Annotated in this window: 52 protein-coding genes and 1 other annotated feature (2 of these 53 running past the window's edge); of the genes, 17 read left to right on the forward strand and 35 right to left on the reverse strand. The window is 44.4% G+C overall.

Annotation, left to right across the window (positions count from 1 at the left end):
- The 3 genes from QR721_RS11945 to gltC form a co-directional block, all read right to left on the reverse strand.
- Positions 1-313 carry the 5' portion of a flavodoxin gene (locus QR721_RS11945; RefSeq protein WP_348027259.1) on the reverse strand. 128 nt of this gene lie to the left of the window's left edge, so the window shows 313 of its 441 coding nt (coding positions 1-313); its start codon is at positions 311-313; the stop codon falls past the left edge of the window.
- A complete protein-coding gene (locus QR721_RS11950; RefSeq protein ID WP_348027261.1) occupies positions 303-2,537 on the reverse strand; it encodes a ribonucleoside-diphosphate reductase subunit alpha in 2,235 nt (744 codons plus the stop codon). The genes QR721_RS11945 and QR721_RS11950 overlap by 11 nt, the downstream gene beginning before the upstream one ends.
- A gap of 374 nt (positions 2,538-2,911) precedes the next feature.
- Positions 2,912-3,817: a glutamate biosynthesis transcriptional regulator GltC gene (gene gltC, locus QR721_RS11955; RefSeq protein WP_348027263.1), complete on the reverse strand. Its 906-nt coding sequence runs from the start codon at positions 3,815-3,817 to the stop codon at positions 2,912-2,914.
- 173 nt (positions 3,818-3,990) lie between these two features.
- On the opposite strand from gltC, the gene gdhA reads away from it, so the two are divergent.
- The 4 genes from gdhA (at position 3,991) to QR721_RS11975 (ending at position 7,740) form a co-directional block, all read left to right on the forward strand.
- Complete coding sequence (gene gdhA / locus QR721_RS11960; RefSeq protein WP_348027265.1) at positions 3,991-5,367, forward strand: NADP-specific glutamate dehydrogenase; 1,377 nt, start codon at positions 3,991-3,993, stop codon at positions 5,365-5,367.
- A gap of 162 nt (positions 5,368-5,529) precedes the next feature.
- Positions 5,530-6,336 (forward strand): formate dehydrogenase accessory sulfurtransferase FdhD, encoded by an 807-nt coding sequence (gene fdhD / locus QR721_RS11965; protein ID WP_348027267.1) that lies wholly within the window; start codon positions 5,530-5,532, stop codon positions 6,334-6,336.
- A gap of 96 nt (positions 6,337-6,432) precedes the next feature.
- Positions 6,433-6,942, forward strand: coding sequence for a PCYCGC motif-containing (lipo)protein (locus QR721_RS11970; protein WP_348027269.1), 510 nt, complete (start codon positions 6,433-6,435; stop codon positions 6,940-6,942).
- A 141-nt stretch (positions 6,943-7,083) separates the two neighbouring features.
- Entirely contained in the window at positions 7,084-7,740 is a 657-nt protein-coding gene (locus QR721_RS11975; RefSeq protein WP_348027271.1) for a DUF4396 domain-containing protein, read from the forward strand.
- A 195-nt stretch (positions 7,741-7,935) separates the two neighbouring features.
- Here the strand turns inward: QR721_RS11975 and QR721_RS11980 are convergent, their stop codons facing one another.
- From QR721_RS11980 to QR721_RS12025, 10 genes are all read right to left on the reverse strand, one after another.
- Positions 7,936-8,586, reverse strand: a complete 651-nt coding sequence (locus QR721_RS11980; RefSeq protein ID WP_348027273.1) for a hypothetical protein — start codon at positions 8,584-8,586, stop codon at positions 7,936-7,938.
- A 14-nt stretch (positions 8,587-8,600) separates the two neighbouring features.
- The gene (locus tag QR721_RS11985) at positions 8,601-9,797 is read right to left on the reverse strand and encodes a ParM/StbA family protein (protein ID WP_348027275.1); all 1,197 of its coding nucleotides are present in this window, start codon (positions 9,795-9,797) and stop codon (positions 8,601-8,603) included.
- A gap of 304 nt (positions 9,798-10,101) precedes the next feature.
- Positions 10,102-12,147, reverse strand: coding sequence for a catalase (locus tag QR721_RS11990; RefSeq protein WP_348027276.1), 2,046 nt, complete (start codon positions 12,145-12,147; stop codon positions 10,102-10,104).
- Positions 12,148-12,304: 157 nt separating this feature from the next.
- Positions 12,305-14,341 carry a catalase gene (locus tag QR721_RS11995; RefSeq protein ID WP_348027278.1) on the reverse strand — a complete coding sequence of 679 codons (2,037 nt, stop codon included), beginning with the start codon at positions 14,339-14,341 and terminating at the stop codon, positions 12,305-12,307.
- A gap of 110 nt (positions 14,342-14,451) precedes the next feature.
- Positions 14,452-14,634: a hypothetical protein gene (locus QR721_RS12000; protein ID WP_348027280.1), complete on the reverse strand. Its 183-nt coding sequence runs from the start codon at positions 14,632-14,634 to the stop codon at positions 14,452-14,454.
- 181 nt (positions 14,635-14,815) lie between these two features.
- Positions 14,816-15,880 (reverse strand): dual-specificity RNA methyltransferase RlmN, encoded by a 1,065-nt coding sequence (gene rlmN, locus QR721_RS12005; RefSeq protein WP_348027282.1) that lies wholly within the window; start codon positions 15,878-15,880, stop codon positions 14,816-14,818.
- Positions 15,881-16,189: 309 nt separating this feature from the next.
- Positions 16,190-17,872: a methyl-accepting chemotaxis protein gene (locus QR721_RS12010; protein WP_348029842.1), complete on the reverse strand. Its 1,683-nt coding sequence runs from the start codon at positions 17,870-17,872 to the stop codon at positions 16,190-16,192.
- Between the two features lie 318 nt (positions 17,873-18,190).
- Positions 18,191-19,876, reverse strand: a complete 1,686-nt coding sequence (locus tag QR721_RS12015) for a methyl-accepting chemotaxis protein (protein ID WP_348027284.1) — start codon at positions 19,874-19,876, stop codon at positions 18,191-18,193.
- A gap of 141 nt (positions 19,877-20,017) precedes the next feature.
- The gene (locus QR721_RS12020; RefSeq protein WP_348027286.1) at positions 20,018-20,701 is read right to left on the reverse strand and encodes a phosphoribosylaminoimidazolesuccinocarboxamide synthase; all 684 of its coding nucleotides are present in this window, start codon (positions 20,699-20,701) and stop codon (positions 20,018-20,020) included.
- Between the two features lie 200 nt (positions 20,702-20,901).
- The gene (locus QR721_RS12025) at positions 20,902-21,144 is read right to left on the reverse strand and encodes a hypothetical protein (protein WP_348027288.1); all 243 of its coding nucleotides are present in this window, start codon (positions 21,142-21,144) and stop codon (positions 20,902-20,904) included.
- A 200-nt stretch (positions 21,145-21,344) separates the two neighbouring features.
- Between QR721_RS12025 and QR721_RS12030 the strand changes: the two genes are divergently transcribed.
- Both QR721_RS12030 and QR721_RS12035 read left to right on the forward strand, forming a co-directional pair.
- Positions 21,345-22,361 (forward strand): LLM class flavin-dependent oxidoreductase, encoded by a 1,017-nt coding sequence (locus tag QR721_RS12030; RefSeq protein WP_348027290.1) that lies wholly within the window; start codon positions 21,345-21,347, stop codon positions 22,359-22,361.
- Between the two features lie 131 nt (positions 22,362-22,492).
- On the forward strand, positions 22,493-23,251 hold the full coding sequence (locus QR721_RS12035) for an exodeoxyribonuclease III (protein ID WP_348027292.1): 759 nt from the start codon (positions 22,493-22,495) through the stop codon (positions 23,249-23,251).
- A gap of 44 nt (positions 23,252-23,295) precedes the next feature.
- Here QR721_RS12035 and QR721_RS12040 read toward each other — a convergent pair whose 3' ends face one another.
- The 8 genes from QR721_RS12040 to bioA form a co-directional block, all read right to left on the reverse strand.
- Complete coding sequence (locus QR721_RS12040; RefSeq protein ID WP_348027294.1) at positions 23,296-23,613, reverse strand: DMT family transporter; 318 nt, start codon at positions 23,611-23,613, stop codon at positions 23,296-23,298.
- A 1-nt stretch (position 23,614) separates the two neighbouring features.
- Positions 23,615-23,962, reverse strand: coding sequence for a DMT family transporter (locus QR721_RS12045; RefSeq protein ID WP_348027296.1), 348 nt, complete (start codon positions 23,960-23,962; stop codon positions 23,615-23,617).
- A 71-nt stretch (positions 23,963-24,033) separates the two neighbouring features.
- Positions 24,034-24,624, reverse strand: coding sequence for a TetR/AcrR family transcriptional regulator (locus QR721_RS12050; protein ID WP_348027298.1), 591 nt, complete (start codon positions 24,622-24,624; stop codon positions 24,034-24,036).
- 18 nt (positions 24,625-24,642) lie between these two features.
- Complete coding sequence (gene bioC, locus QR721_RS12055) at positions 24,643-25,506, reverse strand: malonyl-ACP O-methyltransferase BioC (RefSeq protein WP_348027300.1); 864 nt, start codon at positions 25,504-25,506, stop codon at positions 24,643-24,645.
- Positions 25,506-26,216, reverse strand: a complete 711-nt coding sequence (locus tag QR721_RS12060; protein ID WP_348027302.1) for an alpha/beta fold hydrolase — start codon at positions 26,214-26,216, stop codon at positions 25,506-25,508. The genes bioC and QR721_RS12060 overlap by 1 nt, the downstream gene beginning before the upstream one ends.
- A gap of 14 nt (positions 26,217-26,230) precedes the next feature.
- Positions 26,231-27,412, reverse strand: a complete 1,182-nt coding sequence (bioF, locus tag QR721_RS12065) for an 8-amino-7-oxononanoate synthase (protein ID WP_348027304.1) — start codon at positions 27,410-27,412, stop codon at positions 26,231-26,233.
- Positions 27,409-28,113 (reverse strand): dethiobiotin synthase, encoded by a 705-nt coding sequence (gene bioD, locus QR721_RS12070; RefSeq protein ID WP_348027306.1) that lies wholly within the window; start codon positions 28,111-28,113, stop codon positions 27,409-27,411. Before bioD ends, bioF begins: the two co-directional genes overlap by 4 nt.
- Positions 28,113-29,486 (reverse strand): adenosylmethionine--8-amino-7-oxononanoate transaminase, encoded by a 1,374-nt coding sequence (bioA, locus tag QR721_RS12075; protein WP_348027308.1) that lies wholly within the window; start codon positions 29,484-29,486, stop codon positions 28,113-28,115. Before bioA ends, bioD begins: the two co-directional genes overlap by 1 nt.
- A 234-nt stretch (positions 29,487-29,720) precedes the next feature.
- Between bioA and QR721_RS12080 the strand changes: the two genes are divergently transcribed.
- Complete coding sequence (locus tag QR721_RS12080) at positions 29,721-30,278, forward strand: sigma-70 family RNA polymerase sigma factor (protein WP_348027310.1); 558 nt, start codon at positions 29,721-29,723, stop codon at positions 30,276-30,278.
- Between the two features lie 62 nt (positions 30,279-30,340).
- Here QR721_RS12080 and QR721_RS12085 read toward each other — a convergent pair whose 3' ends face one another.
- The 7 genes from QR721_RS12085 to QR721_RS12115 all read right to left on the reverse strand — a co-directional run bounded on the left by QR721_RS12085 (position 30,341) and on the right by QR721_RS12115 (position 36,984).
- Positions 30,341-30,487: a hypothetical protein gene (locus QR721_RS12085; protein ID WP_348027312.1), complete on the reverse strand. Its 147-nt coding sequence runs from the start codon at positions 30,485-30,487 to the stop codon at positions 30,341-30,343.
- Between the two features lie 82 nt (positions 30,488-30,569).
- Positions 30,570-31,400: an energy-coupling factor transporter transmembrane component T family protein gene (locus QR721_RS12090; protein ID WP_348027314.1), complete on the reverse strand. Its 831-nt coding sequence runs from the start codon at positions 31,398-31,400 to the stop codon at positions 30,570-30,572.
- Positions 31,391-33,103 (reverse strand): ABC transporter ATP-binding protein, encoded by a 1,713-nt coding sequence (locus tag QR721_RS12095; protein WP_348027316.1) that lies wholly within the window; start codon positions 33,101-33,103, stop codon positions 31,391-31,393. The genes QR721_RS12090 and QR721_RS12095 overlap by 10 nt, the downstream gene beginning before the upstream one ends.
- 90 nt (positions 33,104-33,193) lie before the next feature.
- Positions 33,194-33,763: an ECF-type riboflavin transporter substrate-binding protein gene (locus tag QR721_RS12100; protein ID WP_348027318.1), complete on the reverse strand. Its 570-nt coding sequence runs from the start codon at positions 33,761-33,763 to the stop codon at positions 33,194-33,196.
- 27 nt (positions 33,764-33,790) lie between these two features.
- A complete protein-coding gene (locus QR721_RS12105) occupies positions 33,791-34,651 on the reverse strand; it encodes an SAM hydrolase/SAM-dependent halogenase family protein (protein WP_348027320.1) in 861 nt (286 codons plus the stop codon).
- Between the two features lie 168 nt (positions 34,652-34,819).
- Positions 34,820-35,094, reverse strand: a binding site (T-box leader).
- A gap of 106 nt (positions 35,095-35,200) precedes the next feature.
- Positions 35,201-36,448 (reverse strand): MFS transporter, encoded by a 1,248-nt coding sequence (locus QR721_RS12110; RefSeq protein ID WP_348027321.1) that lies wholly within the window; start codon positions 36,446-36,448, stop codon positions 35,201-35,203.
- Positions 36,449-36,528: 80 nt separating this feature from the next.
- Complete coding sequence (locus tag QR721_RS12115; protein WP_348027322.1) at positions 36,529-36,984, reverse strand: CBS domain-containing protein; 456 nt, start codon at positions 36,982-36,984, stop codon at positions 36,529-36,531.
- A 107-nt stretch (positions 36,985-37,091) separates the two neighbouring features.
- Between QR721_RS12115 and QR721_RS12120 the strand changes: the two genes are divergently transcribed.
- The 4 genes from QR721_RS12120 to mgtE all read left to right on the forward strand — a co-directional run bounded on the left by QR721_RS12120 (position 37,092) and on the right by mgtE (position 40,851).
- Positions 37,092-37,529: a MarR family winged helix-turn-helix transcriptional regulator gene (locus QR721_RS12120; RefSeq protein WP_348027325.1), complete on the forward strand. Its 438-nt coding sequence runs from the start codon at positions 37,092-37,094 to the stop codon at positions 37,527-37,529.
- Positions 37,530-37,676: 147 nt separating this feature from the next.
- Entirely contained in the window at positions 37,677-38,738 is a 1,062-nt protein-coding gene (locus tag QR721_RS12125) for an NAD(P)/FAD-dependent oxidoreductase (protein WP_348027327.1), read from the forward strand.
- Positions 38,739-38,804: 66 nt separating this feature from the next.
- Positions 38,805-39,347 (forward strand): GNAT family N-acetyltransferase, encoded by a 543-nt coding sequence (locus QR721_RS12130; protein WP_348027329.1) that lies wholly within the window; start codon positions 38,805-38,807, stop codon positions 39,345-39,347.
- Positions 39,348-39,492: 145 nt separating this feature from the next.
- On the forward strand, positions 39,493-40,851 hold the full coding sequence (gene mgtE / locus QR721_RS12135; protein ID WP_348027331.1) for a magnesium transporter: 1,359 nt from the start codon (positions 39,493-39,495) through the stop codon (positions 40,849-40,851).
- Between the two features lie 65 nt (positions 40,852-40,916).
- Here mgtE and pabB read toward each other — a convergent pair whose 3' ends face one another.
- The gene (pabB, locus tag QR721_RS12140) at positions 40,917-42,998 is read right to left on the reverse strand and encodes an aminodeoxychorismate synthase component I (protein ID WP_348027333.1); all 2,082 of its coding nucleotides are present in this window, start codon (positions 42,996-42,998) and stop codon (positions 40,917-40,919) included.
- A gap of 96 nt (positions 42,999-43,094) precedes the next feature.
- Complete coding sequence (locus QR721_RS12145; RefSeq protein ID WP_348027335.1) at positions 43,095-44,291, reverse strand: CapA family protein; 1,197 nt, start codon at positions 44,289-44,291, stop codon at positions 43,095-43,097.
- 173 nt (positions 44,292-44,464) lie between these two features.
- On the opposite strand from QR721_RS12145, the gene QR721_RS12150 reads away from it, so the two are divergent.
- The 6 genes from QR721_RS12150 to QR721_RS12175 all read left to right on the forward strand — a co-directional run bounded on the left by QR721_RS12150 (position 44,465) and on the right by QR721_RS12175 (position 50,518).
- A complete protein-coding gene (locus QR721_RS12150; RefSeq protein WP_348027337.1) occupies positions 44,465-45,574 on the forward strand; it encodes an ABC transporter ATP-binding protein in 1,110 nt (369 codons plus the stop codon).
- Complete coding sequence (locus QR721_RS12155) at positions 45,564-46,376, forward strand: ABC transporter permease (RefSeq protein WP_431189503.1); 813 nt, start codon at positions 45,564-45,566, stop codon at positions 46,374-46,376. The genes QR721_RS12150 and QR721_RS12155 overlap by 11 nt, the downstream gene beginning before the upstream one ends.
- 1 nt (position 46,377) lies before the next feature.
- Complete coding sequence (locus tag QR721_RS12160) at positions 46,378-47,175, forward strand: ABC transporter permease (RefSeq protein ID WP_348027341.1); 798 nt, start codon at positions 46,378-46,380, stop codon at positions 47,173-47,175.
- The gene (locus tag QR721_RS12165) at positions 47,176-48,249 is read left to right on the forward strand and encodes an ABC transporter substrate-binding protein (protein WP_348027343.1); all 1,074 of its coding nucleotides are present in this window, start codon (positions 47,176-47,178) and stop codon (positions 48,247-48,249) included.
- A 265-nt stretch (positions 48,250-48,514) separates the two neighbouring features.
- On the forward strand, positions 48,515-48,964 hold the full coding sequence (locus QR721_RS12170) for a MarR family winged helix-turn-helix transcriptional regulator (RefSeq protein WP_348027345.1): 450 nt from the start codon (positions 48,515-48,517) through the stop codon (positions 48,962-48,964).
- A 48-nt stretch (positions 48,965-49,012) separates the two neighbouring features.
- Positions 49,013-50,518, forward strand: a complete 1,506-nt coding sequence (locus QR721_RS12175; protein WP_348027347.1) for a DHA2 family efflux MFS transporter permease subunit — start codon at positions 49,013-49,015, stop codon at positions 50,516-50,518.
- Positions 50,519-50,607: 89 nt separating this feature from the next.
- Here the strand turns inward: QR721_RS12175 and QR721_RS12180 are convergent, their stop codons facing one another.
- From QR721_RS12180 to QR721_RS12200, 5 genes are all read right to left on the reverse strand, one after another.
- The gene (locus QR721_RS12180; protein WP_348027349.1) at positions 50,608-51,009 is read right to left on the reverse strand and encodes a hypothetical protein; all 402 of its coding nucleotides are present in this window, start codon (positions 51,007-51,009) and stop codon (positions 50,608-50,610) included.
- Positions 51,010-51,091: 82 nt separating this feature from the next.
- A complete protein-coding gene (locus tag QR721_RS12185) occupies positions 51,092-52,000 on the reverse strand; it encodes a glycerophosphodiester phosphodiesterase (RefSeq protein ID WP_348027351.1) in 909 nt (302 codons plus the stop codon).
- 159 nt (positions 52,001-52,159) lie between these two features.
- Positions 52,160-53,590 (reverse strand): alanine/glycine:cation symporter family protein, encoded by a 1,431-nt coding sequence (locus QR721_RS12190; protein WP_348027353.1) that lies wholly within the window; start codon positions 53,588-53,590, stop codon positions 52,160-52,162.
- Positions 53,591-53,833: 243 nt separating this feature from the next.
- Positions 53,834-56,674: an S-layer homology domain-containing protein gene (locus QR721_RS12195; protein WP_348027354.1), complete on the reverse strand. Its 2,841-nt coding sequence runs from the start codon at positions 56,672-56,674 to the stop codon at positions 53,834-53,836.
- 262 nt (positions 56,675-56,936) lie between these two features.
- Positions 56,937-57,671 carry the 3' portion of an S-layer homology domain-containing protein gene (locus tag QR721_RS12200; protein WP_348027356.1) on the reverse strand. 288 nt of this gene lie beyond the right edge of the window, so the window shows 735 of its 1,023 coding nt (coding positions 289-1,023); its start codon lies beyond the right edge, outside the window; the stop codon is at positions 56,937-56,939.

The following is a 57,671-nucleotide window of genomic DNA, read 5'->3' on the forward strand; positions in this document are numbered from 1 at the left end:
TTTCCGCTGCTCCACAAAAGATCCGGTCACCGCCAAATTGTGTGTCCCCTGTTCCAAATACAGCGACATTGTCCGGTTTGCAGCCAACTTCCAGAACAAAGTCCTTTACTTCATCCGGTGTACTGCCTTCTTCCCAGGTGAACGTTCCAATAAAAATATATTGATATGCTTCAGGATCGATTGGCGGGTCGATGCCAATCCGATGAATGTCAATATGAAGGCCGCGGGATTCGGCAGTTTCCTGCAGAATCTCCGCGACTTCTTCTGTGTTGCCGCTATAGGAAAGATAAGCAATGAGTGCTTTAGCTTTCACACCATTCGCACTCCTCGATGTCACTCGAAGTGGAACGAACGTAGTATGTCGTCTTCAAACCTTCCTCCCATGCCTGCTGGTGCAATCCAAGGAGTACAGATGCCCGAATTGTATTCGGTACATAGAAGTTGAATGACAAGCTTTGGTCAACGTGACGCTGGCGTGCAGCATTCTGCTTCACGCTCCAGCGCTGATCGACAATATATGCGCTCTTGCGATAAATATCATACGTGTTGTGGTCAAGATCCGGTGCTGTTGTCGGAATCTTGAAGTCCTTCTTCTCTTCATTATAGAACACTTGGAAAATCGGATCGATACTTGCAGTTGATCCGGCAATCATAGAAGTTGAAGAGTTAGGAGCGACAGCCATTAAATAGCCATTGCGCATTCCGTTCTGCTGGACTTCAGCTTTCAAGCTTGTCCAATCTCCATTTGTGTAGCCTTTCTGATCGAAGTATTCGCCAGTAGACCACTTGCTTCCTTCATATGCCTTGTAAGTGCCTTTCTCTTTCGCAAGCTCCATGCTGTTCTTAATTGTAAGGTATGCGATTTTTTCATAAAGCTCATCAGCAAACTCGACAGCCTTGTCTGTTTCCCAATGGATGCCTTCAAGCGCAAGCAGATGATGCCAGCCGAATGTACCAAGACCGATTGCACGGTATTTCTGGTTTGTCAGCTTTGTTTGCGGAATCGGCAATGTATTGATTTCAATAACATTGTCGAGCATGCGTACCTGAATTTTCAATAGGCGTTCAAGCACTTTATCCGGCACAGCACGGCCAAGGTTGACAGAGCTCAAGTTGCAGACAACATAATCGCCCGCTTTATATTTCTTCACGATTGTACCGTCATCTTCAACATATTCCTCAAGGAATTCAGTCGGTGACATGTTTTGCGTAATTTCCGTGCAAAGGTTCGAGCAATAGATCATGCCAGCATGTGAATTCGCATTTTGGCGGTTCACTTCATCACGGTAGAACATGAATGGTGTACCAGATTCAAGCTGTGACTTCATAATGCGTTTCATGATATCGATCGCTGGTACAGTATGGCGGCTCAAGTTCTCATTGGCAACACAAGCGAGATAGTTCTCGCGCCATGAACCGGCACCTTTCTTCTCATCATGGAAGTCCTCCAGTGAGAAGCCCATTTCCATGCGTACTTCATGCGGATCGAACAAATGCCACTCGCCACGTGCTTCGACTTGCTCCATGAAATAATCCGGAATACATACACCAGTGAAGATGTCATGCGCACGCATCCGGTCATCACCGTTGTTCAATTTCAAATCAAGGAACGGCTCGATGTCCATATGCCATACATCAAGGTAAATCGCAATCGCACCTTTTCTCGTACCGAGCTGGTCTACGCTTACCGCTGTGTTGTTCAGCTGCTTGATCCAAGGAACAACGCCTGAAGACATGCCTTTGTAACCTTTGATCATGCTGCCGCGGGCACGTACTTTACCCATATAGACGCCAATTCCGCCGCCATTTTTGGAAAGTTTAGCAATATCCGTGTTGCTGTCATAGATTGACTGGAGTGAGTCATCAACCGTGTCAATGAAGCAGCTGGACAGCTGTCCATGTGATTTACCTGCGTTTGTCATTGTCGGTGTCGCAACAGTCATATATAGATTGGACAATGCCCAGTATGCTTCCTCGACAAGCTCAAGACGCTTGGACTTGTCTTCATCCTGCATTAGATACATCGCAATAATCATCCAGCGTTCCTGCGGCAACTCATACGTATTCTTATTATGATCCGTCGCAAGATAGCGTGTCGCCAAAGTGTAGATGCCAAGGTAGTTGAACAAAAGGTCTCGTTCAGGCGCAATCTTTGTGCCAAGCTGGTCGATTTCTTCACGTGTGTACTTGTCCAGGATGTTGGAAGAATAGACACCTTCTTCTGACAGCTTTTCCAGAAGACCGTGGAAGCTACCATATTTCTGAACTTCGGAGTAGCCGCGATTTTTTGCTGCTTTGATGTAAAGTTCCTGCAAATAAAGACGGCTAGCGAGGAACGTCCATGCTGTATTCGCTTCATCAATATTCTCAAGTGCCAGACGAGTGAAAATTTCCAGTGCTTTCTCTTTGGAGACACCTGGCTGCAAGGCACGCAGCCCTTTCTCTTTGTATTCAGCAGCATCAATTCCGAGTTCTTTCGCATGTTGGTCAACCAACTGCAACAACTCAACCTGACCTGACAAGACATTTGTCGCCATGAACAAAATCCTCCTTCAATTCCTTGAAAAAATCTTGATATTCAAAAACGCATAATGCGCTTTATTCATTAAAATAGCCGTCCCGCAAATTCATTCCAGAACGACAGTTTTCTTCTAGGTTCTACAGCAGGAAGGCAAGAGGCCATTTATAATCTGTGCTAACCCCTTCCCTATGTATGCTGCCACAAAACACAATATATAGTTTCTATTGTATCCGTCCGACACAATATGTTGTATCAACCTTAACATAAATCGACGAAACCGACAACTGTTCTTTCGGCTTCTTATTTTTATCCGGTCACTTGTTTTTTAATCAGCTTACCCATTCTAACACATCTCGACAGCTTTTTTCCCTTTAAAGAACTTTTAAAAAATTATTTTTGAAAAGCGGTCAGACGAGCGAAGAAATCTTCAATAAAATCTGCAAATATTTTTTCAGTCGGGAGTAGATCACGCTCTTTTGGAATAACCATCCCGACGGATCTCCGTACTTGCGGTTCACTGATTGGAACTTTCACCGTAGAACGTGGCAGGTTGTCAATTAATGTAATTTCTGGGACTAAAGAGACACCCAAACCTGCTGAAACGAGACCTTTGATTGCATCGATATCTTCCCCTTCAAAGGAAATAATCGGATCAAAGCCGTTTTGCCGACAAGCATCCATGAGCAAATCACGCAAAACGAAACCCTTGGCAAAAACGACGAACGGCTCTTCCCGCAGTTCAGTGAGCGCGAGCGATTTTGCTTTGGCAAGGCGATGATTGGCAGGAAGCAACGCAACAACCTGCTCTGTGAACAGGATTTTCCCTTTTAATTTCGTATCATCCATCGGTACCGGCCCAAGGAGAGCCATATTGATATCACCACGAATTACCGCATCCATTAGTTGGCGATAAGAACCTTGGTGCAAATGGAACTTTGCATGCGGATACTCATTACGAAAAGCAGAAATGGCGGTCGGCAGCATATATGTCGCGAGGCTACTTGGAAACCCGACATTTACTGTCCCTCTCTCAGGATCTGTGTACTCTTCAATGATTTGCCGAGCATCCCCGATAACACGCATCGCCTGTTGCATACGTTCCAAGAAAATCCGTCCGATCGGTGTAAGTCTCACATTCCGTCCTTCTCGAATGAACAATTGAACACCAAGCTCTTCTTCCAGATTTGCCAGCGCCCGGCTCACTGCGGATTGTGCAACATGCAATTCATTGGCTGCTTCGGTCACATGTTCACGCTTAGCCACTTCAATGAAATACTTAATTTGTCTCAGTTCCATACCGCTCACCTCTTAAATACTTTGTATCAATATTATCATCTCATTTCGGCATCAATTCAATCTAATATTTATATTGCTAAGATGAATGGAATTTTGCGATAATTGCGTCAGGTTAAAAACGACAAAGAAACCGTTCGTATATATCGGTTTCCAATCAATCGGGAGGAATTCAAATGACTTCAACAAAAACTGCAAACAATAGTCAAGCTGTACGTGCATATATGGACGAAGTTTACAACAAGGTGTTGGAACGCAATCCAGGTGAAACAGAGTTCCATCAAGCTGTTAAAGGAACATTCGAATCACTTGTACCCGTTTTCGAACAGCACCCTGTTTATATGGAAAAAGGCATCTTGGAACAGATCGTAGAACCTGAACGCATTATCTCATTCCGTGTTCCTTGGGTTGATGACAATGGTAAGGTTCATGTTAACCGCGGCTTCCGTGTTCAGTTCAACAGCGCAATCGGACCATATAAAGGCGGCCTGCGCTTCCATCCATCCGTAAATGCCGGCATCATCAAATTCCTCGGTTTTGAGCAGATTTTCAAAAACTCTCTTACAGGATTGCCAATCGGCGGCGGTAAAGGTGGTTCCGATTTCGATCCAAAGGGTAAATCAGATGATGAAATTCGTCGTTTCTGCCAAAGCTTCATGACAGAGCTTTCCAACCATATCGGTCCGGACAAAGACGTTCCAGCTGGTGATATCGGTGTTGGGGCTCGCGAAATTGGCTACCTATTCGGTCACTACAAGCGTCTTCAGGGCGGCTACCCAGCTGGCGTCCTTACTGGTAAAGGTATCGGCTACGGTGGAAGCCTTGCACGTAAAGAAGCAACAGGCTATGGTACTGTTTACTTCATGAAAGAAATGCTGAAAGGCGCTGAATTGGACTTCGCAGGTAAAACTGTCGTTGTTTCCGGTTCTGGTAACGTAGCAATCTACGCAATCGAAAAAGCTCAAGAATTCGGTGCAAAAGTCGTTGCCTGCAGTGACTCTTCAGGCTTCATCTATGACAAAGAAGGCATCAAGCTTGATACAGTCAAGCAACTGAAAGAAGTAGAATATGCACGTATCAGTGAATATGTGAAACACCATCCGAATGCTGAATATGTTGAAGACTGCAGCAAAATCTGGTCTCTTCCATGTGACATCGCCCTTCCATGTGCGACACAGAACGAGATCGACGAAGCTTCTGCTCGTGAACTTGTTAAAAACGGCGTCAAAGCTGTTGCAGAAGGTGCGAACATGCCTTCAACAGAAGAAGCAATTCATGTATTCCAGGAAAATGGCGTACTATTTGGCCCAGCCAAAGCAGCAAACGCAGGTGGCGTAGCAGTATCTGCTCTTGAAATGTCCCAGAATAGCATGCGTCTTTCCTGGTCATTTGAAGAAGTCGATGCAAAGCTTCATGAAATCATGGAATCCATCTATGCAAATGCTGTTGCCGCTTCTGAAAAATACGGCAAGTCAGGTAACCTTGTCGCTGGCGCTGATATTGCAGGCTTCTTGAAAGTAGCCGATGCAATGGTAGCCCACGGAAATATCTAAGTATCATATTAAACCAGTCTGTCATCAAAACAGACTGGTTTTTTTGTGTAGTTTGATTAATTGAATTCATTTTGTACAGAACAGATAATAGAGATGAACGTATACCGTTTTGCCCAAAGAGGGTAAATAATAAGAGAAAGCAATAAATTGGCAGGTGATCAAATGGAAGACTCAACACAGAACGGTTGGCCGACAATCCACTTTGAAGACGGAAAATTCACAGCCCGTGAAGAAGAAATTGCAACTGAGTTCCCTCTTACCGTCATGATCAATGGCGAGGAATTCGCAACAATTGTCTGCTCACCGACTGACTTGCGCGGAATGGTAATCGGTTTTCTCGCCGCAGAAGGTGCAATTCGAAACTTTTCTGAAATAAAGCTGATGAGCATTGATGAGGATAAAGGCTTTGCCCATGTCGAACTGTATAAGCCTCTCGCAAAAGTCGCAGAGATGCATTCCAAACGATTCATCGGCTCCTGCTGCGGCAAAAGCCGTCAGTTTTATTTTAAGACAGACGTCCAAACGGCGAGAACGATCATGACTCGGACTCAAATTAAACCTGATGCTTGCATTCGGCTGATGAAAGAAATGCAACAAGCATCAGATGACTTTCAGCGTACAGGCGGCATCCACAATGCGGCCCTTGCCACGGTGGACAAATTGCTCACAGTGAAGACAGATATTGGTCGCCATAACACACTAGATAAAATTTACGGACAAATTCTAGAAGAACGAATTTCCGTCAAAGACAAGGTCGTCATTTTCAGCGGTCGCATTTCATCCGAAGTATTGCTGAAAGTGTCCAAAATGGGAATTGGACTTATTATTTCAAAATCGGCTCCTACAGACCTCGCTCTAGAGCTCGCAAATGATCTTGGCATTACCACTATTGGGTTTACCCGGGGCAATAAAATGAACATTTATACACATCCCGAACGAGTCATTGGGGCTGCTCCCCCTCCTGAATGAGCAACCTATTTCGTCTGTCACGAATTTGTAGCTTTTCTCCATGTCCTGGCATGCTATTATAGAGAGAAATAGAGGAATGCCAAAGGAGCGATACGCTTGAAGAAAACCATTCTATCCATCGGCTTTTGCACCATGATCCTCCTCAGCGCTTGCGCAAATGAGAGTTCTGCTCCTGGAGGGCCTTCTGAACCTCAGCAAAAAGACAACGAGCCAAAAATCACTCAGCATGGCGGAGACATTAGGGAAGAAACATCTAATATTAAAACACTGCCGACATTCCTGAATAGTAAGCCTGAGAACATGCAAAATATTTATGCTGCAGCAGGACAACATAAAGAATTACTTGAACAGATGCCATGTTATTGCGGGTGCGGTGAATCTGCCGGGCATAAAGACAACTATGATTGCTTCGTTCATGAAAATGAAAATAACGGCAAAGTCGTCTGGGATGATCACGGAACGAAATGCCAAGTCTGCCTCGAGATTGCAGCAGAAGCCATTACAGAAAGCCAAAACGGCAAATCCGATGCGGAAATTCGCAAGGCCATTGACGAAAAATATAAAGAAGGCTATGCAGAGCCGACTCCAACACCAGCTGTCTCTTAAGAGAATGCTGGTGTTTTTATTAATTTGGAAGCCTACTTCCTGCGTAAAAAAAGAAATCCCCATAATCCGTAACCAAAGCTCCTTAAAACATCGTTTCAAATCTTAAACGATAGGGGACAACCATTATGGAGGTGACTTTACATGCTCGAAGCAATTTCCTGGTTAGCCCTATGCCTCGGTCTTATTTGCAGTCTGATTATCATCATTGATCTCTTCCGTCATCCTCAACATATGACAATCATGAATCTTGTCTGGCCTCTGAACGGCTGGTTTCTCGGACCATTTGCCTTATTGGCCTATTTCAAGTGGGGACGTATTATGACAAAAGACCTTAACCTTCAAGACAATAGAAGCAATGCTGCAAAAGTTTTCGTATCCACATCCCATTGTGCGTCTGGCTGTTCATTCGGCGATGCGCTTGGTGTGCCGATTATCGTGCTCACTAGTATGACAATAGCTGGATCGGTTCTTTTTGCACATTATATCGTGGAATTTATCCTCGCTTATATTTTCGGAATACTGTTCCAGTTTGCATCCATTTATCCGATGAACAAAGAGCAAGGCAAAACAAAAGCATTCATTGCATCCATTAAAGCAGATACGGTCTCACTAATAGCCTTTGAAATCGGAATGTTTGGCTGGATGGCAATTGTTCAATTTTTCCTTTTCAACAATCCTCCAGAGCCAACAAGTCCTATTTATTGGTTTATGATGCAAATCGCCATGATTCTCGGCTTCCTGACGAGCTATCCTGCGAACTGGTGGTTGATCAAAAATGGTACCAAACATGCTATGTAACGATTAAATAATCTGATTAACAAAAACAAAGCATATTATATAGAAGAGATTATTCACAGAGAACACAATTTTATCAACAATTTTTTCTATCTTATCAACAATAGTTGATAACTTAATCACAAAGAACAAGTACTTTATCAACAAAATATCCACATATAAAAAAACCAGTCTGGCGTTTTATCCAGACTGGTTTTTTTATTTATTCATATCAGCAAAGAAGTCCCCAAGCGGATCTTCCTCATCCTGATCTGCAACTGCAGACGGTGTTTCATGAATATCTGAGAAAAGACTATCCATATCCAGATCATCAAGCGATGCTTCAATCTCCGCTTGGCGACTTGGTGCCGGTTCATCTTTGACCTTAGGCGGTACAGGTTCCTCCTTCATAGACGGAGCGAATGCCTCGGTTGCAAGAGACTGAGGAGTTGGCTCCTCTTGCTGCATCCATGGCGGAGGACTATATACAGGTGTTTCCTGCAAATAAAGTGCCTCATCAATAGATCTTGACCCACTGTTCATGGAAGCAAGAAGCGTTGTCGCACGGACAGGATCACTCAGTAGCTGGTACAGAATCGTACCGAGCAAAGCTTCCGAGTGCTCGTGCTTGAGCCAGCTTTTCTGTTCCTTTGTGAGGGCTTTTGGCAACGGAATGGTGACCGTCTCGCGTTGTGCCGCAAATGTTTCATTGACGCCTTTCAGGACAAACCCGGCAATCTTGCTTGAAAAATTGCGTCGTTCCGTATCTTTCAGCGCCTGCAGCTGTTTTAGCAAATAATCCGGCGTATCTGATGGAACACGGAATGTAATGGACTGACCCCTTTCAATTGCCTTAGACCGTTCACGCATGCTGGCTCACCTTCTTACTTTTCTTTAGTTGCTGCAACAGGCGCAGCTGCTTCTTTCTTCGCTTGCTGCGGCTGTTCCGTTTTGTCCTGTCTCTTGACGAAGTCTGTGATCAGCTTGTAATACGCATTAGCCATCATCCAGATGCTTTCGTTCTCATCTTCAAAGAATTCAATGTTGAAGCCATCAAGCTTGTTATTTAGAGCTTTGATGTAATCTTTCAATACGGCTGAACCGCCACCGACGAAATAGCAGATTTCAGACTGGGAGTTTTTCGCCCAAGTATTTTTAAGGAAGCGATATTCCTTTTTCGCCAACTCAAGAAGAATGTGGTCTGTAATATCATGTACATTCGTACGTGAACCTTTTACCATGATGTGATGGCGATTGTTCTTGCGTGTGATGATATCCACAACATCTCGGCGGCTATCAAGTTCAACACCATGTTTTGTGCGAATCGCTTCACGAATATCTTCCAAAGCTTCAGCTACGCCAAGATTGAACCCTTGTGCTTTGTCATCATCAACATTGCGGTTGCGGATAACAGCGATATCTGTGGACAAACCGCCAATATCCTGAATAAGGATCTGCTTGTCCATCAATTCTTTGTTAATAACTTTCAAGTCGTTATCCATAATCAGGTTCACATATGCTGCAAAGCCTTCTGGATAAACTTTAACTTCATCGAATTTAATATTAACTTTCTTACCCTGGTGCTTAGGTGTTACAAGGAATTCGACCTGGTGCACTGAACCAAGAAGCTGAGCACGGTAGCCAACATCTTTACCTTCTTTAACTTCACGTATCGGCAAACCTGTACCAAGTGTGTAGTTCGCTTCATAAAGACCGTTGCGGTCAGAGAATTCTCCGCTTTCGACTGCATCAAGCGCAAGTGCTGCAAAGAGCATGACAAGTGTCTGGTCTTCTTCAGATTTGCTGCTTCCTGGATCAAGTTCAGCAGAGTTGCTCGCTTTCGTTGCAAGATTCCCCACACGATAGATTGCACTATTCTCTTCCAATGCAGGTGAGTGTACTTTTATGTGCAAGTTGTTAATCGCTTCTTTTTCATCCAACTCTTCGATGCCGATTACAGGACGATCTGTCATGTCACGTGCAATCACATTCGGTATGTACATTTCATTTTCCATTTTTCCAAAGTTTGCTTTCAAAGCATCGTTTCCAACATCAATAGCTGCGATTCTAGATTTACTCAATCTATCCAGCTCCTCTCGGATATTACTTACAGTTAATAGAATAAAGGAAGTTGGGATTTATTTCAATGAAGATGATATTGCATACAACTATGTATACATGAAAACAAAAAGAAAACGTTGATATAACAGCTTTAACACGTTTTTGTTTGCAAGAAAACACTTTTGTATACATTTTGTTTTCTTATTGTATACATGTTTTCTTTATTGCAAACATCTACTTTCAAGCAAGTAAATCTTCTTATCCACCCTCAAAAACAAAAAAACAGACCGTGGTTACCACCACAGTCTGCTCTTTAGTAAGTTATCAAATAGGACGATTCCAGAAGCGATGACGAGCAATTGCCGCAATAAAACGATTAGTAAACTCTCTTCCATCACTCTTTTGGACAATAACTCCTGGTACATTGCCAATCTTCATCAATTCAAGCCAACTAATGCCTTCCCCCGTTGCTCCGATCGGTTTAAAATGCCTATATGCTTCACTCACATAGTTCAGAGCATCTTTAGCAAATTGTTTAGAAGCTCTTGCTCCTGCTACAATATACACTGCATCAAACAACACAGATGGCCCCGTCTGGAAGGTTTTTGTTGCTTCCAGTTGAATCCCATCGTTTCCTGTCACAGGACCAAGCTTTTCGCTAATGATATACGCCTGTATCCCCTGCTTCGCTAATGATTCCAATACATTAAGCACAACATTGCTGTTAAACCCGTCTGCAATCAGTACAGCTACTCTCCTAGTGTTCGGCAGTTTGACTGTGTTTTCCTGACTGATTGCTTTAGAATTTGCCACACCAGAAGATTCGACATGCCTCGGCCGCTCCACACCAACATTATCTGCAATTTGACGGGCTAATTCATAATCCACATGAGCGAACATCTCAACGTTCTGCTGGCGAAGTGACTTACTCTGTACCTTTCCAAGCTCAAAACTGAAGCCATTCACCGTGTGCTGTTTCTCTACAGGCGTCAAGCTGTTCCAGAACAACTTTGCTTGTGAGAAATGGTCTTTAAAACTATCACTTCTGGCCCGTATTTTCCTCCCTTCCACCTTCTCCTCATAGTGTTTATAACCACCTTTGGAAGGTGGAACAGGGCTCGGTGTATTGTTCCATAAAGAGTTCTTATGATAGGAGACCTTACCTTTATTGATCGTCTGTCGGTGATAGCCGTCCCTCTGATTGTTAAAAAACGGGCAGATTGGCCGGTTAATCGGAATCTCGTGAAAGTTCGGGCCTCCCAGTCTGATCAGCTGTGTATCAATATATGAGAAAAGCCTTCCCTGCAACAAAGGGTCGTTTGTAAAATCAATGCCAGGTACAACATTACCCGGGTGGAATGCAACCTGCTCTGTTTCAGCAAAAACATTATCGACGTTGCGATTCAGCGTCATCTTCCCGATAATTTTGACCGGAACGAGCTCCTCAGGCCATAATTTCGTTGCATCCAGCACATCAAACGGGAATCTGAATTCATCATCCTGGGGCACAATTTGTACACCAAGCTCATATTCCGGATAATTTTCCGTCTCTATCGACTCATACAAGTCTCTTCTATGGAAATCGGGGTCTTTTCCGCTAATTTCCTGAGCCTCTTCCCAAACGAGCGAATGTACACCAAGCTTCGGTTTCCAATGAAACTTCACAAAAAATGCCTCTTCCTCTTCATTTACAAAGCGGAACGTATTGATCCCGAAACCTTCCATCATACGGAAACTGCGTGGTATGCCTCTGTCTGACATGAGCCACATGACTTGATGTGCCGTCTCCTGATTATTAGCTACAAAATCCCAAAATGTATCATGAGCCGTAGCTGCTTGCGGTATCTCTGTATCGGGCTCAGGCTTGCCAGCATGAATGATGTCCGGGAATTTAATTGCATCCTGAATGAAAAATACCGGCATATTGTTCCCGACAAGGTCGTAATTTCCTTCTTCCGTATAAAACTTCGTTGCAAAGCCGCGTACATCCCGTACTGTATCTGCTGAGCCGCGAGAGCCCAACACAGTTGAAAAACGTACAAAGACAGGCGTTTTCTTACCCTTTTCGCTTAGAAAACCTGCCCTTGTAAATTCTTTCATTGGTTCATAACATTCAAATTCTCCATGGGCCGCATATCCTCTGGCATGTACGACCCGCTCTGGTATCCGTTCATGATCAAAATGGGTCAGCTTCTCTCTAAAATGAAAGTCCTCCATCAATGTCGGACCGCGGTCCCCTGCTTTCAATGAGAACTCATCCTCGGAAACTTTTACACCTTGATTTGTTGTCATTGGTTTATCTCTATCATTTACCCGATACTGATCCAGCTGTCTGTCCTTTTCGTTTCTCGGTTCATTCTTGTCAGACATTTTCCAGATCTCCTCCTCTTTATACCTTCACCTGTACTGATGTATGCTTGAAAAGGCCTGTTTCATTCATGAAGAAGAGCGAATTTCCCGAATAACCATTGGTTTTCCACACAAAAAAAGACCGTACTTTTCAAGTACGGTCCCTGTCCATTTCCAATTAGCCAGCTTGCAAATTACGATCCCAGAAGCGATGCTTCGCTGCTAACACTGCAAATTCCTTTGCAAATCCTTTATTTACTTTGTCGTCAATAAGGACACCAGTTGCATTACGAATATCCAACTTGTCCATAATTGCAGCCTCATCTGTCAATGCCGCAACAAGTTTATAATGTTCGAATGCTTCCTGCACATATTCCTCTACTTTCTTATTGAAAGCTTCATCCGCCTGCTCACCACCTGCCACATACACAGCATCAAACAGTACAGATGCCCCCGTAAGGAACGTCTTTTCTACTTCTACCTCCGTACCATCTGCCGCTTTTATCGGCCCAAGCATTTCGCCGACATATGCCGGCTCCAATCCTTGTTTTTGCATCTCATCCACAACTTTTATGACAGATGCGTCAAAACCTTCTGCGACGAGGACAGCCACTTTACGTGTATCAGGGAGCTTTGAGCTGTTTTCCTGACTTAGGGCAGGTGATTGCTTGCCATCCCCTGTAACGCCCTCCTGAGGCACGTCTACGCCAATATTTCGCGCTACAGGCTGTGCTAGATCCAAGTGAACGTTTGCGTACATGTCAACGACTTGCTGGCGGACAGACTTCTCTTTGCACATGCCGAGTTCGAAGCTTAATGCTTCAATTGCATGCTGTTTTTCAACGTCGGACAAACTTCTCCAGAACAAAGTCGCTTGCGAGAAGTGATCCTTGAAGCTATCACTGCGTGCTCTTACTTTACGGCCTTCAACTTTTTCCTGGTAATGCTCAAAACCGCCCTCTGTCGGAAGAGCTGGTTCCGGTGTATTGTTTGCGAGAGAGTTTTTATGATAGTTTACCTGGCCGACATTGATAGTCTGCCTGCCATAGCCATCACGCTGGTTATTGAAGAACGGGCAGACTGGACGGTTGATCGGCAGCTCATGGAAGTTTGGACCCCCTAAGCGGATCAGCTGTGTGTCCGTGTAAGAGAATAGACGTCCTTGCAGCAAAGGATCGTTTGTAAAGTCAATACCAGGAACGACATGTCCCGGATGGAACGCAACCTGTTCCGTCTCTGCAAACACATTGTCAACGTTTCGGTTCAAAGTCATCTTGCCAATGATTTTAACCGGCACATCTTCTTCTGGAATCAGTTTTGTCGGGTCAAGCAAGTCGAAATCAAACTTAAATTCATCTTCTTCCGGAACAATTTGCACTCCCAGCTCCCATTCAGGATAATTGCCTGAATCAATAGCCTCGTACAAGTCCTGGCGATGGAAGTCCGGATTTTTACCGTTAATCTTCTGTGCTTCGTCCCATACGACAGAATGGACACCGAGCTTAGGCTTCCAATGGAACTTCACAAAGCTTCCCTTGCCTTCAGTGTTAACGAAGCGGAAAGTATGAACACCGAACCCTTCCATCATGCGGAAGCTGCGCGGAATTGCTCGGTCTGAGAGGAGCCAAAGCGCATGGTGTGCCGATTCCTGGTTATTGGCAACAAAGTCCCAAAATGTATCGTGAGCTGAGGCTGCCTGCGGAATCTCATTATGTGGTTCCGGCTTTACCGCATGAACGACATCAGGGAACTTGATAGCATCCTGAATGAAGAAGACAGGCATATTATTCCCGACAAGATCATAGTTCCCTTCATCTGTGTAGAACTTCGTCGCAAAGCCCCGCACATCACGAGCCAATTCAGCAGAACCTTTGCTTCCCTGTACAGTTGAAAAGCGAACAAATACAGGCGTTTTCTTGCCTTTTTCACTTAGGAAATCAGCCTTTGTATATTCTTTCATTGATTCATAACATTCGAACTCACCATGTGCCGCATAACCGCGTGCATGCACGACCCGCTCCGGAATGCGTTCATGATCAAAGTGGGTCATTTTTTCGCGGAAGTGGAAGTCTTCCATCAGAGTTGGACCCCGAGTACCAGCTTTTAAAGAAAACTCATCCTCCGAAATTTTCAATCCCTGGTTCGTTGTCATCTTCTTTCCATGATCATCTGTTTTGAATTGCTCCAGCTGTTCATTCTTTTTGTTATTAGACAATTGAAATCCTCCTCTGATTTATATGCTTTCAATTGCTCTTCCCGTAAAGAATGAGGATAAAACTGGAAATAAATCAAAATAAAAAATTGGCAAGCTCTCCAGCCTGCCAATTAATAATTCGATACATCGCGATCGTGTTTCGTATAAATAGACGGGTGTTCCAAGGAAAGCGCCTTGTCCCTATCCAAAGCGAGCATTTCCAGCTCCTTTAAATGACCTGCCGCCTGGCGGAGACGTTTTTTCCTGTTCACCTTTGTCATAATTCTTCTTTTTTTCGCTTTCATTCTACTCATGATGTTACCCCTTTCTATTTCCCGTGCTATTTCCCGTGCATCGCCTGATACATATAGTATTGCCTTTTTTGGACTGCTCGAAACATCTCCTTCCTGCAGTATATGAAGAGGGCCAATTTTATATGCGGGCTCCTGTCTAAAAGAAAAAGCGCACCGCCCTTTCAGGCGATGCACTATGCAATCAGCTTGCTGTCTGTTTTTTAATTTGTTTACTGCGGAGCTGGCCGCATGCTGCATCAATATCAGCACCGTTTTCCCAGCGAACGCCGCAAGGAATGCCTTTTCCTTTAAGTGTTTCATAAAATGCCTGGATATCAGCCGATTCACTGCGCTTGTATCCGGACTCATCTACTGAGTTGTAAGGGATGAGGTTCACATATGCCAAATGGCGCTTATCATGTAACAGGCGGGCAAGTTCACGTGCTTGCTCCTGACCGTCATTCACACCACGCAGCATAATATATTCAAACGTAATCCGGCGATTCATCCGCTCCAAGTAATAATCGACGGAATCCATAAGCTTCTCAATCGGATACGCCCTGTTAATCTTCATAACTTGCGTGCGAAGATCATTATTCGGCGCATGCAATGAGATTGCGAGGTTGATCTGCAAACCTGTATCAGCGAACTCTTTAATTTTCGGTACAATGCCGCTCGTTGAAACTGTAATGTGGCGTGCTCCGATAGAAAGTCCTTCCTTATCGTTAACAACATGTAGGAAGTCCATCAGATTGTTATAGTTGTCAAATGGCTCACCAATCCCCATTACAACGATATGGCTCACGCGCTCCCCTTTACCTTTAGAATCAAGGTGAGCCTGTACATTCATAATTTGTTCGACGATTTCTCCGCCAGTCAGGTCACGACTCTTGCGCAACAGACCGCTTGCACAGAACGAGCAGCCGATATTGCAGCCTACTTGCGTCGTTACACAGACACTAAGCCCATAGTTGAAGCGCATTAGTACTGTCTCAATCAGATTACCATCGGAAAGTTTGAACAAGAATTTGATCGTACCATCCTTCGATTCCTGTTTGATCTCCTCTTCCAGCGTATGCAGGACGAAATGCTCATCCAGCAATGCAATCAAGTTCTTGCCTATATTCCTCATATCAGCGAATGAAGTGACACGTTTCTTGTAAAGCCAGTCCCACACTTGGCGAACGCGGAACTTCTGCTGGCCATGGTCGACTAGCCAATCAGTCAATTGTTCATATGTCATCCCGTAAATGGATTGTTTGCTCATTTGTTCATTGCCCTCTTTTCGGAAAGTATAATTCCACTCCCTCAATCATATAGAAAAGCACCCCACTTGGCAAATCGAAAAAAGACTAGAATTGGTGCTAAACCTGGTCTTTTTCCAGCTTTTTATTGTTGTTTTCTTTCAAAGTTTGAACCGGCGATGGTTGTTCAGCTAACCAGCAGGTTTTCATATGAATTGCTGCCATTTCTTCTACTAAATCATGCAAATACGAGCTCGCATCGGCAGTACTTTATTTTCAATATTTAGTATTAAAACAGAAGACGGCAGAATCATCTGCCGTCTTACAATGAATCAAAGTTTGAATTTACCTACAAGGCCGTTCAATTGTTCTGCTAAATTTGCTAGCTCTCCTGAACTCTCTGCTATTTCTTCCATGGAACTTGCCGATTGCTGTGATGTCGCAGAAGTCTGCTCCACACCTGCCGCGGACTCTTCCGATACTGCTGCGATTTCCTGAACGAATGCATTCATTTCATCACTGCCTGAAGACACTTTAGCAAGGTTTCCCGAAATAGCGTCAATCCGCTCTGCCATTTGGACGAGGGCATTTTTAATTTCGCTGAACGTCTTTTCAGTCTTGCGTATCTGGTCAGTTCCGTGGCCGACTTCTTTGTAACCACTCTCCAAGGATGCAGAAACGTCAGACGTCTCGCTCTGGATGGACGTAACGATATGTGTAATATTCGTTACAGAGTTCCCCACTTGCTCTGCAAGTTTGCCAACTTCATTCGCTACAACCGCAAAGCCTTTACCATGTTCTCCGGCCCTGGCAGCTTCTATTGATGCGTTCAAAGCAAGCAGATTTGTCTGATCTGAGATATCTTTAATCACTCCAACAAGTTGAGAAATCTCTTTGGATTGTGTATCCAGTCCATCCATTTTATCTACAGCATTTTGTACAATTGCTTCAATTCTCTCCATTTGTTTTGTCGACTCAGCCATCATTAGACCGCCTTCTTCAGCAAGCTCCAGCACATGGTTTGAAGCCTCATTCACTTCAGTGCCATTATTGCTCGCATGGCGGATTTCATTAGAAAATCCACTCATAAGGCCGGACAGTTCTGAAGCCTTATTCGCTTGGGTTTCAGAGCCGTCTGCCAGTTCCTCCATCGTCACAGCAATCTGTTCAGCACCTGCTTTAACTTCGCTGGCTGACTGTGTCAATTCCTCACTTTGACTGCTTACCCGTTCTGAGACAGTACCAATTTCCTGCATAATTTCACGCATTTGTTCATTCACATCATTAGCTGCCACAATGAGTTGGCCTACTTCATCCCGGGAAGACGGGATTAGCGGTTCACGAGACAGGTCTCCTTTTGCAAGTGACTTCATCCATTCCATGACTTCTTTGATCGGATTGGCAATCATACGAGCTGTCATAAGTGCGATGGCAACACTTGCAACAAGCATTATTAATGAAAGGATAATAAAGGTAGTGATATTGACCTTACCACTTTTCAGAACGGCTGTACCTGCTTTAGTAATTGCCTTTTCCCTATCGCTTGATGCCACATCAAAGAATGTCATCAGCTCCCTCGCCTGAGGCTCCACTTCATCTTTAAGATTTCGTAATGCAGCTTCCTTACCATCTTTATCATAGACGTCGAACACCTTCTCAAGTACAGACTGGTCCCATGCGCTCACGTCATCTACTTTGTCTAAAAACTCCGGCTTGGTGCTCTTCTCTTTTATATTCATTTCATATTCTTTGCTCTGTTCGGAATAAATTTTAAAACGATCACGATATTCCTTATTTCCTTCATAAAGGACATAAGCACGTGCAACCGCGAGGCGATTTGCAATGTCATAGGAGATTCTAGAGTTCGCTACGAGGAAAGGAACTTGCCTGTCCATGATTTCAGTTGTCTGCTTATTCACATGACTGACTGAAACTGAATTGTAGATTCCGATTCCCACAATTAGGAGAATGACAACCCCGAACCCTGCCAATAGCTTTTGTTTGACACTTTTCATTTTGTTCAATCTTTGACTTCCTCTCTATTTTACTTTTTGTTCACTATTTCACATGAAATCAATTAACTTCATATGAAATTTGAACTATGAATCTTCCATGTATATCGACATGTTTCGACGAAATTTAAAGCTTTTTCACTAAAATCAGACATACTTTAGAAAAACGGGCTATATTGATATACATTTAATCCTTAAAATAATTGAATATTGACAGCTAATATGTCGTTAACCATATATGCAATCTTCACTTTTAGATAAGGTCTTTTGCCTTAAACAAAAAAATGCATTCTCCTATGTATAGGAGAATGCATTGCATTATCATACTTTAAATTGCTTAACGAGACTGTTCAGATTCTCAGCCAGCGTTGATAGCTCACGCGCATTCGCGGCCACTTCCTCCATAGAACTTGATGTCTCTTCTGAAGAAGCGGATGTCTCTTCAATCCCTGCTGCGGACTGTTCAGAGACTGCTGCAATCTCTTCTGAGAACATCCCCATCTTATGACTGCTCTCATTCATTTCTGACAGGTTGTCAGAAACGGACTGGATACTTTCGGCTACGCTTTCGACAGCGGCTGTTATAATCTCGAATGTCCGTCCTGTCTCCTTAACTTGCTGTGTGCCGGCTGCGACCTCCGCATATCCGTCTCGCAAAGAAGCAGCCACAGATCCTGATTCGGTCTGAATATCATTAACGAAGCCTGTAATTTCTGTTACAGAGTTCGTTACTTGTTCAGCAAGCTTTCGTACTTCATCCGCAACAACTGCGAACCCTTTACCATGCTCACCCGCACGCGCAGCTTCAATGGCCGCATTAAGTGCTAGCAAGTTCGTCTGTTCCGCAATCGCATGAATAACTGTTACAAGCTTGGAAATCTCCTTTGATTGAACATCGAGGTTTTCCATTTTATCAGCAGCCTGCTTCACAATTGAATCAATATGTTCCATTTGAGACGTTGAGGAATGCATAAGTGAAGCACCTTCATTCGTCAGCTTAAGCACTTCTTCCGCTCTTGTTCCAGCATTGCCTCCTGATACATTCGCAGTTTCAGCCTTTTCGCTGAATGAGTTCATCATAGAAGAAAGGTCAGCAGCTCGGCTCGCCTGTGACTCCGCCCCTGAAGCAAGCTCTTCCATTGTCGTTGCCACTTGTTCCGAGCCGGCCCGTACTTCATCTGCCGACTGTGTAAGTTCGGCACTCCGGTTCGTCATTTCTGCGGCTACTCCGCTCATCTCTCCAATAACATGGCTGAACTGACTGCTCATACTATTTGCCGCATCGACAAGATCTTTTATCTCATCCTGGCTGGACACTTCCAATGGTTCGTTGCTAAAGTCGCCTTTCTCCATTTCCTGCATACGCTCTTTCAGTTGTAAAATCGGCTTTGAAATAAGACGAGCTGTGAATGTAGCAATGAATAAACCTGCAACGATGGCAAGAATGCTGATGAAGACCGTCACTTTAATGACTTTAGAGCTGTTTGCAATAAGATCGTCACTACTTTTATTCATTTCACTCTTTCGCTCATTCGCAACTTTCTGAAGCGTTCCTGTTATCTCTTCAGTCAGCGGAATTATTTCCGTACGAATAAGTGACAAAGCCTCTTTTTTCTTGCCGGCATCATAGAGATTCATTGCTGTATCAACTTTTGTTCCCCACTCAATTTTGTCTTGCATCACTTGCAAGATTACCGGATTTTTAGTTAGCTTCGAAGCTTTTTTATCCAGAGCAATCCCTTCATCAACAGCGCTCTGATATCTCTTCTTGGCAGATTCATCTCCAAAAAGGAAATAACCGCGCATATAAGCAGCCTGTAGATTCATATTTGATTCGAGTTCATCATCGAGTACTAGATGATTGAGCTGTTCGTTCATCAACTTCTCAACGTGGCTTTTTGAATCTTGCATAACAAGACTCGTATAAAGACCAAAGATGGCAATGATTATAAGTATAATCGAAAACCCCGTAAGCAACTTCTTTCTAATCGTTGTAAATTTAATCAAATGGATGATCCTTTCTTCTTTGGTGTCGGTCTAGGCCGCTACTATTAGTATCGGCTCATACCCAAAAATTTGTTACGCAAAAAGAACTATTTTTTTACAAAAAAAATCCGGTTTCCTAATTAGGAGACCGGATTTTCGCTATTATGCAAGTACAAGTTTTTCAAGCTCAAGCGGTTCAATATATTTGCCATCTTTATAAGCACGCATATTCCCGCCGGAAATTTCATCAATTAAAAGAATTTCATTCGTCTTTGCATCGCGGCCGAATTCAAGCTTGATATCGTATAGTTCGATACCCTTCTTGGCAAGGTCTTCTTTAACCACTCCGGAAATTTCACGCGTCAGACGAGCCAATGTTTCGTATTCTTCCAAACTCAAAATGTTAAGCATGTCCAGACCTTCCGCACTGATAGGCGGATCTTGCCTGTCATCATCTTTCAATGTCACTTCGACAAACGCATCAAGAGGCTGACCCTCTTCTACATATTTGCCATAGCGTCGCAGGAAGCTTCCGACTGCTCGATAACGGCAGATTACTTCCAAACCTTTACCGAATACAGTTGCAGGGACAACAGTCATCGTCCGCTTTGCTATGTCTGCATCAATGTAATGTGTTGGAATGCCTTTTTCCTTCAGAATCTCAAAAAAGTGCTGTGTCAATCTCAGTCCGGCTTCACCGGCACCTTCCATTGTCAGGCCAACTGTGTTCGCACCAGGGTCGAATACACCGTTCTCGCCTGTCACATCATCTTTAAAAGAAAGCAAATAGTTTCCGTCTTCCAGTTCATATACGTCCTTAGTTTTTCCAGAATATATTTGTTTCATCGAATGATCCTCTCTGTGGAAAAAGTTTATATGCATCCGCTGCTGTTTCATTTTAGCACAGGATGCGAGCAGCTTCCACTGATTTTTCACCAAAATATGAATTAATTTTATATATTTAGCTTATTTTGTTCGGTTTTTGGTTAATTTAAAGTATAAAATATTGTTAAATCGTTTAATGTTCGGTTTTAAGGTAACCAATGTTACTGTTTCTTCTTACTTTTTATAACTCCCCAGGCAATGAGATAGATGATTGCTGAAACGAGTATAAACATGCCGACAAACTTTACCCAGCCGGCAACTGTCTCGGGAATCGTTCCTGTGAAGAGTAGATATCCTCCTGCAAAAAGAAATCCACCTGCCGTAGCAAGTACTTCCTCTTTCTTCCGTTGTACTTTTACTGGTTCTTCCTTCTGTTCCTGAATGCGTTTCAGTTTCCTCGCCATTATATATTCTCCCTTCGCTTTGTAAGCGGTTTCTAGTTTTTGTCTATCGTAGCATATTTCCTGAAAGTATGCGTTATGTATAAAAAAGCAAGATAATGGACACTGTACATGATTTGGAGATAAGATGATATTGGACACTGTCAAAAACAACTCGATCATCAGACAAGGAAGAACGATTTTTTTCAGGAGGTTTCTTTAATATGAGTACTAAAAGCTCCGGTCGCATTAAAGGTGTACCGCTCTCCATATTGGACCTTGCTCCGCTTACGGAAGGCGGAAGTGCATCTGAGACGTTCAGAAACAGCGTAGACCTGGCTCAGCATGCCCAAAATTGGGGGTACGGGCGTTACTGGCTTGCCGAGCATCATAACATGCCTGGGATCGCAAGCTCCGCGACATCTATCGTCATTGGTCATATCGCAGGTGCCACGGAGTCAATTCGTGTTGGGGCAGGCGGTATCATGCTGCCTAATCATGCAGCACTCACTATAGCTGAACAATTCGGTACGCTTAATGCCATGTATCCCGGCCGTATTGACCTTGGACTCGGACGTGCTCCAGGGACCGATTCACCTACTTCTCACGCGTTGCGACGCACATTAAATTCAGGACCGGAAGACTTTCCTCTGCAGGTTGAAGAGCTGGAAGATTATTTCGCAGGTACTTCCCGTGTACAAGCCATCCCTGGAAAAGGCGAGGACATTCCGATCTGGTTCCTCGGTTCAAGCGGATTTAGCGCCAAGCTGGCTGCGGGAAAAGGGGCTCCTTTCGCTTTTGCGAGCCATTTCTCGCCGCGCTATACAATTCCGGCATTGAATGTGTACAGGGATAATTTCAAACCATCTGAACGCTTAGACAAGCCGCATGCCCTCGTCTGTCTCAATGTAATTGCAGCAGACACGGATGAAGAGGCACAATTCATCAGCACTTCACTTAAGCTTCAGTTTTGGGGGCTTCGCCGCGGTACCCCATTTGCTTTGAAGCCGCCAATTACACAGGAAGAGCTAGAAGCGTTGTGGAGCCCTTATGAGAGGCAAGTCGTCGAAGCAGCCATCGACTCGTTTTCAACAATTATCGGCAGCCCTGATACAGTAAAGCACGGGATCGAACGCTTCATTGAAGAAACAAAGGCAGATGAACTCATGCTCAATTCCGTCATTTATGATCACAAGGCACGCCTCCGTTCCTATGAGATCGTACATGAATTGATGGACTAAGGAAAAAGCAGCAGCACCTGTAGCCGGTGTTGCTGCTTTTTCGCTGACACACATACTCAACTCCTCACATTTCAATCCTGCCGTTCAAATGGTAGAATAGCGGGAGAGCATAATAGAGAGGGAAGAACAAGATGAAACTGATTTCATGGAATGTGAACGGCTTGCGCGCCTGTGTAAAAAAAGGGTTTCTCGACTATTTTAATGAGGCGGATGCAGATATATTTTGCGTACAGGAAACGAAGCTTCAGGAAGGTCAGATTGAATTGGATTTACCTGGCTATCACCAATATTGGAACTATGCTTTGAAAAAAGGCTATTCCGGTACTGCTGTTTTCACAAAAGAAAAGCCGCTTTCAGTACGCTACGGTGTCAGGGACGCCGAGACACAGGACGAGGGCCGGATCATCACGCTCGAATTCGAGAATTTTTATTTGGTGAACACGTATGTGCCGAATTCCCAGCGTGATTTGGCACGTCTGGAATACCGGTTGCAGTGGGAAGATGAGATGTTTGCTCACCTGACAGAACTGGAGGCAAATAAGCCCGTAATTCTCTGTGGCGATCTGAATGTAGCCCATCAGGAAATTGATTTGAAAAATCCAAAACCAAACCGCGGCAACTCCGGTTTTACTGATGAAGAACGCGGCAAATTTACATCACTCTTGGAAGGTGGCTTCGTAGACAGTTTCCGCCATCTTTACCCGGATCGTGAGGAAGTCTACTCATGGTGGTCTTATATGAATAAAGTCCGCGAGCGGAATATCGGCTGGCGCATTGACTATTTCGTCGTATCCAACAAGCTCATACCAAAAATCAAAGATGCCGAAATACATTGTGATATCATGGGCAGCGACCATTGCCCTGTCGTCCTCGTTGGTAACTTTAAATAATACTAAAAGACGCCCGAACCTGCTTGCAGATCCGGGCGTCTTGCTTATGAACCCATTGCTTTCAAGCCGACAACCCCGATAATAATCGCAGTCAGACTTGCCAGCCTGAGGCCATTTTTCGACTCTCCGAAAAACATCATATTCACGATGACTATACCCGCAGTGCCAATCCCCGTCCAAACCGCATACGCGACACTGACAGGCAAGTACTGAAACGATGGGTAGAGAAGAGCCAAAGATACTCCAAGCCCTCCGAAATAAACGAGGCCATTTCGCAACGTACGTCTTTGACTAAAATAATGAAGCCCAATCCCGCCCGTAATCTCACAGGCGGAAGCAAGCAGGACAAATATCCACCCCATATCAGACAGCTCCTTTCGATTGCTCTTCATCCTTCTTGTCATCAGTCAGCTTTAGACCAATTACACCAGCAATAATCAGCACAATAAATCCGAGCTTGCCAAGACCGAGTGACTGATCAAACATAAACACGTCCATCACCGCTGTACCTACTGTCCCCGTAGCTGCAAAAATCGCATACACTGTCCCCGTTGGCAACGTCTCACACGCTTTGGCAAGGAAATGCAAATCACATACAAGGAATATAATAATCAACATCCAATGCCACCATGCGCTCGCTGTATTGAATCCATAAATCCAGACTAGTTCGGATAAACTTGTCAATATTACATATACCCATGCCTTATTCATATCCATGCTCCTCAAATCTTGACTGACTATCAGTCATATTTCTTGCATAAAAAAGAGCAGCATCTCGCCACTCAAATATTGCTTGTATTACGGCACCCAAGTGCCCCTAGAGCGAATTGCACTACTTGCTCCTTCTTCTCTTCCGCCTTTCCCTGACCCTTAGGAGAATATAAAAATGTTTGCTCTGCTGCTGATTCAATGAGTCCTATAAGCAAAATTGCTGTTTCCTCTGAATCAAGTGAAACATCAATTGCCCCTGCTTCCTTTGCCACTTCAAGTTGCTGCGCCATCCACTTATAGTAATCAGCATAGATTGATTCCCATTCTGTCATATATTCAGTCGCTGCAAGACCTGCATACATCAGGGCAAAAATATCCCGGTCTGCTTCCGTTAGACGGAAAACAGCCTCCACGATACTTCTCATCAGTTTATTAATGTCCTTTGCGTTCTCTGTCTCTTCTTTAATCGAATCAAGCATCCGCTCAACCATCACTTCTGCGATTGATGGCATAACCGCCAACTTGGAGGAAAAATATAAATAAAACGTCCCTTGAGCAATGCCCGCTCCTTTGACGATATCGGATATTTTTGTCTTCTCAATTCCTTTTTCCCGGAACATTTCAATTGCCGATAGAACGATCCGCTCTTTTTTATTATCCAAATGGAATCCCTCCATCTCTTAAACACGAACTGACTGAACGTCATTCATGTTATCAATATTATTAGAAAGTGTCAATGCACCTGCCTTACCGCTCTTATGGCAGGTTGCCTGAAAAACTTCGTATGTAGCTGGTACTCCTCGGTGAGTAAAATACTCTTCATCATAGATTTGCAGCAGACGGCGCAACAGACCGGCACCTGACATTCCCTCTGCATTACCGGCTCCAATTTTTTTAACAGAATGAAGGAAGTCACGAGATGCAGGGAAAAACTCAACCATATCTTCTGTCTTGAACCGAGTATTCAGTCCAGCCTGAACACAGTGCATACGCCACTCAGAAAGCGTTGCAAACTGCGGGCCCGGCCTTGTCTGTTCAACACATTTCCCAAGCTGTTCTGCTGCTATCACATGGCTTTTGTGAAGTTCTTGAAAAGTTCGGCGGCCGAATGTCGTGAAATGCATTTCTCCTTCGGCACTTAAATAATTTGCAAACCTTTCCAGCGTCTTCGCCGGATTTGTCAGCCATTGAAATGCTGCATTGGAAACGATCAGATCATATTTCTCAGAATATGCAGGGGAAAAACGCTCTGCATCTTCACATAAAAGAAGGAGCCTGCCTTCTCCTGCAAAGCGGTCTCGCATGAATTCAATCATTCCTTCCGCCAAATCAATAGCAGTAATACGCACCTCGGAATAGCGTTCCAGCAACCGCTCCGTCAAATAACCGGTACCGCAGCCAACTTCCAGGATATTAATAACATTCTTTTGCGAAGGCAGTTGCGCCATCAGATTTTCCGCCATCTTTTTTTGCACGTTTGCAAATCTATCATACTGCTTTGCCTGTCTGCTGAAGTTTCGGTTCACCTTTTCTTTATTAATCATCACGCCAGCCCCTTGTAAAACTTTGCAAGCTCTCTTTCTACTGACTGTTTTTCAGCCATAAATGGAATATGACCAGTGTCATCAAGAGTGATTCTATTTATATTCCTGCCAGCCTGCTCCTCGATGAATAGACTCGCTTCTTGCGGACAAATAGAATCTTCTATTCCGTGAAAAATGATTATCGGCAGCTTCAAATCGGTTATCCTTGAACGCAGATCCGTCTCAGACAAATAATCAAGCCCTGCCGCAAGAGACGACACAGAGTCATCCGAAACCGCCTTATTCAGGCTCCCTATTGTTTCCTCTCCTGGCATAAGCAAATGAGCCGCAAAATCATCCAGAACCTTCTGCTTGTCCTTCGTCAGTTGCTTTTGCATGCGTCTTACAACTCGTCTGTCCCAGCCACACTCGTAATGCTCTCTTTTAACGAATGAAGCAGTCGGAGAGAAGAGGGCAAGTCCTTTCACCCTTAAAGGAGCTTTCAAAGCCATTTCCAAAGCTGCAATTGCACCTAGTGACCAGCCAACAGCAAATACATCTCCATCTGCCTGATTGAGTATAGCTTGTACTCTATTGGATACATCCTCCTTTTCCTCCAGACCTTGCCAGTTCACATGCAGATGGTTGACCTCAGAGGGGAAAACATTCTGAATTCCCGAGAAAATCGTATAATCAAAACTCCACCCAGGCAGCCAGAGTATTGTTGTCATTTGTATCCCACCTATCATTGAATGGTATGCAGCTTCTCTGCAAGATCAGCAATTGTTACCGCTGCTCCAGCCAAATCTTCTTCTTCATGAAGCGCTGATACAGCAAATCTGATCCGTGCCTCCCCTTTCGGCACAGTCGGCGGCCGAATTGCAATCGCGGAAATACCGGCTTCCTGAAGTTCTTTAGAAAATTGAATCGCTTGTTCATTCTCCCCAATGCGCACAGGTATGATTTGGGTCATACTTTCATATGTATGGAAACCTGCCTCAATGAGCTTCCTTCGTAAATAATCTGCGTTTCGCTGGAGTTTCTCCCGCCGCCAGTCTTCATCACGGATAATCTGCAAAGATTCCATCGCTGAACCGAGCACAGCTGGAGGCAATGCGGTCGTATAAATCAAACTCCGCATCCGGTTCACCAAAAAGTCAATTAACCAACGCTTCCCTGTTATGTATGCCCCATATGAACCAAATGCCTTGCTGAAAGTACCAATTTGAATATCTACAGCCTCATCCACACCCAATGCTGCACACAATCCTTTTCCTTCAGGGCCAAATACGCCGCCTGCGTGAGCTTCATCAACTACGAGTAAAGCTCCGTACTTTTCTTTTAAGCGGACTAATTCATCCAAATTTGCCGTATCCCCATCCATACTGAACACACTGTCTGTTACGATTAATTTGCGCTTGCCTTCAGGAGTCTTTTGCAGCAGTTTTTCCAGATGCCCCATATCATTATGCCGATAGCGTTTATGCTCCGCCCTGCTTAGCAAAATGCCGTCAATAATGCTCGCATGATTCAAACGGTCACTGAAAACGACATCATGGCGGCTAAGAAGTGATGAGAGGACGCCAATATTCGCTGTATAACCACTTCCACAAATAAGTGCTCCCTCTGTACCCTTCCAAGCTATCAAAGCTTGTTCTGTCGCCTCATATAGGGGATGACTGCCGGTTACAAGCCTTGAAGCACCTGCCCCTGCTCCGTATCGCTCTGCCGCTTTTACCTGGGCTTCTAATAGTCTTTCATCACCGGCAAGTCCAAGATAATCATTGGATGCGAGATTCAGAAGAAGCTTCCCTTCATGCTCAATTTTAGCTCCTTTTGATTGCCTGGATGTTCGTAGATGGCGCTGCAGTTTCTGCTCTGCCAGCTTTTCCAGTTCAAGCCGGATGTCAGTCTCCCAGTCTTTCATGCTTTAACTCCCAGACCTGTTAGTGAATTCAGAGAAACATTGTTTTCTACCGCTTCTATGATTGTCTTTTTCTCCAACTTTTCAAGCCAAGGAATCTCACCAAGAACTGAAACGTCTGTAAAACGTTCTATTAGTTTGCGGTTTGTCTGCTCGGCAAGTGTCCTCTCTCCGAACTGTACTCCGTTTATAATAATTCCAAGCACTTCAATACCCATCGTCCGCGCCTTTTCAATTGTAAGCAAAGTATGATTCACTGTACCGAGGCCAGGTCGAGCTACAATGATGAGGGGGAAGCCCATTTCCCGGGCAATATGACCGTTATGATAATCACTGCCCATTGGAGCCATCAGTCCGCCGGCTCCTTCAACGATAAAAAAATCATGTGTCAAGCTGATTTCGTTCCAATGGCTGAGCAGCTTGTCTAAAGAGATATCAATACTATTCATTTCAGCTGCCAGTAATGGCGTAACTGCTTCATCGAATTGATAAGGGTTGATTTGTTCTATGCAATTCGTATCTTCAGCAAGGCTTTTCAACATGGCGGCATCGCTATGCGGGTCTTCTCTTTTTGCCCCGCTCATAAACGGTTTCATGACTCCGATATCGATACCACTCTTCTTCAAAGCACCCGCAATCCCTGCAGCTACAACTGTTTTACCAATTTCTGTATCTGTCCCCGTAATGTAGATGCCCCTAGTCATTATTTCACCCCTCCTGCAAGCTGCCTTTCCGCGCTGTATGTACGTATGCTCTCACGCATAATGCCGACCATCTCCTGTAATTCCTTTTTCGTCGCGGCAAGTGGCGGCATGAAGACTAATACATCTCCCATCGGGCGGGAAAGCATGCCTCGTCGGCGCATTTCAAGGGTAATCTCGTAACCTGCACGCATTCCTTGAGGGAAAGGCTCACGCGTTTCTTTGTCTTGGACAATTTCGACACCGATCATGAATCCACGCTGGCGTACTTCCCCAACGATCTCAATCTCGCTGACAGACTTCATAAGCTCTGCTATGTACTCCGCTTTACGGGCGACTCTAGAAACAATATCCTCCTGCTCAAACAATTTAAGATTTTCAAGCGCAACAGCACAACCTAGCTGATTGCCCGTATAAGAGTGTCCATGGAAAAATGTCTTCATTTTTGCATAATCATCATAGAATGCTTGATAAATTTTCTCAGAAGTCATTGTAATGGCGATTGGCAAGTAACCACCTGTCAAACCTTTTCCTGAAGTCATGATATCTGGAACGGTGTCATCATTTTCCATAGCGAATAGTTTCCCAGTCTTACCAAACCCTGTGGCGACCTCATCAAAAATGACGAGTACATTGTATTCACGGCACAATTCCCGCACTTCCTTCAGGAAACCGTCCGGCATTGTAATCATACCGCCCGCTCCCTGTACAAGCGGTTCTACAATTAAGGCCGCCACTTCATTGTGATGCTTCTCCAACGTCTGTCGCAGCTCTCTCAGGCACTCCGCCTTGCATATCTCCGCGTCTCGACTTGGGTGGCGGTATACATATGGGTAAGGAACCTTAATACTCTCAAACATAAGCGGTTCGTAAATTTGATGGAACAGATCGACCGCACCAACACTGATCGCACCAACTGTATCACCATGGTAGCCGTTTTTCATAGTGATGAATCGCTGTTTCTGCGGCTCTCCGATATTCCTCCAGTATTGATAGGCCATCTTAAGAGCGATTTCTACTGCTGTTGCACCGCTGTCCGAGTAAAACACGCGGTCAAGACCCGCTGGCGTAATCTCAACGAGCTTAGCCGCAAGTTCTGTTGCCGGAACATTCGTCATACCAAGTAAAGTCGAGTGGGCGATTTTCTCAAGCTGTTGGCGTATCGCTTCGTTCAGCTCCTCTTTTCTATGGCCATGGACATTCAGCCAGACAGAAGAGAACCCGTCGTAATACTCCTTGCCCTCCGTGTCACGGACCTTCACGCCTTGCCCGCTCTCGATGATCAGCGGATCTCGGTCATAGTCTTTCATCTGAGTGAATGGAAGCCAAAGATGCTGACGCCCCATTTCTAACAGTTGTTCGTGTGTGCTGCTCATCTTGTTTCGCCCCTTTTCAAGTTATCGTAAACCTTTAATTTATAAGGTAAACAATAAAACAGATTGAAAAGTGTGTCAAGAACTGTCGACGATAAGCTGCAATAAGCGCTTTTTATGCACATTGATTACAACGTGCCTCAATAACCCTTCAAACAGCACTCCACTCAAACATTTTTTTCGATATATAGATTGGGGGAAGCTTTTCAACAATTGATAAATGGAGGAATAGGAAAGTTGGGGAAAATAACGTTTGAAGAAATTTTCAAAGAGAACGAGAGGAGAATTCATTACCACATAAACAGAATGAATATCCGGGATCCGCATTCTGACTTTTTCCAAGAAGGTCTCTGTGCCTTATGGAATGCTTATGATTCCTACAAACCAGAGAAAGGTACGATGGGAACGTACTTCAATTTCATGATACGCAACCGACTCATCGACCTTGTACGAAAAGAAACGCGTGTAAGAAAAAATGATGGAGAAACAGTCAGCGCCACTTCCGTTCTCCTGACAGATGGCAACCACCAGAAGCTCGGTGGCCTTTCTGCCTCATTGCCTGGCAAGACTCAAGACATTGTACTTCATGACCCGACACTTTGGCAGAAACTTAAGCTGAATCTTACTGCCAACCAATGGACATGGGTCCGCTGCTTCATCGTCGAACAAATGAGCATCTCTGACATAGCAAGACAAGAGAAAACGACCGTGGACGCTGTTAAAGGATGGGCTCGCCAGACACGCAGGAAACTCCGAGATGATCGCTTCCGAGCCAAAATCGGTTGGGAAGTATAGCAATACGAAAAAGGGTGTCCCATAAGTCAAATTAGACTTATGGGACACCCTTTTTTGTGTGCTCATTTATTTAATTTCGGTAAAATGAGCACACCTGCCAAAGCCCCTAGATTGATGATCAACGCAAACAAATCCAGATCAAAAACCACATTGTACAGCATAGTTGCAATGAGAAATACAATTAGCAGATAGTACAAGATTCGTCTCAACAGTTTGTCTTCCTTTATAAAAGATCCAAATGAATTCGATAATACAGTTTACTCCGATTTGGAAAAATTAACAAGACTGTTTTCACTTAAACGGGTTGTAGAAACGGGAACCGTCATGGAAAGTTATAACCATGGCTGCAACAAACAGAACGACTGTTATTAAAATTGCCCACATATCTGCCTTCTTAAACGGTTTCTCACTATACCAGCTGCGGCGTTTCTTCTTACCAAATCCTCGCAATTCCATCGCATTGCTAATTGTCTCTATGCGATCCAGACTCGACATGATGAGCGGCATAATAATAGCTACCGCATTTTTTAGCCGACGTCCAAATTTCTCGTTGCGGGATAAATCGATTCCGCGTGCCTGCTGAGCTTTCGAAATCGTCTTGTAGTCTCGCTGAATATCAGGAATGTAGCGAAACGCCAGGGATACAGCATAGCTGATTTTGTAACTGACACCAATTCGGCTGAGCGATGCAGCAAACTCACTCGGATGTGTCGTCACAATAAACAGAAGTGCAGCCGGAATGACTACAAAGTACTTCAATGTCACATTCAGCTGATAGAAAATCTGTTCCCAAGTTACGTTATAGCGCCCCCAAATATGGAAGAGTTCATGACTCGTCCCATATATCTCAACGCCCTGACGCGGTGAAAAAATATAAATAGCTACGTTATTCAAGAGCAGGAAAAACAAAATAAATAGCAAGACAAATGCAATTTCCCGCAACTGAATCTGTGAAACTTTGAAAATGATCAGGCTGCCGATCAGCATGACAAACAGGATGCGTGTATCATAAGTGAGCATTGCTGCTGTCGACCAGAACAGGAAGATGATCAGCTTAGTCGCACCGGAAAGCCTGTGCAATGGTGATTCTCTCTCAATATATGAAAGCATCTCTACCGCCATGCTGCTCGCACCTCCCTGTCATAAGCAATGAATTTTCTTGTGAATTCTTGTGGATTCCATATGCCCGCCCTCTCGGCAAGCGTACCTAGTGATGTCTTTGCCAGATGTGCTTCCCGAACAATATTCGGATCAGCGAGTATATCAACTGCTGGCGCGTCGGCAAGAATTCTCCCATCACCAATTACAACTGCTCGCTTTGTATATTCGAGCATGAGATGCATATCATGGGTCACCATAAGAATCGTAATACCTCTCTTATTCAACTGTTCCAGGAAATCCATCATTTCTGTATAATGGCGGAAATCTTGCCCCGCAGTCGGCTCATCCAGGATGATCAACTCTGGCTCGAGGACAAGAATGGACGCAATCGTAACACGCTTCTTCTGTCCGAAGCTAAGAGCGGAAATTGGCCAGTTGCGGAACGGGTATAGACCGCAAATCCGCAGTGTCTCTTCTACGCGCTCACGGATTTCCTCTTCCGGTACTCCGCGCATGACAAGACCAAATGCAACTTCATCATAGATCATATGCTTGCTGATCATATGGTTCGGATTTTGCATAACGAGTCCGACTTTTCGCGCCCTCATGGCAATTGTGTCTTCTGTAGCATCTTCACCATTAATGAAAATCCGTCCAGTTGTCGGCTTTTCAAGACCTGATATTAGCTTCGTAAGGGTAGACTTGCCAGCACCGTTCCTGCCGACAATGCTCGTCATCTCACCCTTATGAACCGTCAGATCAATCCCTTTTATCGTAAGCTTTTCGGAACTATATCCAAAAGTTACATCCTTCAGTTCAAGGAGCATTTCGCTTAATTTTTCAGGCTTTTCATCTGGAAGTGTAGCAAGCCATCCTTGCAGTTCCTCACTGCATGCCTGGACATTGAATGATTCAAGCCGATCCGGGTGCATCTCACTCGTAATATCACATCCCGCATACTGACACGCTTGCAAATAAAGCGGCTTTCGTATTGAAGCACGTTCCAACACATCTGTTGCAAGCAAATCTGCCGGGGAGCCATCCGCAAGTATTTTTCCTTCGTTCACGACGACAAGTCTGTCCACATCCCCATGCAGCACGTCCTCAATTCGGTGTTCAATGATGACGACCGTCTTCCCTGTTTCCTTGCATATACGGGAAATCAGTTCAATTGCCTGTTTGCCTGTTGCTGGGTCCAAATTCGCAAGCGGTTCATCGAAAAGAAGAATATCCCCGTCCCCCACGAGCACACCAGCGAGTGAGACACGCTGTTTCTGACCGCCAGACAACTCATGAAGCCCATGATGCAGATGCGTGTCAACATCGACAAGCTTGGCTGTCCTGGCGACAATATCTTTCATCTCCGCTTGCTCCAATTGGTCATTCTCAAGGCTGAACGCAATGTCTTCCCCAACAGAAAGACCGATGAACTGTCCGTCCGTATCCTGGAGAACTGTCCCTGTCATCTGTCCGATAGAGAAGATGTCTAAGTCCCGTGTTTCTTTGCCATGGATTTTCAAACTGCCAGTCATGTCGCCTTTATAGGAAAATGGAATCAGCCCATTAATCGCATGACCGATTGTGCTCTTGCCAGAACCGGATGGACCGGCAATCAGCACAATCTCACCTTCATGGATCGTTAAATTGATATCATGCAATGTCGGTTCCTTCTGGCTTCTGTATTTAAATGTGAAATTTTCAAAGGAAATAACCGGCTTCTTCATATAATTGGCTCCCTGTTAAGCAGATGCTCCATGATCAAGATAACGTTATTGACCAGTTGCACTTACCTTGATGATTCAAATGAAAAACTTCTATTCTCTCGATAATGAACCGCTCTTGCTGCGTGTTTTTGCATATGCTGCTATTAGAATTGTTCCAAGAATACCGACTGTGACGATGTTGGAAATTCCTGCGATGATGCCTTGTGTGAATACCTTATTAGCAGGTTCAGCGTAGATGATGACATCCAGTGTCGGAGCAATAAGTCCCCAGGCAACTGCCTGCACGACAGCTTGAATGATATTGAAATAAATAATTGATGATTTCGTAAAAATACCTTCTTCCGGATTGATACTTCTTCTGAATACAGAGGCACCCAACCCGATGAACAGCCCGACAAAAGCTGAAGTGATTACCCAGCTCCACCATATCGAACCATAGAATACTGCATCTTTCAATGCATGACCAATCAACCCGATGAGCAAACCAGCTACAGGACCGAATACAACAGACATCAAAGCTAGAAATGCATAAGCTGTCTCTACAGATGTGTTCGGAATCCCTGTCGGAATAGCAGCAAATCGGCCGAGAATAACGAACACGGCCGAGCCTATTCCAATTGCAACGATTGTTTTAATGGATAGAACTTTGTTTTTTCTCATATTCCCTTACCTTCTCTCTCTGTAATTTTAACTGTAGATTACTTTTGGTGCACGGCGAACTGCGATGCGCCAGCTTGCTCCCGTACCGATTCGATATGCGTCAGCGAAGGAGCCCTGGTTAATAGCTACGCCAAGCTTATCAAGTGAATTCACATATAGGAGCGGCTCGCCAAGTCGGCTGTCAGCAAAAGAGCGGCCGAACGTCATAATATTTTTGTAAACTTGCTGATTGCCATTGGAAATTGTCACTTCCAAAGCGTCACCGTACTTGATTCCTGCTTTCAGGAACAGTTCACGTTCAATATTCGTCCACAGGTTGCCGAAGCGTACATCAAGGATATCGACATTACCATGGACAACGCCAGCACCATCAAGCTGCGGCTGTTCATGCTCAAGTTCGACAATATCATCTACGTTCAATTCGCGGCCGACTTCCTCGAAACTGATGATACCAGAGGCAAGTCTTGCTCCTGTATAGGCGTAGACATCACGGCCATGGAATGTGTAGGAATCTCCAGACCTCGGCAATCTGTTCACTTTCTCATCGATTTCTCTTACAGCTACAATGCCGATGTTCTGTTTAATATGTGTGAGAGTTCCATTATCCGGTGTTACGATGTACTGGTTCTCACTCGTCTTAGCCACAACGCTCAATCTGTCAGTTCCGACACCCGGATCGACAACGGAACAGAATACCGTTTCTTCTGGCCAGTAAGAGATTGTCTGGTAAAGGCGGTAGGAGCCTTCCCAGATGTTGAATTGTGGAATTTCATGTGTCAAGTTGAAGATAGGAAGCTGGGGATTGACCGAAATGGCCACACCATGCATCGCGCTTACCGCCCCGTCACAAAGTCCGAAGTCTGTCTGAAGTACCAAGTTTTTGCTCATGTGTAAAACCTCCGTATGATAGTAGGATTAGGATATGATAAATGTATGAAAATCAGTACCAGCTGCGCGCGTTCAGCCGCTACTGTTTCCAGCTTGGTGTTGGATATCGTCAGGCATGACGGACAATTGGTCAAATCAAAAACCGCGCCCCATGCCGAATATCCACTCGGCAAGGACGCGGTTGTATATGCGTGGTACCACCTTGCTTCACCATACTGTTCACACAATATGGTCTCATTAAGTACGCAGGTGCATCAATGCCCTGTTATACTCATGGCGTTGGTAACGAGCGCCAAATCTCGGCAATACCTAAAGGATTCTCATCCATTCAGCATGCAACTCGGGGGCCATTTTTCAGATTGTCATTTTTACTCCTTTTCAGCTGCCGGAGCTCTCTATTCAAAAAATGATTCAACCTTACTTTTTCCCGTCATCGTCTTTAAATGATTTGTCAAAACATTTCGTTTGTTACGAAACGTTAATCAGATTATATTACCCTTCCAAATAAAAGGCAAGACCTTTTTCTCATTTTTCTTTCAAAATCGACAATTAATGACCTTCTACCTCATTGACATGCTTGACATGTTCGTAATTCCAGACAATCAAAATGACTGAAAGAATGACGAAAACCCCACTGAAAATAAAAGGCACATGCGGGTTATACACCTCTGCAAGTTTGCCCGCTGTAAATGGAGCAATTGCTCCGCCAAGGAATCGAAGGAAGCTATATGCGGCAGACGCCGTGCTTCGTTCCACAGGTGCTGCATTCATAACAGCAGTCGTGATAAGTGTATTGTTATTTCCAAGGAACGCACCAGCTAGGATGACACAGACGATGATCAGGGACTGGTTCGATGTCCAAATACCCATTGCGAACAAAGTCAGTGCAAACAGAATGAGCATGACGCACATAGATGCAATTGTACCGAACTTGTTGCTGAGTCTCGGTGCCATTACGACCGATGTAAATGCAAGCAGCAGCCCCCAGCCGAGGAAGACATATCCGAGTCCGTGCTCGTCCAAGCCAAGTACAAATGGTGTATACGCAAGCAATGTAAAGAAACCGAAGTTATACAATGCTGCTCCAAGTCCAAAAATAAGTAGGGACCGATGCTTCAAAGCGCGGAACGGATCAAGTATAGAAGTTTTTTTAACAGGTGCAACTGAAGGATTCGCCTTTTTACCATCAGAAGGCATTAGGAAAACAATCGCAAAGAAAGCGATCACCATCAAGACTGCCACACCGAAGAAAGGACCTCTCCATGAAATCGCACCGAGCCAACCACCTACGAGCGGGCCTACCGAAATCCCAAGACCGACTGCTGCTTCATAAAGGATGACTGCTTTTGCAGGACCGCCTGATGAAAGTGAAACGATTGCAGTTAGTGCTGTTGCCACGAAGAGCGCATTACCGAGACCCCAGCCGCCCCTCAGACCGACAAGTGTCCACACATCGCCCGATGCACCGCCAAGAGCGGAGAAAAGAGCTATAACGACAATGCCTGAAAGCAATGTTTTCTTAATACCAATACGGGAAGATACTGCCCCAGTAATGATCATGGCAAGAGCCATTACCGCATTGTAACTTGTGAAAAGCAATGTTACTTCACTTGGTGTTGCATCAAGTTTGCTTGCAATCGCAGGCAAAATAGGATCGACAAGACCGATTCCCATGAACGAGATGATTCCCGCAAAAAAGACCGCCCATACTGCACGCGGCTGTTTCAATAAGCTACTGCCGTTTTCCAGTTCGGCAGCCGCATCCAAAGGTGTTGCATTCTTAGTTGTAGTTTTCATACACAAGGTCCTTTCATTATTGAATAAAGTATGGAGTCTAAGCGTTCGGCTCCAAAAGAAAAACCGCTTATGAGGCGGCTTTATAATAACTTTTCAAAAGTATTGCGAATAACGTCTCCGCGGCTGATGATTCCGACAAGCTTGCCATGTTCTGTAACAGGGAGTTTCTTAATCTGTTTCTTTCCGAGAACTGCAGCGACATCCTCAGCCTCTGCCTCAGCATCAATTGTGATGATTTTGCGCTTTGTAATCGAGTGGACATCGAGATCAAGCACTTCCTGTGCCCGTTCGGAGAAGCTTCTATCATCCGCTGAAATAACCCCTACAGATAGGATTGAATCGATGATGATATCCTGGTGTTTGCCAATATAGCGCATGATGTCCCCATCACTTATATAGCCACACAGTTCGCCATTTTCCTTTACTACAGGCAAACCACTAATTCGGTGAGAGATGAAATGTCTTACTACATCCCTTACAGTTGCGTGCTCCCCTACAAAGTAGACATCTTTAATCATCATATCTTTCGCTCTCATCGTTACCGCCATCCTCTCTGGGAATAAAAAGTGAAAAATGCTATACTTGTATTATACAACCTTATTGACCATACTTCAATTGAAAATGGTAAAGGAGTGACCTTGTTTTGGATAAAAAATTCGAGGATTTGCAGTTGGAACTCGCTTCTCTTGTACGCTATATAACCTCACTGACTCCAAGCCAAACCGGCAGGATGCTGGACCGTTCCGGATTTCTCATCCTACAACATATTGATTCAAAAGGAACCGCCAGCATTAAAGAGCTCGCAACTTATTTCAAACTTGATATATCAACCATGAGCCGGCAAGTCCGTAGCCTTGAACAAAAGGATTACCTCGCCCGTCGCCCAAATCCTTCTGATAAGCGGGCTCATTTTCTCACTGTGACAAGCTCAGGCAAGGAGCAGCTGAACGCCTATCGTACTTTAAAGTCCAAACGGATTCAGCAGCTTTTCGGCGAGTGGGACGAAGAAAGCCTTAAGCAATTCACGAGACTGCTTCAGAGAGCAAATGAAGAATTCCGAGAAAATAATTGGGAAGAATAGCTGAATCGCATTACTTATAACCAACTGCAATTCGCATACACTACTCTATATATGCCTTTTATAATTATTTGTATTTTGGCTTTCCCTCATTCGGGGAATATATGTTGTTGGACAGGCAGTTACAATCTTTGAATGGAGGCTGATTGAATGAAGAAACTTGTCGTTGTAGGCGGCGGATATGGTGGACTAAATATTGTCGCCAATATCCTGCATAGCACGTTTCCGGAAGATATTGAAATCACTATGATCGACCGCAACCCGTATCATGCGCTTAAAACAGAATTCTACGCTACTGCTGCCGGGACAAAAGCGGACGTAGATGTTCGATTGCAATTCCCTAAGGATAAGCGGGTCAAATATGTTTTCGGAGAAGTGACAAAGATCGATACAGAGAATGAGCAAATATTGTTAGAAGGAGATCAGCCGGAGATACCTTATGATACACTTGTTGTCGCACTCGGCTGTGAAGACGCCTATCACGGTGTACCTGGCGCCAAGGAGTATGGAAAAAGCGTCCAAACTATTCAACAGGCCCGCGAAACAGCACTCGCTGTCGGAAACACGCCAGGTGGAGGCATCATCGGCATTGTCGGCGGCGGCCTAAGTGGTATTGAGACTGCGGCTGAAATCCGTGAAAGCCGTCCTGATCTGCGCATACGTCTATTTGACCGCAATGAATCTGTACTGCGTCCTTTCCATGACAAGGTTCGGAACTACGTTGAAGAATGGTTTGCCAAAAACGAAGTCGAAGTTATTCACCATTGCCAAATAGAAGAAGTGACCCCAGAAGGAATTATTAACAAAGGCAAACTTATCCCGACAAATGTCACAATCTGGACAGCTGGTGTCCAGCCGAGCGCTGTTGTCCGTGACCTTCCATATGAGAAGGACAAATACGACAAAATCATCGTTAATGAGTACTACCAAGTACCAGAAGCTACGAATGTCTATGTAGTCGGGGACTGTGCGGCGTCAGAATTTTCTCCAAGCGGCCAGCTTGCGCGTCAACAAGGACAGCAGATTGCCGAAATCCTCCTCGCTATCATGAATGGCAAGGAACCGCGCAAGCCGAAGCCAATCAAGCTCAAAGGGACACTCGGATCACTCGGGAAAAATGAAGGCTTCGGCAACATGATGGAAAAGCCGATGACAGGATGGCTGCCGCGTCTTGCTAAAACCGGTGTGCTATGGATTAACAAACGACACTAAACTTGTGTTTTCCTCCTTTGCATGCCTATACTTCTTAAACAAAAGAAAAGTGAGCGGGGAGATTACATGGAACTTCAAGTAAATGACTGGATCAGCTTAAAAACACTTGAACCACTTGATGATGAAGCGTTGTTTCTAGAAACAGACAAATCACGGAATCATTTGCGAAAATGGCTCCCATGGCTTGATGGAATACAGAATGTCTCCGATTCAAGGCAGTTCATCGAGTACAGCATACAACTGCACGATCAGCGGAAAGCAATGATTTTTGGTATTTTTGCAGATGGGCAGCTCGCCGGCACAATCAGTTTCAATCAAATTGACTGGCAAAATCGTATTGGGCATATTGGTTACTGGCTCTCTTCTACCTACACTGGCCAAGGCATCATGACTGAGGCCGTCCGTCGTCTAGTCAATTATGGGTTTGATGACTTGGCCCTGAATCGAATGGAAATTCGCTGTGCGACGGAGAATAATAAAAGCCGCCATATACCGGAGCGGCTCGGTTTCACTGAAGAAGGCCAGGTCCGGGAAGGCGAATGGCTCTATGACCACTTCGTCGACCACGCAATTTACGGTATGCTGAGCCGTGATTGGGCAGACAAGTAAAACAATAATTAGATTTAAAAGAGGCAGAGACATTTGCCCTGCGAGGGAAAATGTCCTGCCTCTTTTAATTTTGTCTATTTGTATGATTGTTTGCTCTAGGCAAATCGCTCATTAGTGGATACACTAGACACTGGAGGTGATTCACATGTCTCTCTCAATGACAGAAAATGAAATCACACTGGCCATCATCCAGGCTTTAAAAGAAGGAAAAAGAAAACAATTCCAGGACATTCTGGAGGAACTGCATCCCTATGATATTGCTAGGCAATATGAACATTTGCCGAATAAGCATAAGAATAAATTCCTCGTTTTCCTCACAATTGAACAGCTTACAGACCTGATTCAAGAGCTCGAGACAGAAGACCAGCTTGAAGTCATTCAGAAAATGGGCATTGAGAAATCGTCCAAAGTACTCGATATGATGGAAAATGATGATCTAGCTTCCCTACTGACAGACCTTGACCCTGAACAAATTGAGGAACTGCTCGGCGAAATGAAGCAGGAAGAATCCGCCGTTGTCCAGAACATGATGACCTACCCGCCAGAAACTGCCGGACGTGTCATGAACAACCGTTATGTGTGGATTCCGAAATACTATACAATTCGCGAAGCCATTGCCAAGCTGAAACATTTCGCTGAGATTGCCCAGTATTTGAACTATCTGTACGTAATTGATGATGAAAAGAAACTCGTAGGTGTTATTTCATATAAAGATCTGCTCCTTGGAAGCATCGATGACCGTATTGAAGATGTCATGTTCAATCGTGTCGTCAAAGCAGATGTGCTCACAGACCAGGAAGAAGTCGCCAAGCTCATTAGCCGCTATAATTTCGTCTCCTTGCCGATTGTCCAAGAGGACGATACGCTTGTCGGTGTCGTGACAGTCGATGATGTTATCGATATTTTCATCCAGGAAGCGAATGAAGATATTGAAAAGCTTTCCGCCAGTGGTAAATCAATAGACTTCAAAACGAATCCGTTCGTAGCCGCATACAGGCGTCTCCCATGGCTTATCCTGCTCTTATTCATCGGACTCGTTTCCGGCAGCATCATATCTAATTTTGAAGATACATTGCAATCCGTCGTTGCTCTCGCATTCTTCATGCCGCTCATTGCTGGTATGACCGGAAATACCGGAACCCAGTCCCTCGCTGTTGTTGTGCGCGGACTCGTTTCAGAAGACTTGGAATTCAAGCAGGTATTGAAGCTGATTGTACGTGAACTATGGGTCGGTATTATCATCGGAATCACGTGCAGCATTCTCATCGCCATCATCGCCTTTGTATGGCGCGGCAGTTTCCCGCTCGGACTTGTTGTCGGCAGCTCCCTTCTTCTGACGCTAATTATCGGGACACTTGCCGGTACAATCATTCCGCTCGTTTTGTACAAATTCAAAATTGATCCCGCTGTTGCTTCTGGCCCGCTCATTACAACGATCAACGATATTTTGTCCTTGTTGATTTACTTCGGCATTGCGACAGCGTTCATTTCGAAGCTGACGTAGTTGTTTTATAACTATCGCTCCACTTGCGACAGAATCGTATTCCCATTAGAAAAACCCGGACTTACTCAAGTCCGGGTTTTTTCCATTGCTGCCTCCGCTTCGCTCACTGCTTGAATAAGCGCTTCTGCCTTCAACAGCATTTCTTCATATTCTTCTTCTGCATCAGACAGCATCGTGATTGCTCCGCCTACTCCTATGGAAATCTCATTGCCCTGCTGAACGATTGTACGAATGACAATGTTCAAATCAGCTGTTCCATTAAGTCCTAGGAAACCGATGGACCCTGAATAGATGCCACGCGGGCGTCCCTCGACTTCATCAATGATCTGCATGCTTCGTTTCTTCGGAGCTCCTGTCATTGAACCGCCGGCAAAAGCTGAACGGACAAGTTCTGCAACAGAAATTTCTTTACGCAGTTTGCCCGCAATTGTAGAAACGAGCTGATGCACTGTTTCATATGTTTCTACATCCATCAGTTTCGGCACATGAACACTGCCAATTTCACATACAAGACCGAGGTCATTCCGCAGCAAATCGACAATCATCAGATTCTCTGCACGGTTTTTCTCACTGTTACGCAATTCTTCCAATAGTGCATGGTCAGATTCCATATCATCCCCGCGGCGAATCGTCCCTTTAATCGGCTTTGCTGTAACATTACGGTCACGTTCCACTTTGAGAAAACGTTCCGGTGAGGAAGACAGCACATGAACATCTTCAAGCGCTAAGTACGCTGAATATGGTGCCGGGTTCCGTCGGCGCAAATATCGGTAAAGCGCAAAAGGTTCAAGGCCTGTCCGTGCTGTAATTTCATTTGTCAGCGTAATTTCATAAGTCTCTCCGTCAATGATTTCCTTTCTTATCCGCTCAATATCTGCAACATACTCATCATGGTCGCGGAATAGATCAAAATCAATTTCTCTCACATCTTCTGCACCCTGGACAATCGGAGCTAAGCAATCCAGCTTTTGCAGAGCCTGATCCATTTCCAGTGACCAGCCTGTTTCATGGACTCCTTCAGGCAATAATTCAAGCAAATAAACTGTTTCGTCTTCATGGTCAAAGGCAATCATCCTGTCCGCCAGAATGAAGCACGCATCTGGCATCGAAGAATGGTGCGCATCATCTCCACCGCTTTCCGCCTTCAGTTCATAACCGAAGTAACCACAGAATCCACCATTGAAGTCAAAAGGAAGGTCATCGTTCATCGTACGCAATCTGTGGAGTTCTTTTTCCAAATAAGTGAAAATACTTTCGTTCCGCTTCTCTATCATTCCTTGCCGGTTCACTTCAAGCTCTTTTCCATCTAGTGAATAACGAATGATTTGACCATTCGGCCCATCTCCAGCACCGATGAATGAAAAACGCGCCATTCCAGGCTCTGCACGGCTACTGTCCAGCCAGAATGCGTATGGACGTTCAGCATACATAGCATGGAATACATCCTCAGGCATATGCCAATGATTCATTTTTTTTACATGGACACGCCAATCAGCGTTATTTTCAGAGCCGCTCTCTCCAACTCCATCAGATATCAACTCAGTATTTAAAGAATCCAAGCCTTTTATCTTTCTCGTCAGGCGGGCAAAGTTCTCCAGTATCTGTACACCGAACTCGGTTTCTATCGATTCAGGATGGAACTGTACGCCCCAGATTGGGCGAGTGCGATGCTTCAGCCCCATGATGATGCCATCTTCCGTCCAGGCGGTCTTCTCCAATTCAGCCGGTAACGTTCCCGGATCTACCACAAGAGAATGATAGCGCACAACTCGGAAATCTTGCGGAATACCTGTAAATACATCAGAATCCGCATGCTTCACTTTGCTGCGTCTGCCATGGATTGCTTCTGGCGCGTGAATAACCTTTCCACCGAAGACTTCCGCCATGCCCTGGTGGCCAAGGCAGACACCGAGAACTGGTACTTTCGCGTCTTTCAAAACCCTGGCACAAACGCCAAAGTCAGCTTCATTGCCCGGGTGTCCTGGTCCTGGCGAAATGACGATGTTATCGAAATCAGCTTCATTCAGAGCTTCCCAATCAAGCTTATCGTTTGCAATAACTGTCGGCGGCTCCCCATTGATTCCTGCTAATATTTGAAAAAGATTATATGTGTAAGAGTCATAGTTATCTATTAAAAGTGTTTTCATCGTTGTCCTCCCTCGGCGGGTAAAAAATCAACCTTTTACTATTATAAGCTAGAAAGATAGCCTAACCAAGAAGGAAAAAATCAACAATACGTGTTTTCATCGCTCCATGAACTCAAGGTCGGGCATACGCTTCTTCATATGAGACTTCACTTCCGTATAGATGGTATCACGGTTTGGCAAAATTCCCTTTTTCACCTTGAAAAGCGGTTCAGGTGTCCACTTCCCGTACGTCACCCAAGTCGGCATGAAACGTGGGTGCTCAACCGTTATTCTTCCATCCTTTTTCACAAAATCCCAAGTGAGCATACCGCCAGCCTGTTTGTATACGCCCTTCTGGCCAGAGATGAAATTGCCGAGTGAATGTATGACAAGTGTTCGTCCATTTTTCCCTTTCACCCACTCAACCGGCTGCAGGACATGCGGATGATGTCCGAGCACGACATCCGCACCCGCTTTTGCCGCATAGCAGACAAGGTCTTCCTGCATCTTATTCGGCTCGCGCGCATATTCATCTCCAAAATGAAGGCTTAAAACGACTGCCTCCGCACCCGCTTTTTTCGCTCTTGCAATTTCCCCAGCAATTCGCTTCTTATCAATTAGATTGACGAGGTACGGCTTTCCAGGTGGGACAGACAGTCCGTTTGTTCCATATGTATAAGCTAGAAAAGCGACACGCATCCCGCTACTCGTTTTGAGAATACGCAGTTTCTCCCGATCTCCTTCGTTCCTGTAAGAACCGACATAGGCAACACCGAGCTTTCTCCAGTGATCAGTCGCCCTCATGATTGCCGCTTCTCCTCGGTCGAGCGTGTGGTTATTAGCAAGTGAGACGATGTCCACTCCTGCGTCCGCAACCGCATTACCGACTTCTAACGGACTGTTGAATCGCGGATAAGAACTGAGCCCGAGTGCAGATCCGCCAATCATTGACTCCTGATTAGCAAAAGCAAGATCCGCCTTCCTCAAATAAGGCTTCATTTCTTTTAGAATCGGCTTGAAATCATAGCCATTTCCTTTTTTTGCTGAATTATAGACGACATCGTGAATAAGTATATCACCTACTGCTGAAACAGTTATCCGCTGATCCTTATCGCTATTTTGTTTTACTTTTCTATCTTGAAAAGATGTCATCTGTTTCTTTTCTATCGGTTTGACACCATCAATGATTTCCTTATCACTGCGCTGATCAGCTGCTGCCGCTGTTTTCTCTTCAACATTATAGGTCGTACAACCGGCACAAATGACGAGAAGCAGTATCGTTATAGACAGCATTGTCTTTTGTAACGTTTGCATGCATAGCCTCCTTATAGCTTGATTTCTTCAATCCGCTGAATTTATGGTGTTTCATTTTCTGCTTCCACCTATTATAATTGGTTTTGTTTCGTGCTCAATTGGACGAAATCCAAGCATCTTTCCTGTATATTAGGGAACGATGAAAATATGTACTGCCGAGAGGAGAAGGATAGTTGGAACAGAAGACAATCATCCAATTCAAAGATGTAAGCAAACAATACGACAATGAAACACTCGTGCTCGACAATGTAAGCTTTGAAATCGAGCAGGGGAAATTTTATACATTACTCGGTCCTTCAGGATGCGGTAAAACGACGATTCTCCGCCTAATCGCCGGCTTCACAGAGGCTTCAAGCGGGGAAATTCTGTTCAATGGCAAGAAAATTAACAATCTGCCGCCGAACAAGCGTCTTGTCAACACTGTTTTCCAGGACTATGCACTATTTCCGCATCTTAATGTATTTGAAAATGTAGCTTTTGGATTGCGCATTCGCAAGGTAAAAGAAAAAGCAATCAAAGAAAAAGTAAAACAGGCCCTCACTTTCGTCAATCTCGCAGGTTATGAAAATCGTGAAATCTCCGAAATGTCGGGTGGCCAGCGACAGCGTGTCGCCATTGCGCGTGCAATCGTGAATGAACCCCAAGTGATTCTCCTTGATGAACCGCTCTCCGCCCTCGACTTGAAACTGCGTACTGCTATGCAATACGAGCTTCGCGAATTACAGAGACGTCTAGGTATCACTTTCATCTTCGTCACACATGATCAGGAAGAAGCACTCGCCATGTCAGATGAGATTTTTGTCCTGAACAAGGGGAAAATCCAGCAGAGTGGTACTCCTAATGACATTTATGACGAGCCGATTAACCGCTTTGTAGCTGACTTCATCGGTGAATCGAACATCGTCAAAGGTACGATGATCCGCGATTTCCTCGTTAGCTTTGCAGGCAAGGAATTCGAATGTGTCGACCAGGGCCTTAACCCGAATGAACCAGTCGAAGTCGTCATCCGCCCGGAAGATATGGAAATCACAACGCCAGAGCGAGGCAAAATTCATGTGACCGTTTCTTCACAGCTATTCCGCGGTGTTCACTATGAACTAATGTGTGTTGATGAAAACAGCAATGAATGGCTCGTCCATTCAACGAAAAAAGCAGCGGTCGGAACGGAAATCGGACTACATTTCGGTTCTGAAGACATCCACGTCATGCGTATTGGTGAGACAGAAGAAGAATTTGATCGTCGTCTCGAGTCATATGGAGAAGGTGATGCAAGTGCAGAATAGCCGCGTTACGAAACTTGTTTATGCGCTCCCCTACTACTTGTGGATCCTTCTATTCGTAGCACTTCCGATCGCGCTGATTGTCTACTATTCATTTTTTGACATTCATGGCAATCTGACATTGCATAACTACGAGAAGTTCTTCACTCCGGTTTACCTGAAACTGACACTCAGTTCTTTCTGGTACGCCTTTCTCATTACAATTGTCAGTTTGACCATTGCCTATCCGGTTGCCTATCTTCTGACAAAAACACGCAATAGCCAGATTTGGCTCCTATTGATCATTGCGCCATCTTGGATCAATCTTCTGCTGAAGGCATATGCATTCATTGGAATCTTCAGCACATACGGTATGGCGAACAGTTTCCTTGAAACAATCGGTATTGGCACGAAGCAGATTCTGTTTACGGATTTTAGCTTCATCTTTGTATCGGTTTATATCTTCATTCCGTTTATGATTTTGCCGATTTTCAATGCTTTAAATGAACTGAATCCTACTTTCCTTGAAGCAGCCCAGGACATGGGTGCATCGAAGTGGACCGCTTTCTGGCGTGTCATTTTCCCATTGACGATTGATGGCGTGAAGTCTGGATGCCAAGTTGTCTTCATCCCGGCGCTCTCACTCTTCATGCTGACTCGACTGATTGCCGGGAACCGTGTCATCACACTCGGTACAGCGATCGAGGAGCATTTTCTCGTCACACAGGACTGGGGTATGGGGTCAACAATTGCAGTATTCCTAATTATCATCATGTTCCTGTTCATGATTGTGACCGGCAGCCGGAACAGAAAGCGGGGTGCCTAAGATGAAAGATAAGATTAATTGGCCAGGGCGCCTGTTCCTCATTGTCATCTTTGCGATTTTGTATTTGCCGATCTTCTATTTAATTTTCTATTCATTCAATAGCGGCGGCAAAATGTATCATTTTCAGGGCTTCACACTCGAATTTTATAAAGAACTTTTCCAAAATACGAGATTGCTTATCATCGTTCTGAATACACTGATTGTTGCATTGCTCTCCGCCCTAGTCTCGACAATCATTGGTGTAATGGGAGCTCTAGCAATTCATCAGATGCGCAAAAAGAGCAAAAACTCGGTTCTTGGATTGAACAATGTGCTGATTGTTAGTCCCGATGTCATCATCGGTGCTTCTTTCCTAATTTTGTTCACAACAGCAGGTCTCAAGCTCGGTTTCTATTCGGTTCTTCTATCGCATATTGCATTTAGCATTCCGATCGTCGTTCTGATGGTGTTGCCAAAGCTTGGCGAAATGAGCCCTTCATTGATCGATGCGGCACGTGACCTTGGCGCAAGTCCTTGGGGTGTCCTTTCAAAAGTGACATTGCCATTCATTGCCCCTGGCATACTCGCTGGTTTCTTCATGGCATTGACTTACTCACTAGATGATTTTGCTGTTACCTTCTTTGTCACAGGGAATGGCTTCAGCACGCTTAGTGTCGAAATCTACTCCATGGCACGCCAAGGTGTCTCTCTGACGATCAATGCGCTATCAGCTGTCCTGTTCCTCGTCACGATGCTCGTCGTCGCTGCTTACTATGCAGTAGCCGGCCGCAAGAAAATTCGCGTCGGAGGGAGAAAGTAAATGAAAAAACTTACTCAGGCAATGGTCGCTGTTATCATCGCATGCGCTGTGCTTGGCATTGCCATCTACAAACTCAACCACGCACAAGGGTATGCTGGAAAGAACACATTGAGCCTTTACAATTGGGGTGATTATATAGATGAAAGTTTGCTGAAGGACTTCCAGAAGCAGACTGGCATCAAAGTTGTCCTCGAAACCTTTGATTCAAATGAAGCGATGCTTACGAAGATCCAGCAAGGCGGCAGCAATTATGATATCGCTGTCCCGTCAGAATATATGGTGAACAAGATGGCCGAGGATAACTTGCTCATCCCTCTTGATAAATCCAAGATTCCGAACTTCAAGAACTTGGACAGCCGATTCCTGAACTTGCCTTTCGATCCGGGCAATAAATATTCAATTCCTTATTTCTGGGGCACTGTCGGCATCGCCTACAATAAGAAGATGCTGCCCGATAAAAACTTCAATAGTTGGGAGGATCTTTGGGATCCTGCTCTAAAGAATGATATTTTGTTAACAGACGGTTCTCGGGAAACAATCGGAATGGGCCTGAACGCACTTGGCTATTCATTGAATGACACGAATGAAAAGCATTTGCTTGAAGCGAAAGCGAAACTCGACAAGCTTATGCCAAATGTAAAGGCCATTGTCGGTGATGAAGCGCGGATGCTCCTTGCGAATAATGAAGCTCCTGTCTCCATTTGCTGGTCAGGTGTCGCTTCAGAAATCCTTGATGAAAACCCGGACCTTGACTATGTCGTTCCCAAGGAAGGCTCGAATCTATGGTTCGACAACATCGTCATTCCAAAAACAGCGAAAAATAAAGAAGCTGCTTACAAGTTCATCAATTTCATACTCGATGCGAAGGTAAATGCTCAGAACGCAGAATACGTCACCTATTCCACACCGAATAAGGCAGCATTGAAATATATGCCGAAAGAAATGACAGAAGACAAACGCTTCTATCCGACACCAGAGATGACAAAGAATCTCGAAGTGTACAAAAACCTCGGCAAAGAAAATCTGACACGCTATAACGAACTGTTCCTGCAGTTCAAAATGGCGACAAAATAAATAAATTATCATGAGCACCCGTGCCCCAAGTTACACAAAACTTGAGACATGGGTGCTTTTTAATGCAGAAAACCAACACCCATTTACTTTCAAATAGTAAGGAGATTATTTTATTGACTTCAAATTTCCGGGAGAGTATAATGATTAACCGTGCACAAATAGTTTAGCAGCAAGATATTCATAGACGAAATATTATCTGACAAATTATATTACTGATATTTGGGTAATAATGCATATAGGACAATATTTGAAGGGGGCCGGAAAATTGGAGCTTCATGACATGCTTGAAATGGAAAGCGAACTGCGCAAGATCGCCCAGCGCATTACTCATGAATGGAAATGCCATGTCGGCGGGAAATTCTCGCGTACGGAAGTGCTCGTCATGTATCGGCTTATGACTGAAGGAAGACAGCGAGCCTCTCAACTTGCCGAATGTCTTTCCATCACAACAGGCGGACTGACAGGCATTACCGATCGGCTCGTCCAAGGCGGCTATATTGAACGCAAGCGCGATACCGAGGATCGTCGTGTCGTCTATCTCAGTATTGCTGAACCTGGCAAACAAGAGCTTTATAAAATGCGAGAAGCACGGGAAACATTCGTACACAACGTGTTTAAAGACTTTACAACAGATGAGCTTGGCCAGTTAAAATTGGTTGCCTCTAAACTCCTCAACAATCTTGACTCCATGAGCCAAGCCAAGGCGCTTGACTGATTCTATTTAACTGCAAACTAGAAAAAACATAAGGAGATGAATGAATTTATGACAGAAACAGCACCGGCGGCACAATCAGCCAACATTCGCAAAGGGCCGATTCTTACAGTCATCCTGCTCGGCGCTTTTGTTTCGCTGCTGAACCAGACGCTGATGAACGTAGCCCTTCCTTCCATCATGACAGATTTGAACATTGGTGAGAGTACTGCCCAATGGATTACAACGGGCTTCATGCTCGTAAACGGTGTACTTATCCCGATTACTGCCTTCCTCATGGAAAAGTTCTCGACCAGACAGCTATTCATCACAGCGATCACCCTATTCACAATCGGAACACTCATTTGTGGTATTGCACCTGACTTCCTCACTTTGATGACCGGCCGTGTCATTCAGGCAATTGGAGCTGGCATCATCATGCCACTTCTGACGACTGTTGTCCTCGCACTCTTCCCTGTTGAGAAACGCGGCGGCGCAATGGGTCTAATTGGTATTGCAATGATCTTTGCACCAGCAGTTGGCCCGACACTATCCGGATTCATTGTCGAAAACTATACTTGGAGAGTCCTGTTCTATACGATTCTTCCAATTGCTATTATCGATATCATCATCGCGGTGATATTCTTGCGAAACGTAACAGAACGCAAATCACCTAAAATTGATGTTTTGGCAGTTATCCTTTCCACTGTCGGTTTTGGTGGTATTCTTTATGGTTCAAGTACAGCTGGTTCACATGGCTGGACGAGTGCAAAAGTGCTTGTAACGATTATCATCGGTTTTATCAGTTTGGCGCTCTTCGTCATTCGCGAATTGAGATCAGAACGTCCGATGTTGGACTTCCGTGTTTTCAAAAGCGGTATCTTCTCTCTGACAACCGTCATTAACGTTGCATTGACTGTTGCCATGTTCGCACCGATGCTCCTTATTCCGCTCTATTTGCAAAATGTGCTTGGTATCAGCCCGCTCCATTCTGGACTAATGCTCATGCCAGGAGCAGTTGTGATGGGGATCATGTCGCCAATTACAGGTAAGGCATTTGATAAAATCGGTGCCCGTCCGCTTGCCATCTTAGGTCTTGCGATTACAACTGTAACAACATATATGCTGACACAGTTGACTGATCATACGTCTTACGGCTACCTGATTGGTGTATACACTGTTCGCATGTTCGGTATGTCCATGATTATGATGCCGATCATGACAGCAGGTCTTAACCAGCTTCCGCCACGTTTGCACCCTCATGGTACGGCAATGGTGAACACGGTCCGTTCCGTTGCTGGTGCGATTGGTACAGCAGTCCTTGTCACACTCATGACAAATAAAGCGAAAGACAGTATTAAAGACATCATCATTTCGCACAAGTTTAACCCGCAAGATAAAGCAGATATGCTGCATGCTCAGAATCTCGCTATGGTGAACGGAATCAACCATGCCTTCATGGTTTCCGCTGTGTTTGCCGTCATCGCGCTCGTACTTAGCTTCTTTATTAAGCGTGGACGTACACACCAAGATGAGAACACTGAATTCAACAGCAACAAACCAGCAACAAACGAATAAAGGGCACCCCTCCATACAATTTGTTGAATCTGTACGGGGAGTGTTCAAACTAAAAAGGCTAATCCAGAATGCTTCTGGATTAGCCTTTTTTATCTCAATTCTACTGTGAACTGATTAATGCCTTCCTGTACAACGTGAACATTGGCAGGGAATCGAGTATAAACCTGTCTGATTTCTATCGCATAGCGCTGCGCAATCCGATGTGCTTCTTCTTCATTGACATCCTTATCCAGCACAAGCCTGCCGACAGCCCGTCCATTTTCAATCTGGACACGCCCCCCGATTACCGCCGGGTCAGACAGCGTTCTCCATTCAGGACGGCGATTGTTCTTCGTATCATCAGACTCATAGCGATTGTGCATGCCAGCATTAATATTCTGCTGCTGTTTCTGCCGCTGTGATTCGTCCTTGCTCGGATTATCTCCCTGCTGCGAGCAGCCGACTGTGACAAATAGGACCGCACTTAAGCAAATGAACAATATTTTCTTCATGAATGATACCTCCCGGATACAAGCAAGTGAACCTATTATTTCCTTGCTCCAGGAGATTATTCATGCAACACGGCGTTTATCTTTATGATTCACGCTCCAAATTTCTCTTCACTTTCTTCAGTAGGTCGGGCTGATTCGTGAACATGCCATCAGCACCCCATTCAATCAGCCGTATCATGTCCGATTCGTCATTGACTGTATAGGGATGGACAAGCAACCCGGCCTTGCGCACTTTCTGGATATAGGGTTTGTCAATCATGCGGTAGTCCATGCCGATGCCATCAGCATATCCCTTGATTTCAGAAAGAGCTTGATCACTTATTTTGGCAGGCTCTCGATAGGAAATCAGCTGAATAAGGGGAAGATCCGGGTCTTTTTCGTGGATGTTCTGAAGACTTTTTTTGCTGAAAGATTGAACAATAATTCTTGGTACACCATGCTCTTCTTCCTGAAGCTGATAATTATCAATCAACCTAAGGAGCTCTTCTTCCATTCCTGGATAGAGGTTTGGTGATTTCGTTTCTATGTAGTAATTAGCTTTCTTGCCATAACGCTGAAAAATTTCTTCTAAAGTTGGCACTTTTAAACCTTCATACATTAATTTCGACTCATCAGAATGAGTTTCATTAAACCAGGAACCGGCGTCCAGCTTCTTGATTTGAGCCAATGTCATGTCTTTCACCTTGCCTGTCCCGTTCGTTGTCCTATCAACAGTTGTATCATGCATAGCGACCAACTTCCCGTCTTTCGTCATCTGCAGATCAATCTCCAGATAATCGGCTTTCACATTTTCAGCCATTTCATAAGACGCAAAAGTATGTTCCGGTGCATAGGCAGAGGCACCTCGATGGGAAATTGCGAATACCGGACTTGCCTTTTCTTCATCTTTCGCCACATGCTCTTGTGACGGTGAAGGGTCTATCTTCTCATTGGAACATCCTCCAAGCAACAGTGCAAAACATGCACCTGCCAGCACTCCTCTCACAATCATATATTACCTCCTCTCTCATTTAAGATGCGCAAAAAAATGTTCTTCTTAAGACCCAACCTTCATTATCTCAGAATTGTATAGAAACCACAAAGAGCAAATTCAAAGAAAAATACAAAAAGCCTTGCAGACAATGTGAGCTGCAAGGCTTCTGGATGTAAATTACTTTTCTTCATTTTCAGATACTGCATCGCCCCACTGAGTTACGCCAGAACGATGTTTCTGATCGAGCACAGACTTGCTGAAATGCGGATCTTTTCCAGCTTTGCGCTGTTTCGTATAGTCTTTTAGAACTCTAATAGCAATTGGGGACAAGCAGACAATCGCATACAGGTTGATCAAAGCCATGATCGCCATTGTAAAGTCAGCAAGGTCCCAGACAACATCAAACGATGCAACTGCTCCGAACATGACCATAAGCAGTACGACAATACGGTAGATAAACATGCCAACCTTGCTTTCGCGAATATAGGAGATGTTGCTTTCTCCATAGTAATAGTTCCCAAGAACAGAACTATAAGCAAATAGCAAAATAGCTATAGCTACAAATAAACCGGACCAACTGCCGATATGATGTGCAAATGCATTCTGTGTAATTTGGATTCCTTCCAATTTTTTTCCTTCGTAACCACCTGCTGTCAGGATGATAAAGCCTGTTGCACTGCAGACGAGAATCGTATCAAAGAAAACACCAAGTGCCTGAATCAGACCTTGCTTGGCCGGATGGGATACATCTGCAGTTGCTGCCGCATTTGGCGCACTACCCATACCAGCTTCATTGGAGAAGAGGCCGCGTTTGATTCCGTACATGATCGCAGCACCAAAACCTCCACCGGCAATTTGCCGGATACCGAACGCATTTTCAAAAATAAGCTTGAACATCGTAGGAATTTCAGTAATGTTCACAACGAGCACATACAGAGCAATCCCGATGTAGAGAATTGCCATGATTGGTACAATCAGCTGCGATACATGAGCGATGCTCTTCAAACCGCCAAAAATAACAAGAGCTGTTAAGACAACAAGAATTCCTGCGATGATCCACTTATTAATGTGATATTCACCACTGAATGCAAGGCTAATGGAATTCGCCTGAACCGAGTTGAACACAAGTCCATAAGTAATTGTAATAACAACCGCGAAAACAACTCCGAGCCAGCGCATATTAAGACCTTTTTCAATATAGTAGGCCGGACCGCCCCGGAAACCATGGCGACCGGATACTTTGAACACCTGAGCCAACGTACTTTCAATAAATCCTGAGGCTGAGCCGATTAATGCAAGAATCCACATCCAGAACAGAGCGCCCGGACCACCTGAAGCAACCGCTGTAGCCACACCTGCAAGATTCCCTGTACCAACCCGTGAAGCAGCACTGATGGCGAAAGCCTGGAAAGCCGTCGTACCTTTCTTCTCCTTCTTGCCTTTTACCGTTTCCTTTTCAAACAGGACACGGAACATTTCAGGCAGCATTCTGAACTGGACGAATTTTGTAGCAAACGTGAACCAAAGTCCAACGCCTATTAGAACTGCAATTAGGACATATGCCCAAATGAAATCACTAATTTTAAAAAGCGTGTCAATGAATTCCATATATTACCTCCACTTTCTCTAGATGACGAAAACTTGCACACAGAAAAATATTATAACGTTCAGAGCTTTCTAACGCCAGGAATTTTACTGGAAATTCAATTCCCTGACTACAGTTATAAGTATCCCCGTTGAGCGGCTGATAAAAACAGTGAGATGTTCAATCCTCGCTTACATTATGTAATTAAGGAACATAATAAGAAAAGCCCTGCAGCATTTTTGCTACAGGGCGGATGGAACATTTTATTATTGTGTTTGCTGGATTGCTGCATTTAGAGCTTCGTTGACCGATGCAAGTGTGTTGAATTGCTTAATTGCACCGTCACTATTGAATTCTGCATTTTTCAGGAAGTTTTCCGCAGCTGATGACTGTTTAGCTTGAGACAGGTTGTTGAAGGTATTATTACCTGCAGCTTTTAGCAAATCAATTGCTTCTGTGTTGGAAGATGTTTTCTTCAAAGTATTGATCTGATCCAAAGCACCTGTATAGCCCGGAATGATTCCAGCTTCAGGATTACCTCCCTCTGCTGGTGTGACCAGAGCTAGCCCTATATCGTCTGGGCTGTTAAAACCACTATCAGGACGTACTTTGAGCAATTCTTCCGCAATATGCAAACGATCCGCTGTTGGCACATTCAAGTACACCGGCAGTGCAAGAGCATCAAGACCTTCTTTCACAGCTGTTGTTGTTGTCGCTTGGTTGATTGTGGTCACGGCCTTATTAGTATTACCGGTTTTATTCAAGCTGGCGATTGCGTCTTGAACTGCTAGCATGCGTTGTGCATTGGTTTCACCCGATAAAGTTTTAAAATTACTGTTATTTTCGCCGAAGTAGAGATCCTTATTTGCCTCATTAACATTCTGTGCACCGAGTGCTTTCAGTGCTGCTATAAGCTTATCTGCAGAGTCGGCATTTTTCACAGCATTAAAGTTCTGAAGGTCGACTTCTGCTTGAATGTCCATTGCAGTACCAAATCCGCCTGAAATATAAACATCTTTATTATTATCAGCGACATTTTTGATCCCTGGGTAAGCCTTAAGAGCAGTAAGCAAAGTATCAGCGTCTCCAGATTGCGCTGCATCCTGGACAGCTTTCACACTATTGGCGCCAGCTTCTGTATTGCCTGCATCAATAGCATTTGCGACATCTTCGGCACTCTTAGCATTTTGCAATTTATTAATATAGATCTTCCCATTAGAAGGAATATATTTATCAAGATCAATGACTGTCTTATCATTCGTATTGACGAGTTCAGCTAATTTCCTTACGTTTGCTTCAAGTGTGTTCGGTGTTGGAGAATTCACAACATCCACTACAGCCAGTTGTTGATCTATTTTCTTGAGAGCAGCAGTTACTTCAGGGCTCAAATTCCCATCAGCATTCGGGGTTGCATATTTGCTGATGAGCACTTTTTTATCTTGTAGCACCGCTTTATCAGAAATGGTATTCAGATTATCACTGGCCTCTGTGACATATGCGTTATTAATTCCATTAATAACCTCTTGAATGCCTTGAGCGTTTTTAACAAGAGCTCCGTCGGCTTTAATTTGATTATCAATGGCGGACTTATAGTTCTTTTCACCGTTGCCTGTCAGCCAATCAAAGTTAACACGCTTGAATGCAGTGTTCTCAAGAGCGTTCTTCAATGCTGTATCATTATTTGCCTTGACTGCCTCTGTGACTTCTTTGGCAAGCGCTTCACTTTTGGCACCGTTTTCGATTTCATCATTGACCTGATTTACCCAGGCTTGGATGCTGGCAACTGTGAGTTGTTCACCCTTTTGATCTGCTTGTGAAATAAAACTCTGCTTTTTCTCGAGATATGCTGCAGCATTTTTTGCTTCTGCACCTGCTATGCCAAGCTTGTCAAACGCATTATTGAGAGCAAGCTGGCTATCGGCATCTCTGAATTTCTGTACATTCGCCGCTAGCTCAAAGTTATACTCTTTTCCACCAACTGACCAGACACCTTCCAGCTTGTCTACCGGATTTATAAATTTGAATGTCGCCTCTGTATCGCCTGCCGCAATTGTAACTGGTTTAACCGCTATGCGATTAGCTTTATTATCAAGGACTGTAAGCTGTTCATCAAAGCGGTCTTTATTTACAGGTTCAAACGTTACTGTTACACCGTTCCCATCAATCTTTTTGATATTCTTAACTGCAACGCCCTCTTCTGCCACAACAACTTTGACTGTAACTTCTTTCGCTACGTTACCTGCCGCATCTTTTGCATTGTAAGTGACTGTATATGTTCCCGGTTTCTTCGTGTCAATTTTATCTATTTCATTGCCTTTTGGGTCCTTTATAACTGTATTGATTTTTAAGTTTTGATCTTTATTATCAGACACTGTCACATTAGGCAATTTCAGTTCTTCACCGTACTTCACATTGACTGTCTGATCGCCTTTAATGCTTATCACAGGAGCTTCCTTGTCACCATTGACCACCTGCTGAGCTTTATAGACAAATGTAGCGAACTGAGCTCGTGTAACGGGACTATGAGGCCTGAAATCTTTATTTCCGACAGCCGTTGTAATTCCTAGATTAGCTAAAATCTGAACATTTTCACGGTGTGTTTCACTTACATTGCTAAGCTTTACTTTTACATCTTTACCAGTATCATATTTTTTAAGATTATAAGCTTGTACGAGTACGGTAGCCATCTGTTCACGTGTCAAATTGGACCAAGGTTTAAATTGACCACTTTGTCCTTTAAAAACACCTGCCGCAGAAACTGCTGCAATTGCATCTCCCAGCCCTTTATCAACCTTTTTTACATCTTTGTACTTTCCGAGTTCCTTATCTCTATTAGAAGGTATTTTCAAATTCTTTGCCTGCTTCAGCATGAGTGCAACCTGACCGCGCGTTACATTGTTATACGGTTTAAAACTGCCATCCTTATAGCCGTGAATTATTCCTTTTCCGGCAAGTGCCATAATTGCATCATAGTGATCACTTTTTGAAGTCACGTCTTTAAACGAAACGTTCTTGGCAGCCGTTACTGCAGGAACTGTCGCTACAGCAGCTGCAGAAAACGCCATTGTGGACAAAGCGATCTTTCGGAAATTCTTTTTCTGAGTCATGTGAAAATTCCTCCTTGGGAGAACATGTATAAGTTCTATGGAAATGTTTGTGTGCTCACAAAGTTATCCATTACTTACGCTCTTCCCGCAAAAAGGGTGGAATAATATAACATCTGCTTAACAAAATACTTCTATCCTATTACTTCGCTGTAACAATAATTTTCCAATCAATGTACCACATTCTTTATATGGTTTCTTTATTAACATTTCTTTCAAAGGTTCAAAAAAGGCAGCAGTACTAAGACTGCTGCCTTTTTTAAGCTTATTTGCCGATAAAATGCTGTGTCCAATACCCGCCTGTCGCTTCATAGCCGACTCCGATTTGTGTGTAATCCTTGCTTAGAATATTTTTTCTATGGCCAGTGCTCTTCATCCAAGCATCAACAACTTCTTCCGGAGTTTGGTAGCCAAGCGCAATATTTTCTCCAGCCGCCTTATATTCTTTAACTCCATATTTCTTCATCAGATCAAATGGCGAACCGTAAGTTGGACTATTGTGATCGAAATAATCTTTATCCAACATATCCTTAGACTTGGCATAAGCTGTCTTGTTTAACGTAGCATCTGCTTTCAAAGCTTTCAGCCCACGGCTTGTCCGCTCTTTATTCGTCAGTTCTACAACACGCTTTTCATATGCCTGCCTAATTGACGTTCCATTTTGGGCACCTGCTTTCTTAGCCAATTGGGCTTTATAGAGCATTGTAGCAAATGCCCCCCTGGAAATCGGTTCTGCAGGACTAAAATCTTCCAAAGATTTAGTAATACCGAGGTTTGCCAGTACCTGGACATTTGTGCGATGAGAAGGACTCACATTACTCAGATGAATTGTAACTTTCTTGGACTGAATCTCGTCAAGCCTCATACCGCGCACTAGCATTGTTGCAGCCTGTTCTCGTGTTATGTTCGCTGCCGGACGAAAATATCCATTGCTCCCTTTCAAAATCCCGTTTTGAATTACCGTAGCAATATCAAGATAAGCTGAATTTTTTTTTGTAAC

Origin of the sequence: Aciduricibacillus chroicocephali (assembly GCF_030762805.1) — a bacterium.
In the GTDB taxonomy this organism is placed as follows: domain Bacteria; phylum Bacillota; class Bacilli; order Bacillales; family Amphibacillaceae; genus Aciduricibacillus; species Aciduricibacillus chroicocephali.

Coding starts and splice junctions, on each gene's coding strand:
- QR721_RS11950 (WP_348027261.1), bottom strand. CDS start 2,537: ATGGCGACAAATGTCTTGTCAGGTCAGGTTGAGTTGTTGCAGTTGGTT.
- gltC (WP_348027263.1), bottom strand. CDS start 3,817: ATGGAACTGAGACAAATTAAGTATTTCATTGAAGTGGCTAAGCGTGAA.
- gdhA (WP_348027265.1), top strand. CDS start 3,991: ATGACTTCAACAAAAACTGCAAACAATAGTCAAGCTGTACGTGCATAT.
- fdhD (WP_348027267.1), top strand. CDS start 5,530: ATGGAAGACTCAACACAGAACGGTTGGCCGACAATCCACTTTGAAGAC.
- QR721_RS11975 (WP_348027271.1), top strand. CDS start 7,084: ATGCTCGAAGCAATTTCCTGGTTAGCCCTATGCCTCGGTCTTATTTGC.
- QR721_RS11980 (WP_348027273.1), bottom strand. CDS start 8,586: ATGCGTGAACGGTCTAAGGCAATTGAAAGGGGTCAGTCCATTACATTC.
- QR721_RS11990 (WP_348027276.1), bottom strand. CDS start 12,147: ATGTCTGACAAGAATGAACCGAGAAACGAAAAGGACAGACAGCTGGAT.
- QR721_RS12000 (WP_348027280.1), bottom strand. CDS start 14,634: ATGAGTAGAATGAAAGCGAAAAAAAGAAGAATTATGACAAAGGTGAAC.
- rlmN (WP_348027282.1), bottom strand. CDS start 15,880: ATGAGCAAACAATCCATTTACGGGATGACATATGAACAATTGACTGAT.
- QR721_RS12010 (WP_348029842.1), bottom strand. CDS start 17,872: ATGAAAAGTGTCAAACAAAAGCTATTGGCAGGGTTCGGGGTTGTCATT.
- QR721_RS12020 (WP_348027286.1), bottom strand. CDS start 20,701: ATGAAACAAATATATTCTGGAAAAACTAAGGACGTATATGAACTGGAA.
- QR721_RS12025 (WP_348027288.1), bottom strand. CDS start 21,144: ATGGCGAGGAAACTGAAACGCATTCAGGAACAGAAGGAAGAACCAGTA.
- QR721_RS12030 (WP_348027290.1), top strand. CDS start 21,345: ATGAGTACTAAAAGCTCCGGTCGCATTAAAGGTGTACCGCTCTCCATA.
- QR721_RS12035 (WP_348027292.1), top strand. CDS start 22,493: ATGAAACTGATTTCATGGAATGTGAACGGCTTGCGCGCCTGTGTAAAA.
- QR721_RS12040 (WP_348027294.1), bottom strand. CDS start 23,613: ATGGGGTGGATATTTGTCCTGCTTGCTTCCGCCTGTGAGATTACGGGC.
- QR721_RS12045 (WP_348027296.1), bottom strand. CDS start 23,962: ATGAATAAGGCATGGGTATATGTAATATTGACAAGTTTATCCGAACTA.
- bioC (WP_348027300.1), bottom strand. CDS start 25,506: ATGATTAATAAAGAAAAGGTGAACCGAAACTTCAGCAGACAGGCAAAG.
- QR721_RS12060 (WP_348027302.1), bottom strand. CDS start 26,216: ATGACAACAATACTCTGGCTGCCTGGGTGGAGTTTTGATTATACGATT.
- bioF (WP_348027304.1), bottom strand. CDS start 27,412: ATGAAAGACTGGGAGACTGACATCCGGCTTGAACTGGAAAAGCTGGCA.
- bioD (WP_348027306.1), bottom strand. CDS start 28,113: ATGACTAGGGGCATCTACATTACGGGGACAGATACAGAAATTGGTAAA.
- bioA (WP_348027308.1), bottom strand. CDS start 29,486: ATGAGCAGCACACACGAACAACTGTTAGAAATGGGGCGTCAGCATCTT.
- QR721_RS12090 (WP_348027314.1), bottom strand. CDS start 31,400: ATGGCGGTAGAGATGCTTTCATATATTGAGAGAGAATCACCATTGCAC.
- QR721_RS12095 (WP_348027316.1), bottom strand. CDS start 33,103: ATGAAGAAGCCGGTTATTTCCTTTGAAAATTTCACATTTAAATACAGA.
- QR721_RS12100 (WP_348027318.1), bottom strand. CDS start 33,763: ATGAGAAAAAACAAAGTTCTATCCATTAAAACAATCGTTGCAATTGGA.
- QR721_RS12105 (WP_348027320.1), bottom strand. CDS start 34,651: ATGAGCAAAAACTTGGTACTTCAGACAGACTTCGGACTTTGTGACGGG.
- QR721_RS12110 (WP_348027321.1), bottom strand. CDS start 36,448: ATGAAAACTACAACTAAGAATGCAACACCTTTGGATGCGGCTGCCGAA.
- QR721_RS12115 (WP_348027322.1), bottom strand. CDS start 36,984: ATGAGAGCGAAAGATATGATGATTAAAGATGTCTACTTTGTAGGGGAG.
- QR721_RS12125 (WP_348027327.1), top strand. CDS start 37,677: ATGAAGAAACTTGTCGTTGTAGGCGGCGGATATGGTGGACTAAATATT.
- QR721_RS12130 (WP_348027329.1), top strand. CDS start 38,805: ATGGAACTTCAAGTAAATGACTGGATCAGCTTAAAAACACTTGAACCA.
- mgtE (WP_348027331.1), top strand. CDS start 39,493: ATGTCTCTCTCAATGACAGAAAATGAAATCACACTGGCCATCATCCAG.
- pabB (WP_348027333.1), bottom strand. CDS start 42,998: ATGAAAACACTTTTAATAGATAACTATGACTCTTACACATATAATCTT.
- QR721_RS12145 (WP_348027335.1), bottom strand. CDS start 44,291: ATGCAAACGTTACAAAAGACAATGCTGTCTATAACGATACTGCTTCTC.
- QR721_RS12160 (WP_348027341.1), top strand. CDS start 46,378: ATGAAAGATAAGATTAATTGGCCAGGGCGCCTGTTCCTCATTGTCATC.
- QR721_RS12165 (WP_348027343.1), top strand. CDS start 47,176: ATGAAAAAACTTACTCAGGCAATGGTCGCTGTTATCATCGCATGCGCT.
- QR721_RS12175 (WP_348027347.1), top strand. CDS start 49,013: ATGACAGAAACAGCACCGGCGGCACAATCAGCCAACATTCGCAAAGGG.
- QR721_RS12180 (WP_348027349.1), bottom strand. CDS start 51,009: ATGAAGAAAATATTGTTCATTTGCTTAAGTGCGGTCCTATTTGTCACA.
- QR721_RS12185 (WP_348027351.1), bottom strand. CDS start 52,000: ATGATTGTGAGAGGAGTGCTGGCAGGTGCATGTTTTGCACTGTTGCTT.
- QR721_RS12190 (WP_348027353.1), bottom strand. CDS start 53,590: ATGGAATTCATTGACACGCTTTTTAAAATTAGTGATTTCATTTGGGCA.
- QR721_RS12195 (WP_348027354.1), bottom strand. CDS start 56,674: ATGACTCAGAAAAAGAATTTCCGAAAGATCGCTTTGTCCACAATGGCG.